Below are 56156 nucleotides of genomic sequence, written 5' to 3' on the forward strand. Positions count from 1 at the left end.
CCGGATCCGACGGTCAGCGGAACCTCGGCCGTGTGGGCCGCGCCGGAGTACACCCCGCCCAGGAACCAGCGGTCCCCGCTGCGGCGCGCGAGCACAGCCTCCTGCCCGGGGGCTCCGGCGAGCAGCCGGGTGTCGTCCCAGGCCGCGGGGACCTGGTCGAGGAAGGCGCGGGCCAGTGGCCGGGCGTCGTACGACTCGGGTGTGCCCGCGAACATCTGCAGGCCCGACTCGTAGGCGACGGTGAGGCCGACCTCGGCCGCGTCGGAGTTGGGGCGCAGGCCGACGCGCTGGAAGGCGCCGGGGGTGAAGTCCATGGAGCCGATGACATTGCGGGTGAAGGGCAGTGTGGTGAGGTGGGCGGCGGTGTTGGTGCGCTTCTCCTCGCCGCCGACGCCCTCCAGGGTCATCACCTGCGGCCAGGTGCGCTGGATGCCCTTGGGAATGGTCGAGCCGTGGAAGTCGATCATCAGGTGGTGGGCGGCGGTGTCCTTCAGAATGGCGTCGTACCACTGGAGCATGGACTGGGCCTCGGAGTTCATGAAATCGATCTTGACGCCCTTGACGCCCCAGCGTTCCAGGGTGGGCAGCCACTGGGCGCGTTCCTCGGGTGTGTCGAGGTCGCGCTGGTGGATCCAGACGACGATGCCGACGCCCTTGGCCCTTGCGTAGTCGACGAGTTGGGGCATCCAGCTGTCGGTCTGCCAGTTGGGGTCGGTGGTGTCCCACGCGTCGCTCTTGAAGTACCAGCCCGCGTCGACGGCCTCGTAGGGCCAGCCGCGCTCGGCCGCGTAGTCGACGTAGGCCTTCTGTGCCGTGAGGCTCTGGCCGGCCTCCCTGCCTCCGGCGAGCCAGGTCCACAGCACGGTGCCGGGCCGGATCCAGGAGGGGTCGCGGACCTGGGAGGCCGGGGCGAGGTCGTCGGTGAAGGTGGAGCGGGTGACGGTGGCGAGGTCTCCGGTGACCATGGCCCGCCAGGGGGTGGCTAGCCGGCCGTCCGTGTGGACCGCCTCGTCGGCGAGCTTGATGCGGTAGGTGCCGGTGCCCTGGTCGTGGGCGAGGCGTGCGCCGGAGTAGGCGCCGGTGAGGTCGGACTCGGCGAGCAGGGTGTAGCCGCCGTCGGTGGCGAACAGCGCCTGGTCGGAGTACTCACCGGTGGGGGCGGTCGCGGCGGTGTACTGGCTGAACTGGCCCTCGTTGTCGGCCCGGTAGGTGCCGAGCCAGGTGCTCGCGTCCGGCGGCAGGTTGAACGCGGAGGTCTCGCCGAGCACGTCGCCGTACCCGCCGGTGGGAAGGACGTAGCGGTAGGCGACGCCGTCGGCGGAGGCGCGGACGACGAGGTCGAGCTGGGCGCCGGCTGCCGTGGCGAACGACAACCGGGTCTCGTTCATGCGGACTTGGCGGTACAGCCGCTTGCCGGACTTCGTCCGGTAGCGCTCCTCGACGAGCCGGTCCCTGCGGTGCAGGAAGTGCAAGTCTTTGGAGAGGTCGGCCTGTTGGGTGACGATTCCGACCGGCGAGGGCTCGATGACGGTACGGCCGCCGCGGGACACGGAGAGGCTCAGTGCGCCGGTGCTGTCGTCGAGGGAGATCCGTGCGAGCGGTTCGTGGGCGGCCGCGGTGCGCTCGGGGCCGGAGACCGACCAGGCGTGTTCGGGGGACGGGGTGTCCTGGCCGGCCCGTGCGGGCGCGGTCGTGCAGAGTGTGGCCGCCAGGCCGGCGCAGAGCGCGGCGACCGCGGTCCTGATCGGAACCGCCATGTGAAGCCTCCCGTGTTGACGTGCCGAACCGGACGGATCATCGATACATCGGGTGTATCCGGGAACCTAGAGACCCCTTGCAAGCCTGTCAACAGTCCTGAAGTCACCTGAATCACGCCCGACTCCTTGACTCCTCCGATGTATTAGGGGTTCTCTGCGTTCCTTTCGACTCCCCTCCGGAAGGACGGCTCGCATGGGCAAGGTCTCGCTCCGGCACTTACTCGCGGCACTCGCGGCGGCGCTGCCCCTGGCGTTCGCGCCCCTGCCCGCGAGTGCCGCTCCGCCCGGCGGTCACTCCCCTCACTGGACCGCGTCTCCAACCGTCTCGGCACGGCCCCGCTCCAACTGGGTGCCGCGACGGTCGCGTTGCAGCGGCCGGGCGCCCCGAAGAGCCCCGACTCCGCGCCGGACACCCTCCGTTCGGTCGCCCTCCACGGCGCCGCGTCCGTCGTGGTCCCCGTCGGCGAGGACGCGGTGAGCGATCCGGTGCCCCTGCGGGTGCCCACCGACGCCAACCTCCTGGTCGGCCTGTACACATCGGCCGACTCGGACCCTGCGACGTACCACCGCTCCGCCCTGCAGACCTCGTTCATCGCGCCGGACGGCGACCGCACGGCCGACGCGGACGGCACGTCGTACACCACGACGACCGGCTCCTGGTACTACCTGACCGGCGTCGACGTGCTGCACGCACCGGCCGCGGGCAGCGTCGTCGCGCTCGGCGACTCGATCACGGACGGCTCCGGCTCGACGGCGAGCGCGGGCGTCAACGACATCAAGGGCAGCCCCAACCAGACCGACCCCGCCGCCTTCGAGGCCGCGTTCCGCGAGATCGTGACCCGGGCGCACGCCCACGGCATCCGCGTGATCGGCGGCACGATCACGCCGTACGGCGGCAACCGCGGCTGGAGTACGGCACGCGAGGCGGTACGGCAGTACGTCAACGACCTGATCCGGTACGGCGGGATCTTCGACACGGTGACGGACTTCGACGCCGTCGTGCGCGACCCCGCCGCCCCCGACCGGATCCTCCCGGCGCACGACTCCGGGGACCATCTGCACTTCAACGACATCAGCCTCCAGGCGATGGCCGACGCGGCCGGCCTCACCTTGCTCATCGGAAACGGCAGCACGCGATGAACAGATGAACCGGAGAGCGGTCTTGCGTGCCGGGGCGGGTCTGCCGGCGGGCGGCGCCGCGCTCGCACCGCCGCGGGCCCGCCACAGCACGGGCGACCACATGTGGGACGCCGACGTGTACCTCCCGTCCGGCACCGACAACGCGTACGACAGCTGGTTCAACGTCGAGGTTCCAGGCTTCCGGCCCGTGCCGGGAACCCGGACGCCTGGGTGAACGTTTTCCGGACAACCCCACCATGGGCGAACCACGAGACACACCAGGGCGGCGGCATGAGCGAGTTGGTCCCCGGGGGCAACATGCCCCTTCCGGCCGGCGCCGTGACCGTCCGGGTGCCCGGTCCCTTCGACGTGTCCGCGCTGATCACGGACGACGGGGGCAGGGTCCGGGGCGACGCCGACTTCGTGTTCTACAACCAGCCGTCGGCCCCGGGTGCTCGTCTCGACGGCGACGCGCTCACCGTCGACCCGCCGAGACTGCGCCCGGGGGCCACCCGGATCACAATCGCCGTCAGCCCCGCCGACCCCGGCACTCCCCTGGGCCGGCTGCCCGCGCCCACGCTCCAGGTCACCGGCGCGGGCGGCCGCTCCCTCGCCCGGTTCGCCCCACCGCGTCCGCAGCAGGAGACGGTGCTGCTGCTCGCGGAGATCTACCGGCGGGGCGGCGGCTGGAAGCTGCGGGCCCTGGGGCAGGGGTACGCGGACGGACTCGCCGGTATAGCGAGGGACTTCGGCGTGGATGTCGTCGACGACGGAGCCGGGACACCAGCGCCAACGGCAACGCATGGGACCCCCACTGCACGCCCCGTCATCCCGGAGCAGCGAACACCCGGGTTCGCGGCGGCCCCCACCCTCCCTGCGGCCCCGCCGCCACCCGCGTTCCGGCCTCTCGCCGCCGACGACGGATTCCTCACCCTGGTCAACTCCGCTCGCGCCAGGGCCGGTTCCGCGCCCGTCTCGCTCGACGCCCGCCTCATGACCGCCGCCCACGCGCACGCCGGCGCCATGGCATCGGCGGGCCGACTCGGCGTCGAGGGCCCGGACGGCGTCTCCGTCCACCAGCGGGTCACGGCCGCCGGATACACGTACATCACCGTCGGCGAGCACCTGGTCTCCGGCCCGCGCACGCCCACCGAGTTCGTGGAGTACTGCGTCCGCAACGAGCAGTCCCGCCGCACCCTGCACGACCCGGCCTTCACGCACGCCGGCATAGGGCATGTCGCCGACAGTCGCTCCGGTGACGTCTACTGGACGGCCCTGTGGGCCACCCCCTTCAGCCCCGCCGCTCTGGCCCGGACCGCCGCCGCGGTAGTCGACCTCACGAACAGGGAGCGCGCCAGGGCGGCCGGCCTGCCTCCGCTGGCCGTCGACCCGTTGCTCACCACCGCCGCGCAGGCGCACAGCGCCGACATGGTGGCCCGCGACTTCTACTCCCACACCTCCCCGGAGGGCAGCCGGCCATGGGACCGGGCGGCCGCCGCCGGATCCACCCGCCGCTCGATCGGCGAGAACATAGCCTGTGGCCAGCGCTCCCCCGCCGAGGTCGTGGAGGGCTGGATGAACAGCCCCGGCCACCGCGCCAACATCCTCAAGCCCGACTTCACCCACATCGGCGTCGGTTTCGCGGGCGGCGGCCGGTCGGGCACGTACTGGACCCAGCTCTTCGGCGCCTGACCACAGGACCCGACCACAGGACCTGACCGCAGCACAATCACCGGACGGCCCCGACGACCGCCCCGGTCCGCGATCTTGGCGGAATGACATCGTCCGGGCCAGGATGCCCGCATGAAGGGATCCCTCTTTTCCAGTGAGCACATGGTCCAGCCGGCCGCGCAGGCGGGCATGACCGTAGAGAACGCCAAGTGCATCAAGTACGCGGTGAACGGCGAGATGCTCGCCCGCCAGGGCGCGATGATCGCCTACCGCGGCAACCTCCAGTTCGAGCGCAAGGGCCAGGGCATGGGCGGCATGCTCAAGCGCGCGGTCACCGGGGAGGGTCTCCCGCTCATGACGGTGCGCGGGCAGGGCGAGGCCTGGTTCGCGCACGAGGCGCAGAACTGTTTCATCGTCGACGTCGACCCGGGCGACGAGTTCACCGTCAACGGCCGCAACGTGCTGTGTTTCGACGCCTCGTTGTCGTACCGGATCGCCACCGTCAAGGGCGCCGGCATCGCGGGCGGCGGCCTGTTCAACAGTGTCTTCACCGGGCAGGGCCGGCTGGGGCTGGTCTGCGAGGGCAACCCGCTGGTCATCCCGGTCTCGCCGCAGTATCCGGTGTACGTCGACACGGACGCGGTGGTGGGCTGGACGGCGGGCCTGCAGACCTCGCTGCACCGCTCGCAGTCCATCGGCTCGATGCTGCGCGGCGGTTCCGGAGAGGCCGTGCAGCTGATGCTGCAGGGTGAGGGCTATGTCGTGGTCCGGCCGAGCGAGGCGACCCCGCAGAAGGCGCAGCAGCACTGAGCCCCAGCAAGTGATCTGCACCTCACGCGCAACCTCTCGACCGCTCATGACGTCTTGACCGGCAACAGGTGACGCCCTGGCCCCCGCAAGGGGTCAGGGCCAAATTTTCGACGCTCTATACACACTATGTATACACAGGACGCATACTCCCCATGTATACACGGGGTGTATACCGACCGAAAGGGATGCATGTACGGCAAGGCATTCGCCCCGGAGTACCAGGGCGCCCTCACCACCCTGTCCGTCAACTCGTCGCTCACCGACGTACTCGCCGCCGGGACAAGGGAGTTGAAGGCGGCCGAACGGGCCGGCCGGCACGGTGAGGCGGCGCGGTCCGGGCTCGCGGTCGCCGAGGCGCACCGCCGGCTGGGGCAGATAGGGGACGCCGACCGGGCGTGGAAGGCGAGCTACCGCGCGGCCCGGGCGGCCGGCGACACGGCGGCGATGGCCTGGGCGCTGTGGAGCGGCGGCACCCTGGCCCGGCAGCGGGGCGCCTTCCCGCTGGCCCGGCGGCTGCTGGGGCTCGCCGCCGAGCTCGGCGAGCTGGGCGGCGACGTCGTCGTGCGCGGCTACTCGCTCGCGGGCCTCGCCGAGACCGGCCGGATCCAGGGCGACTACGAGGCCGTCGCCAGGCTGCACGAACAGCTGCTGGCCGAGGCCCGGCGGCGCGGCGAGGCACGGCACACGGTGTGGGCGCTGGAGGGGATCGCGCAGATCCACCGCAACACCGGCCGCTACGACACGGCGTACGCGCTGTTCGAGGAGGCGGCCGAGATCGCCGCGCGGGCCGAGGACCGGCGCGGTCACGCCTGGGCCCTGCGCGGCCTCGCCGACGTGGTCTCGGTTCGGGACGGCGACACCGCTCGGGCGCTGGCGCTGCTGTCCGAGGCGGAGACGGCCTGCCGGGCGATGAAGCTGTCCAGCGCGCTCGCCTACAACCACAAGATGCGCGGCAACGTCCTGTACCGGGCCGGGCGTTACACCGAGGCCCGCGACCTCTACGAGCAGGCACTGGCGGAGTTCCGGGCGATGCGCGAGCCGCGCGGCGAGGCCCTGTCGCGGCTCGGGCTGGCCAAGGCACTGGCCCGGCTGGGCCGCGACCGAGCCGAGACGGCGGCCGAACTCGACGAGCTGGCCCACGAGTTGGACCGGATCGGACTGCGGCATGCGCGGGAGATGGTGGCGCGGGCCCAGGAGGAGCTCGGCCTCGCGGCGGAGGTCGTACGGTGACGGCGCTCCCCTCGATGCTGCGGGCGTCGGCAGACGCTCCCCAAGTCCTCGTCCGGTGCCGGGAGTTGACACGGCCCGCGCTGGCGGAAGCCGTCGGGCGGCTGCACCCGTGGGTGGGTGAGATGGCCGCGTACTCCTTCGGCTGGTGCGAGGTGGGCGGCGCACCGGCCGTCGGGTCCGGCGGCAAGGGCGTACGGCAGGCGCTGGCCCTGCTCGGAGCGACCGCCGCCGGCGCGCCCGGGGCGGCCGGGGTGCCGGCGGCGGTCGCGGTGGAGCTGGTGCATGCCTTCTCGCTGCTGCACGACGACATCATGGACGGCGACCCGGACCGCCGCGGGCGCCCCACGGTGTGGAAGGCGTACGGCACCGGGCCCGCGGTGCTCGCGGGCGACGCCCTGTTCGCGCTGGCGGTCGAGACCCTCGCCGCGGCTCCCGCCGGGTCTCAGGCCGTGCGGGTGCTGTCGGTGGCGCTGAGCGACCTGGTGCGCGGGCAGGCCGACGACCTGCTGTTCGCCACGCGCCCCTGGACCGGGCCGGAGCGGGTGCGGCCGCGGGAGTACCGGGCGATGGCCGAGCACAAGACGGGCGCGCTGCTGGGCTGTTCGGCCGCGCTCGGCGCCCTGCTCGGCGGCGCGGAACCCGCGGTGGTCGCCGCGCTCGACCTGGCGGGACGGCATCTCGGCGTCGCCTTCCAGATCGTCGACGACGTGCTGGGCATCTGGGGCGATCCCTCGGTCACCGGAAAGCCCGTGCACGGGGATCTGCGGGAGCGGAAGAAGACGTACCCGGTGCTGGCCGCGCTCGACTCGCCCGCGTCCGAGGCCCGGCGGCTGGCCGCGCTGCTGGACTGCGGCGACGCGCCCGAGGAGGCGGCGGCGCTGATCGAGGCGGTGGGCGGCCGGTCGGCGGCGCTCGCGGAGGCCCGGCGGCACGTCGACGCCGTGGAAACGGCTCTCGCCGGGGTGCCGCTGGAGGGGCGGGCCGTGGAGGAGCTGCGGACGCTGCTGGACTACCTGCTGCGGCGCGACGTGTGACGCGATGTCGCACGCGGGCCGTGCAACAGGCCGTGGCGTTGCCGTGCACCACCCGAATCCGGTTTGACCTCGGCCGCGTCCCGGGTCAGGGTGCAGAGGGCGCGGTCCGTCACCCCGCGCCGGAAGGGTGAGTACCTTGATCGGGATCTCCGACGTCGAGGCCGCGGCCGAGCGGATCGCCGGGCACGTCGTGCGCACGCCCACGCTGCCCAGTCCCGGGCTGACCACACTGCTCGGCGCTCCGGTCACCGTCAAGCTCGAACTGCTGCAGCGCACCGGCTCGTTCAAGGCCCGTGGGGCGACGGCCAAGCTGCTGTCGCTGAGCGAGCAGGAGAGGGCGGCCGGGGTGGTGGCGGTCAGCGGCGGCAATCACGGGATCGCCCTCTCGATGATGGCCGCGGCGCTCGATGTGAAGGCCACCGTGGTGATGCCGCGCTCGGCGCCCGCGCGGGCCGTCGAGATCGCCGAGAGCGCCGGGGCCTCGGTTCAGCTGACCGACGACATGGCCGGGGCGTTCGCGCTCATGCCCCAGCTCCAGGAGGAGGGACTGACCCTGGTCCACCCCTTCGACGACCCGGTGCTGATCGCCGGCCAGGGCACGGTCGGCCTGGAGCTCGCCGCCGACGCCGGCGAGCTCACCGACGTTCTGGTCAGCATCGGGGGCGGCGGGCTGATCGCCGGTGTGGCGACGGCGTTGCGGGACCGCAGGCCGGACGTGCGCATCTGGGGCGTGGAGACCGAGGGCGCCGAGGCGATGTCGCGGGCGCTGGCGGCGGGCGGGCCGGTGCCGGTCGAGCTGACCTCCGTCGTGTCCACGCTCAGTGCGCCGGCCGTCTCGCCGCTGACGTACGAGCATGTGTCCACGCAGGTCGACGAGGTGCTGGTGGTGTCGGACCGGGAGGCCGTGCAGGGCACGCTGGACCTCGCCGACCACGCCAAGGTGTGGGCCGAGCCCGCCGCCGGCTGTCTGCTGCCCGCGGCCCGCCGGGTCCTCGAACGGGTCGGCGAGGGGGCGCGCCTCGGGCTGGTCGTGTGCGGGGGCAACGCGACGACCGGCGATGTCATGGGGTGGGCGGAGCGCTTCGGGCTGCGCTGAACTGCTTTCACCGCGCACCTGAATGCCTGGTCCTGAATTCCGGTCAGGTAAAGGGGAGTTCCTGGAATCAGTTCGACGCTGTGTGAACAAATGCGGCTGTCCGCGGATGATTTGCGGATCCTTTGAACACACCCCGTCGCACTCCGCGTACCTCTGTGTACGGAAAGAGCCCGGGGTTCGACGAGGGATGACCATGGTCAAGGCGCATGTGTTCACACAGGAGTTGGTCGCCGGAAGGTACCGGCTCGTGGACGTCGTCCATCGTGAGACGAACCGGGTCTGCTGGTACGGCAAGGACGTCGACGCCCAACGCCCCTATCTGCTCACCCAGATATCGCTGCCGCCCGATCTCGACGGCGAGACCGGGCTGCGGGCGAGTGCCCGGGTCATCCGCATGTCCGAGACCATGGGGCGGCTGTGTCCGGGCGCGGTCGCCACGGTCGTCGACGCCGTGGAGCAGGACGGCACCCTGTGGATCGTCACCGAGTGGATCGACGGCACGCCACTGGGCGAACTCCTCGCCCAGCAGGGCACGTTCAACTACGTCCGGGCGGCTCGCACCGCGCTGGAGATCCTCGACGTGCTGGAGGCGGCGCACGGCCAGGGCATCACGCACGGCGAGCTCAGCCCCGGCCAGGTCTTCGTGCGGGACCGCGGGTCGGTCGTGGTCACCGGGTTCGGGCTGGCGGGCGCCACGCTGGCGCCGAGAGTGACCGCGCCGTCGTACGCCTCCCCCGAACAGGCCCGCGATGAGCGCATCGGGCCGGCGGCGGACCTGTGGGCGCTCGGCGCGATGCTCTACACGATGGTGGAGGGGCGTCCGCCGTTCCGGGACCGGGACCGGCCCGAGGCCACGCTCAAGGGCGTCGACCGGCTGCCGCTGCGCAGCCCGGTGCACGCGGGTCCCCTCACCACGACCGTGCTGGGGCTGCTGCGCAAGAACTCCCGGGAGCGGCTGACCCGCCAGGTGGTGCGCGAGGCTCTCACGCGTGTCGTGACCGAGGATCCCGACACGCTCGCCGCCGCGGTGCCCAGGCCAGGGCTGCGCGGCGCCTACGCGGCGGCCGTGCACGCCGCCCCCGGCTGGAGCAGACGGACGATGGCCGCCGGTACCGCGCTGGCCGTGGTCACGGTCGCGGTGGCCGCGCTCGCCGCCACCGGCCAGCTCCCCGGCCTCGACAACTCCTCGACGGAGTCGGCACCCCGGCCGTCCGCGTCCGCCACCGCCCCGGCCCCGGGCAACAGCACGGACGGCCGCAGGTCCACCCCCCCGGCTTCGGCGTCCGCCACCGCGTCGCCCACCTCCTCGCCCACCTCTTCGGCGACGGCATCGTTGTCACCCTCGGCCCCGGCGTCCGCGTCGGCCTCCGCCCTGCCGCAGGGTTTCCGCCGCTACACCGCCGCCGAGGGATTCTCCGTCGCCCTGCCCAAGGGGTGGAAGCGGGTGGAGACCTCGCGGGTGGGCGACCTGTCGACCCGGGTGACCTTCGGCGCGGACGGCGACCCGCGCACCCTGGCGATCACCTACAGCACCGTCCTGGGCCCCGATCCCGTCGCCGTCTGGCGTGACGACGTCGAGCCCGAGCTGGCGCAGGACGCCGGCTTCAAGCGGATCGGGGACATCAAGGCGACGACGTACCAGGGCTACAAGGCCGCCGACATGGAATGGCTGTCCGAGGCACACGGCACACAGGTGCGCACCTTCGGCCGCGGTTTCCTGCTGGGCGGCGGCCGCGGGTTCTCGCTGCGCTGGACGACCCCGGCCGCCGACTGGAACGACTCCGCGAACCGTCAGGCCCTGGACACCTTCCTGCGCACCTTCCGGGTGACGTCAGACTGACGCGCGGGGTGCCCGCATCGCGCGCAGCGGGGGGCTGTGCAGGGGTGTCGTGCGCCATGTCGCGGTGAACGTCCCGGCCGGGAGCGAGCAGGTCACCGCGAGGCGGTGGGGTGTCTCCAGGAACACGATCTCCACGGCGAGGGTCTCCGCGTCGGCCCATCCCCCGCTCACGGCGACGGGCAGCGGCTCCTCGACGACCGTCCAGCCCGCTTCACCGATCGGCAGCTCCAGCGGGCGGCCGTCCTCGGTGAGCGTGACGGTCCAGCCGCCGGGGTCCTGGCGCACGGCGACGGAGGACAGCTTCGGCTGGTCGGCGCAGACGCCCCCGGCCGGAGCGAACCCCGCGCCGGACCAGTCCTGCGTCCGCCCGGGCGGGGCGGGCCTGCCCGCGGCCGGCGGCAGCGCGAGCCGCGCGAGGCGCTCCCCGAGCGCCGCGTCCTCGGCGTCCCTGCCGGTCAGCGGCTCGGGGCCGAAAGCGGGCAGCAGGTGCTCCCACACCAGATCGAGCGTGTGCTGCATCTGCTCGGTCGCCGCCGTGATCGCGACGACCGCGTCCTGCTCGGGCAGCACCAGGCAGAACTGCCCGTAGGCGCCGTCGCCCCGATAACCGTGCCGGGCCATCCAGAACTGGAAGCCATAACCCCGCTGCCAGTCCGTCATCGGTCCCCACGCGGCGCTGTCGCCGTTGTCGATGTGCACACGCGTGGCCTCGGCCACCCAGCCCTCGGGCAGCAGCCGCTCCCCCTCCCACACCCCGTCCCGCAGGTACAGCTCGCCGAGCCGGGCGATCGCGTCGGTGGTGGCGTGCAGCCCGCTGAAGCCCAGTTCACGGCCCGAACGGCCACGGATCCAGGCCACCTCGCCGACGCCGAGCCGGTCGAGGAGCCGCGCCCGCAGGTACTCGGTCAGCGATCCGCCCGTGACGCGCTGGATGATCGCCGCGAGGGTGTACGTGGTGGGCTGGTTGTACGCGAACACGGTCCCGGGATCCCGGTCGGGCGGCAGCAGCAGGAAGCCGCGGACCAGATCCGCGCCGTCCAGGGCATGTGCCCGTGCGTAGGTCTCCTCGACATGCCCGCTGGACATCGACGCCACGTGCCGCACCAGCATCGCGCGGCTGCGCGGGTCGGTGATGTCCGCCTCGAACTCCGGGAAGTACGAGATCACCGGATCGTCGAGCCCGACCAGCCCCTCGCCGACGGCGAGGCCGAGGGCCGTCGAGGTGAAGCTCTTGCTGAGCGAGTACAGCAGGTGAAGCCGGTCCGGGGCGTACGGCGCCCACCAGCCGGAGGCGACGAGGTGACCGTGCCGCATGATCATCAGGCTGTGCGGCTCGATGTCGGGCGCGGCTTCGAGGGCGTCGAGGAAGGCGTGGACGCCGGTGGCGTCGACCCCCTGGGCCGCGGGCGTACTGGAAGGCAGCGGGCGGGCGCTCATGAGGGCATCCTCTCCCATGATCCACGGCGGATCGAGAGGCCGTTTTCCGTCGCCGACGCAGGGGACTCGGCGGTTATGGTGCAAATCGGATACACGATGATGACCGAGCAGGCCGGCCCCCGTGAGCTGGTCGACCATCTGGTGCGGGCCGAGGAGGCCGGTTACGACTTCTCGGTGACCTCGGACCACTACTTCCCGTGGCTGCGCTCGCAGGGCCACTCGCCGTACGCGTGGAGCGTGCTGGGCGCGGCCGCGCAGGCGACCTCGCGCATTCCGCTGATGACGTACGTGACGTGTCCGACCAGGCGCTACCACCCGGCGGTGGTGGCGCAGAAGGCGGCGACGATGCAGTTGCTGTCCGAGGGCCGGTTCCGGCTGGGGCTCGGCTCCGGCGAGAATCTCAACGAGCATGTGGTGGGCGGCGGTTGGCCGTCGGCCGATGTGCGTCACGAGATGCTCGAGGAGGCCGTGGAGATCATCCGGGCGCTGTTCGAGGGCGGCCATGTGAACCACCGGGGCACGCACTTCGACGTGGAGTCGGCCCGGCTGTGGGACCTGCCGGACGAGCCGCCGCCCATCGGGATCGCCGTCTCCGGCGAACAGTCCTGTGCCCTCGCGGGCCGGCTCGCCGACCTGGTCATCGCCACGGAGCCCAAGGAGGGCCTGCTGTCGGCCTTCGAGCGGCACGGCGGCGAGGGCAAGCCACGGGTGGGCCAACTGCCCGTCTGCTACGACCCCGACCGGGACACCGCCGTCAAACGCGCCCACGCCCAGTTCCGCTGGTTCGGCAGCGGCTGGAAGGTCAACTCGGAGCTGCCGCACCCCGATTCCTTCGAGTCGGCGACCCAGTTCGTCACCCCCGACGACGTCGCCGCGTCGATTCCCTGCGGCGACGACCCGGAGGCCTTCGTCGAGGCCGTACGGCCGTACGCCGAGGCCGGTTTCGGCGAGATCGCGCTGGTGCAGATCGGCGGCGAGTCGCAGCCGGCGTATCTGGACTGGGCGGAGAAGACACTGCTGCCCGCGCTGCACGACGCGTTCGGCTGACCCTCAGCGCGCCGACACCAGGGTCCTGGCAAACCATGGCCAAGGGGTGCATATAGGCTGCCGGTCTGCACGTTCCGCAGTCCGACCAGCTTTGCACAGGAGAGTCATCGGTGACACTGGCGATCGACCCGTCCGAGACATCCGAGTCGTCCGGCACCCCGCAGGCGTCCCCCGCGCCGCTGTCCGACCTCGTGGCGCGGGACGCCCGCGAGTTCGGGGTCTACGCGCGGACCGGCGGCTGGGCCTTCGGCCTGATGGTGGCGCGCAGCGTCCGGCCCGGCGGTCAGGGCGCCGAGGAGACGCCGAAGGTGTCCGCGAAGGAGTTCGCGGAGCTGGCCGGCTGCTCTCCCGAGCGCGTGATGCGCTACTACAAGGCCTGGGACCGGGCGGCCGACGACGGGATGGTGCCGCACTTCGAGGCGCTGGCGCCGGGCCAGGAGGTGGAGCTGCCGGACGCCGACGTGTGGCTGAGCTACTACGTCTCCCGCAACAGCGCCACGTCCGAGCGGGGCACGGCCATCGCCGAGGCGGCCGAGGCCGAGGGCATCCGCCCCACCAAGGCCCTGGAGGTCGCCGAGAACCCGACCGCGCTGCGGGCCGCGATCCTCGCCGACCCTTCCACCGCGCGGGCGGCCCGCCAGGCGCTGCTGGACCGGGTGCGCGAAGACCCGGAGCTGCAGGCCGAGTTGGCGCGTGACGTGGTGCGCACCGACGATCTGAAGAAGGCCGTGGCCACCGAGAGCCGGGCCGCCGACCGGATCGGATACGTCCGCCAGATCGCCGAGTCGGGCCAGGTGAAGACGCCCGCCGGGCAGACCATCGACGCACCGGTCGACCTGCGCCAGGAGGCCGAGCGGCACCTCTCGCTCATCGACGAGCTCGAAGAGGACGAGGACACCGGCGAGTGGGCCACCGAGGCCTACGACACCCTCAAGTCCCTGGTCGCCGAGACCGTCGAGGCCGATCCCGAACTGCGCGTCCAGGAGCGGCGGACGAAGTTCTACAGCAGCCTGCAGAAGGCGACGAAGGCGTTCGAGGAGCTGACCTTCGACGATGTGCAGGAGTTCGTCGAGGACGACATGGTGCAGCGGCTGGAGGAGCTCCAGGAGGCCATCGCGAGCTGTCTGACCGCGCTGCGCGGCGCGAAGGACTGAGCGTCGCCGTACCCGGGCGAGGCTGAGTAGCCGTACTCATGCCGCCGTCCATCCGCTCCACCAGCATGGGGGCTCCTACGAAAGGGAGCCCCCATGACCGCTGTTGCGCACCCCGCCGTCCCGCGACGGCAGCTGCCCGCCGTACTCGCCGTTCTCGTGGTCCTGGGCATGGCCGTGTCGGTCTGGGGCTCGAAGGACCGCACGACGTGGTTCCTGGAGACGGTGTGGGTGCTGGTCGGCCTGCCGCTGCTGGTGTTCACCCACCGCCGGTTCCCCCTCACCAGCCTGCTGTACTGCCTGCTCGCCTTTCACGCGCTCGTCCTGATGGTCGGCGGCCACTACACCTACGCGCAGGTGCCGCTCGGTGACTGGGTGCGGGATGCCTTCGGCCTGGACCGCAACCCGTACGACCGCTTCGGGCACCTCATGCAGGGATTCGTACCGGCGGTGCTGGTGCGGGAGTTGCTCAGCCGCACCTCGCCGTTGCGCGGCAGCCGGTGGCTGGCGCCGCTCACGGTGTGCGCGTGCCTGGCCTTCAGTGCCGTGTTCGAGATGCTGGAGTGGCTGGCCGCGGTCGCCGGCGGACACTCCGCGGACGCGTTCCTGGCCACGCAGGGCGATGTGTGGGACACGCAGTGGGACATGTTCTGCGCGCTGATCGGCGCCACCGTCTCGGTGCTGGTGCTCTCGCGCGCGCACGACCGGCAGCTGGACCGGCTCGGGGTCACGAGGTCGTGTGGCGGCGCCGGGTCCACAGCGGGATGACGTACCAGCACACCGCGTACCAGGCGACCACGCAGGCGACGATCCACGGCACCGCCCCGTTGTGGGTGGCGACCCTGAGGACCAGCAGCAGCGAGGAGGTCATGGTGGCGAGCAGGAGCAGCAGGCCGACGAAGGTCATCCGGGAGGCCCACTCGACGGCCTGCGGCTTGACCTTCCGCCCGGAGACCAGGCGGTGCAGGGAGACGGGACCGATGAGCGCGCCGGTTGCGGCGGCGCCCAGGACCACCGTGACGATGTAGATGGTCTTGTCGGTGTGCTCCAGCGAGGCGTACTTCTGCTGGAACACCACGGTCAGCAGGAAACCGAACAGGATCTGCACCCCGGTCTGGGCGACGCGGACCTCCTGGATGAGCTCGACCCACATGCGGTCGGCACGCTCCTCCTGGGTCTCGTCGCGGCCCGTCCGCGTCTGCGTCTCCACCATGCGCTACGGGTATCCGCCGGCTGATCGTCCAAACGAACCGGGGGACCGGCCAAGCGCCCGTTCCCCCGTCCGGCGGTCCTACCAGCGGCTCTCCACCTGGTCCTTGATCCGGCGGTCGTAGAGGTCGCGGATCGCGGTGAGGGTCTCCCCGGACAGCTCGGGCAGCCTGGCGGCGGCCGCGTTGGCGCGGGCCTGCTCCGGGGAGCGGGCGCCGGGGATCACGCTGGTTACACCGGGCTGGTCGACGATCCAGCGCAGGGCGAGCTGGGCCGGGGTGTATCCCTCGGGGGCGAGGGCGGCGAACTCGGCGGCCGCTTCGACGCCGGTGGTGTAGTCGACGCCGGAGAAGGTCTCGCCGACGTCGAAGGACTCGCCGTGCCGGTTGTAGGTGCGGTGGTCGTTCTCCGGGAAGACGGTGTCCTTGGTGTACTTGCCCGACAGCAGGCCGGAGGCGAGCGGCACGCGGGCGATGATGCCGACGCCGGCCTCCCGGGCGGCGGGGAGGACCTCGCGCAGGGGCTTCATGCGGAACGGGTTGAGGATGATCTGCACGCTCGCCACGCCCGGGCGGGCGATCGCGGTCAGCGCCTCCGCGCAGGTCTCCACGCTGACGCCGTAGGCCGCGATGCGCTCCTCCTCGACCAGGGTGTCGAGGGCGTCGAAGACCTCGTCGGTGGAGTAGACAGGGGTCGGCGGGCAGTGCAGCTGGACCAGGTCGATGCGGTCGACGCCGAGGTTGCGGCGCGAACGGTCGTTCCAGGCGCGGAAGTTGTCGAGGACGTAGTTCTCCGGGAGCTGCTCGACGCGGCGGCCCATCTTGGTCGCCACCAGCACGTGCAGGTCCGGCCGGCCGGCCAGGAAGGCGGCGATGGTCTGCTCGCTGCGGCCGTCGCCGTACACGTCGGCGGTGTCGAAGAAGGTCACCCCCGACTCGGCCGCCGCCTCCAGGACCGCCAGGGCCTCCTTGTCGTCGACGTCTCCCCAGTCGGCGCCCAGTTGCCACGTCCCGAGACCGACGACGGAAGCATGCTGACCCGACCTGCCGAAAGTGCGCTCGTCCATGGCGTCAGTCTGTCATCCGTCGCGGCCCTGCGCGGAATCGGCCGCTCCGGCCCGCGGCCTGTGAATCGTTCACTCACATGGGTGATAGGACCCGACAGGCGGCCGACTCGTGTCAACTCGCGCCTAGCGTGACCCCGTGACTGATCGTTCACTGAGCAACCACTCGTCAGAGGCGGCGGACGACCCGTCCTGGACCCGCCGCGGCTTCCTCCTCTCGGCCGCCGCGCTGGCCGCCGCACCCGTCCTGATCGCCGCCGATCCGGCGGTCGCGGCACAGGAGCTGCCGGACTTCCCCGAGGGCGTCGCCCTCTACCGCTCGGCGTACCGCAACTGGGTCGGCGAGATCACCGCCGACGGCCTGTGGGCCTGTGCGCCGGCCGGCCCGGACCAGGTGGTCGACGTCGTCAACTGGGCCTGGCGGGGCGGCTGGACGGTCCGCGCGCGGGGTGCCTCGCACGGCTGGTCACCGCTGACGATCACGGAGGGCACGTCGTCGGACTCGCCCGTCCTCCTGGTCGACACCGCGACTCATCTGACCGGCCTGTCCCTCGACTCGCCGACCGCCGTGCGGGCCGGCACCGGCGTCACGCTGGAGGCCCTGCTGACCTACCTCGAAGGACACGGCCTGGGCGTCACGGCCGCGCCCGCTCCGGGCGACCTCACGCTGGGTGGCGCCCTGGCCATCGACGCGCACGGCACGGCCGTACCGGCGCGGGGCGAGGAGCGGCCGGCGGGTCAGACGTACGGCTCGCTCAGCAATCGCGTGCTGTCCTTGACGGCGGTCGTGTGGGACGAGGACGCCGGGGCGTACGCGCTGCGGACCTACGAGCGCGACGAGGCGGACTGTGCCGCCCTGCTCACCCATCTCGGCCGCGCGCTGGTGACCGAGGTGGTGCTGCGCGTGGGCGCCGACTCCAATCTGCGGTGTGTGTCTCACACGGACATCCCGGCCGCCGAACTCTTCGCCGCCCCCGGCTCGGACGGCCGTACCCTGGCGAGCTTCCTCGACCGGGCGGGGCGGGTGGAGGCGATCTGGTTCGCGTTCACCGAGTTCCCGTGGTTCAAGGTGTGGAGCGTGTCGCCGACCCGGCCGCTCACCTCACGGCACGTGACCTCGCCGTACAACTACCCGTTCTCGGACAGCGTGCCGACCGTGGTGGCGGACCTGGTCGGGCGGATGACCTCGGACGCGGCCTGGTATCTGGCTCCGGTGCTGGGCAACGCGCAGTACGACGTGGCCACGCTCGGGCTGGTGGCGACGCTGTCCGCGGACATCTGGGGGCCGTCGAAGAACACGCTGCTCTACATCAGGCCGACGACGTTGCGGATCAACGCGAACGGCTACGCCGTGCTCACCACGCGGGACCAAGTGCAGCGCGTCGTTGCCGAGTTCACCGCCTACTACCGTGAGCGGCTCACGGCGTACTCGGCGCTCGGCCGGTTCCCGGTGAACGGTTCGGTCGAGATCCGGGTGACCGGTCTCGACGACCCGGCAGACGCCGAACTGGACGGCGCCCGCGCCCCGTTGCTGTCGGCGCTGCGCCGCAGCGAAGCGCACCCCGAGTGGGACACCGCGGTGTGGCTGGACGTCCTGACGCTGCCCGGCACTCCGTACGCGGAGGCCTTTCTGCGGGAGCTCGAGCAGTTCCTGTTGCGCACCTACGACGGCGAGCACGCGCTCACCCGCGTCGAGTGGTCCAAGGGCTGGGCGTACACGGACGACTCCGTCTGGAGCGACGAGGTGGTGCTGGGTACGGCGATCCCGGCGTCCTTCGGCGAGGCGGTGTGGGGGCAGGCCGCCGGAACGCTGGACCGGCTCGACCCGCATCGCGTCTTCGGGAACGGATTCCTGGACCGGCTGTTCCGATAAGCGCTTGCCGCGCCGCGGAGGCGCTGAGAGGGTCGCGGTCATGCCGATCTTCTCCGCGCCCGACGGGACCGAACTCGCCTACCACGTGTACGGGGAGGACGGCCCGCCCGTGATCTGCCTGCCGGGCGGACCGATGCAGGCCTCCGCCTACCTCGGTGAGCTCGGCGGCCTGGCCGCGCGCCGCCGTCTCGCCCTGCTGGACCTGCGCGGCACCGGCGACTCCGCGCTCCCCCGGGACCCGGCCGGCTACCGCTGCGACCGGCTGGTCGACGACGTGGAGGCCCTGCGGGAGCATCTCGGCCTGGAGTCGGTGGACCTGCTCGGGCACTCCGCAGGCACGAACCCGGCCGTGCTGTACGCCGCCCGGTACCCGGAGCGGGTGAGCAGGCTCGCGTTGATCACGCCGAGCGCGACGGCCGTCGGGATCACGGTGCCGCCGGAAGTCCGGCGCGCGACCGCGCGACTGCGCCGGGACGAACCGTGGTTCCCGACCGCCTTCGCGGCTCTGCAGGCCATCACCACCGGACAGGCCACCGCCGACAGCTGGGACGCCATCGCGCCTTTCCTGTACGGCCGTTGGGACGAAGTGGCGCGTGCCCATCACGCCGCCGGCGCCGCCCAGCGCAACCAGGAGGCCGCCGCCGCCTTCGCCGCCCCCGGCGCCTTCGACCCGGCCTCCACCCGGGCGGCGCTGGCCAGGTTCGCGGCGCCGGTGCTGGCGCTGGCCGGGGAGGTCGACCTGAACTCCCCCGCGCCCGCGGTCGAGGAGTTCGCCGGGCTGTTCCCCAAGGGCGAGTGCGTGGTGCAGCCGGGGGCGGGGCACTTCCCGTGGCTCGACGACCCCGGGCGATTCGTGGCTACGGTCGCGGGGTTCCTGGCGTGAGGTGCTGCTGCACGAGGGGGGCGTAGCGCTCCACGACGTCGTCGAGGTCGGCGCTTCGGACGTGGCTGCCGCGGGCGATGCCGTAGACGACGCCGAGGCCGAGGAGCGCGGCGACGGCGAGTTCGGCGCGCAGGCCGGCGTCGGGGCCGTCGAGACGGGCGGTGAGGCGTTCGGTGACCTGGGTGCGGAAGTTGGCGCGCAGGATGTCGCCCTGTTCGCCGTGCAGGGGTGCGAAGACAATGCGCAGCAGCGGGTCGGCTCCTTGCCGGGACTGGCTGACCAGTACGTGCCGGACCATGTGCCGGCCGAGTTCGGGCGTCGGGGCGGCGAGCAGGGCGTCGGCGTCGGCCTCGAAGGACATGACACGGGCGAAGAGGGCGTCCTTGTTGCCGAAGTACTTCAGGATCAACGGGGCGCTGACGCCCGCGCGTTCGGCGACCGCCTTGAGCGTGATGTCGGCGTGGGCGTGCCGGGCCAGCAGGTGGCGGGCGGCGCGCAGGATGGCCGCCTTGGTCGCCTCGGCGTCGCGGCGGGCGGGTGCGGGCGCGGTGGGGGAAGTGCTCACGGCACTCATGCTCCCTCCAGTGCCTCGTCGTGTGCGTCCTGGGCACGGCCGCGGGCGCGGCGCGTCCTGCGGGCACCGGCGTCGCCCGGGATGGTCAGCGCCGTGGCGCTCGCGGCCAGGGCGACGACGCCCGCCATGGCGAACGCGAGCAGATAGCCGTGCAGGGTGGGGACGGCGATCGCGCCGACCGGGCTGGTGTGGTGCACCAGGACGGCGGCCACGGCGGCGCTGGAGGTGGCCTGGCCGATCGTGCGCATCAGGACGTTCACGCCGTTCGCCGACGCGGTCTGTCCGGCCGGGACCGCATGCAGGATGAGGGTGGGCAGCGCGGAGTACGCCAGGGTGGTCCCGGTGCCCACGACCGCCGCACCCACGATGATCATCCACAGGTCGCGGCTGTCGGCGATGCGCACCGCGTAGCCCAGAGCGATGACCAGGGCCCCGATGGCGAGCGTGATCCGCGGCCCGCGGGACGCCGAGATGCGGGCCGAGAGGGGCGAGAAGACCAGCATGATGAAGCCGCCGGGCAGCAGCACCAGGCCGGTGGCCACGATGGAGAGCCCGAGCCCGTATCCGGTGGCCTCGGGCGCCTGCACCAGCTGCGCGGTCACCAGCGAGTTGGCGTAGAACGCGAAGCCGGTGAAGAGCGCGGCCACATGGGACAGCCCGACCTTCGGCCGGCTCACCAACCGCAGGTCCACGAGCGGCTGTTCGGTCCGCAGCTGCTGCCACCACCACAGGGCGAGCACGCCGACGGCGGTGGCGAAGAGCGCCAGGATCCGCGGACTCCCCCACCCCCACTGCCCGCCCTGGGACACTCCCAGGAGCAGGGACACCAGCCCGGCGGCGAGCCCCACCGCGCCCAGCACGTCGAAGCGCCCGGGTTCCCGGACGGGCGACTCGCGCACCGCCCACCAGACCGCACTCGTGCCCAGCGCGCCGAGGGCACTGGTCACCCAGAACATGATGTGCCAGTTCGAGTACTGCACGATCAGCGCGGCGAGCGGCAGGCCCAGCGCGGCGCCGATGCCGACGGTGGAACTCATCAGCGCGACCGCGCCTCCCCGTCGTTCCGGCGGCAGTTCGTCGCGCAGGATGCTGATCGAGAGCGGTACGACGGCGGAGGCGGCGCCGGACAGGGCGCGGGCCGCGATGAGGACGCCGATGTTCGAGGAGAGCGCGCAGGTGACCGAGCCGAGGGTCATCAGGCCGAGGGCCGCCATCAGCACCCGCCGCTTGCCGTACATGTCGCCGGCGCGGCCGAGGACCGGGGTGAGGACGGCTCCGGACAGCAGGGTCGCCGTGACCATCCAGGAGACCGTGCCCGCCGAGGAGTGGGTCAGCCGGGGCAGGTCGGGCAGCAGCGGCACGACCACGGTCTGCATGACGGCCATGAGGATGCCGCCGAACGCCAGCACCGGGATCGTCAGCCGATCCCGCAGGGCCCTCGCCTCGGAGGGCTCGGCTATCGGCACGGGCTGGTCCATCGGCGCTCCCGGACGACAGAAAACAAGGGTGAATGGGAATTCACCATAGCCGGTGAATTGCCATTCACCCAAGCGGGAAAACGGACGCCCGCTACTTCCTGGAGGCCAGTGCCCGCGCGTGCACGGTGCGCGCGATCCTCGGTCCCAGCCAGCGCTTGAAGCGGCGCAGCGCCTCCAGCTGCCCGGCCGCCCTGTCGATGCGGTAGTAGAGCTGGGGCGGGACGTACGGCAGCAGGGGCGAGTGACGCTGGCCGAGCAGGGCGAACATCTGCTCCGGCGGCAGATGCATGTAGCGGGGCAGGTTCTCGTACCACTGGGCGCTGTAGCGGGCCGCACTCTGGATGGACAGGAGGGCGGCCTTGCGCTCCCGCTCGTAGCGGCCCAGGGCCTGCGGCAGATCGGGCTGCTCGCGCAGGGCGGCGGCCAGGGCGATCGCGTCCTCCAGGGCGAGGGTGGTGCCGGCGCCGACGGAGTAGTGGGTGGTGTGGGCGGCGTCGCCGAGCAGGACCAGGTTGTCGCGGAACCAGGTCTGGTTGGTGAGGGTGCGGAAGTTCAGCCACTGGGCGGCGCCGTCGGCGCAGGAGCGGCCGATCAGGGGGTGGCCGTCCAGGATGTCGGCGAAGAGTTTCTCCAGGAGGGCGAGCCCGTCGGCCTCGTTCGCGGTGTCGAGGCCGAGGCCGGTCCAGGTCTCGGGGGCGCATTCGACGACGCAGGTGCTGCGCTCGGGGCTGAAGGCGTAGCCGTAGCACCAGATCCAGCCGTGGTCGGTCTCCACGAAGGCGAAGGTGAAGGCGTCGAAGACCTTGGTGGTGCCGAGCCAGATGTAGTGGTTGCGGCCGGGCCTGAGCTCGGTGCCGAAGTGGTCGGCGTGCGCGCCGCGCAGGGCGCTGTGCACGCCGTCGGCGGCCACGACGAGGTCGGCGGCGGGCAGGTTCCCCTCGGTGATCTCGTGCTCGAACTCCAGCCGTACGCCCAGCGAGCGGGCCCGTGCGGCGAGGATCTCCAGGAGCCGGTGGCGGCCGATGCCGAAGCCCTCGTCGCTGTCGCGCCGGGTGGCGAGGTCCCGGACGCGGGCGACGCCCTCGTTCCAGGTGACGGAGTGCTGCTCCAGGGCGCGGGCCGACTCCGGGTCGTGCTCGTGGAGCTTGTCGAGCAGCCCGCGCCAGTAGGTCACGCCCCAGCCGTAGGTCGATCCCTCCGGATTGCGTTCGTGGACGGTGATGTCGTGGGACGGGTCCTGCCGCTTCAGCAGGATCGAGAGATACAGGCCGGCGGGCCCGCCGCCGACGCAGGCGACCTTCACGCACACCCCTAGAAGTTGCCGGAGTTACCCAGAGCGGTCATTTGGCAACGCAGAGTAGCAGGGCGTCCCGCCGACAGCGCTGACACCCGCACCGGCTGACGGCCGGAACGCGGCGGTTTGTCCGGCAGGGGTCGGGTACCCGCGCCGGACGCAACCGAGAATCGAGCGAAGGAGGGGTTCACCCGTGTCGCAGGTCGAGGAATCCATCGAGGTCGGCGTCCCGGTGCACACCGCCTACAACCAGTGGACGCAGTTCGAGACGTTCCCGGAGTTCATGAGCGGCGTGGAACGCATCGAACAGCGCACCGACACGCTCACTCACTGGGTGACCAGTGTGAACGGGGTTCACAGGGAGTTCAACGCGGAGATCACGGAGCAGATCCCGGACGAGCGGGTCGCCTGGACGACCGTGGCCGGTGAGGCCCGGCAGGCCGGGGCGGTGACCTTCCACCGCCTCGACGACCGTCACACCAAGGTCATGCTGCAGCTGGACTTCCACCCGGACACCATCACCGAGAAGGTCGGCGACAAGCTCGGGTTCGTGAAGCGGCAGACCAAGGGCGACCTGGAGCGCTTCAAGAAGTTCATCGAGCAGCGCGGTCAGGAGACCGGCGAGTGGCGCGGCGTGGTCACCTGACCGCCGCGGCCTAACCGGCCCCCGCCGTACGGCACTCCGGGTGGCCCCAGCCCTGGTCGTTCTTGGCGATGGGCTCGCCGGCGGCGTAGGGGCGCCCGCACAGGCAGCGGCCGGGGAACTTCGCCTTGATCGTGCGGGACGAGGAGCCGCCGCGCTGCCCCGCCGCCCCCGCCTTGCGGCGCGGGGCGGCGGACTTCTTCGGGGTGTCCGGGGAGGGCGGCGGCTCCGGCGAGCCGAGGTCGCTGCCCGCGGGCTCCTGGACCGTGGCGGCCTGGCTGGCGGCCCGGTCCGCGAAGTCGTTGAGCGGGTCGCCGTCGACCTGGTGGGCGGGGACGTAACGGAAGTCGACGGTACGGCCGTCGAGCAGCTCGTCGATGCGCACCACCAGGTCCTGGTTGGCGACCGGCTTGCCGGCGGACGTCTTCCAGCCGTTGCGCTTCCAGCCGGGCAGCCAGGTGGTGACCGCCTTCATGGCGTACTGCGAGTCCATCCGGACCTCGAGCGGTACGCCCGGGTCGGTCGAGGCCAACAGCCGTTCCAGTGCGGTGAGTTCGGCGACGTTGTTGGTGGCCTTGCCGAGCGGTCCGGCCTCCCAGCGGGCCGGGGTCTCGGAGTCGTCGGAGACCACCCACGCCCAGCCCGCCGGACCGGGATTTCCCTTCGAGGCCCCGTCGCAGGCGGCCACCACACGTTCACGCATGGCCTCGATCATGCCACGGACGGACGGGGCCTCCGATCGCCTCCCACCGAGACGTCCTGTCCCACCGAGACGCCCTAGACGTCCTTCGTCTTCGGCAGCTCGCCCTCGGTCTTGGAGATGTCGATCACCGAGAAGTTCGCGCCCTGCGGGTCGCTGAGCGCCGCGAACCGGCCGTAGGGGCTGCCCATCGGGCCGAAGCGCAGGGTGCCGCCCAGCTTGGTGGCCTTGGCGACGGCCTCGTCGCAGTCGGGGACGACGAAGTAGACGTTGACGTACGAGGGCACCTCGGGCGGGAACTCCTCGCCCATCCTCATGCGGCCGAGGACCGTGGTGTCGCCGAGGTTGAACAGGCGGAAGTCGACGTTGTCGTCGACGATCTGCTGCGCCGAGTACGGGAAGACGGCGCTGAAGAAGGCGTCCGTCTTCTCGGGTTCGCGGGTGAAGACCTCGGCCCAGCCGTAGGCGCCGGGCACAGCGGTCGCCTCGAAGCCCTCGTGGACGCCGGCCTGCCAGACGCCGAACACGGCGCCGCTCGGCTCGCTCGCGATGCACATCGTGCCGAACTCGCCGACCTGCATCGGCTCCATCAACACCTGGCCGCCGTTCTCCCGGACCTTGGCGGCCGTGTCGGCGGCGTCCGGCGAGGCGAAGTAGAGGCACCACTGCGACTGGCCCTCCTGGCCCGGCATCGGCGGTACGACGGCGGCGACCGCCTTGCCGTCCGCGTAGGCCTGGGTGTAGTTCCCGTACTCCGACGACGCCTCGCCGAAGGTCCAGCCGAGGACGTCGCCGTAGAAGCTCTTCGCTCCCTCGACGTCACCGAACATCGCGTCGGCCCAACAGGGGGTTCCCAAAGGTTGTACGGCCATGACTGCGGCCCTCTCCCGAATCGGTGGTTGGTCCGTTTCCTCACGCTAGCCATCCGTCCGGCGGACCGCGCGCCGAACCGGCCGGTCCGTTCCAGACTGGACGGCGAGTGTTTCCGAGGCCTTCCCGGAGGCTTCGCCAAGGCTTTCGAGGTCACGGACGGGGTGTGGGATGACGGACAGGACGATGCGGGCGTGGTCCGTGGTGATGCCCGGGGCGGTGGAGGACGGCGGCCTCCGGCTCGTGCGCAAGCCGGTCCCGGAGCCCGCGGACGACGAGCTGCTGGTGCGGGTGCGGGCGTGCGGGGTGTGCCGGACCGATCTGCATGTCGTCGAGGGCGATCTGCCCGTTCACCGGCCCGGGGTGACACCCGGGCACGAGGTGGTGGGCGTGGTCGCCGGGCTCGGGGCGGGGGTCGGCGGGTTCACGGTGGGCGACCGGGTGGGGGTGGCGTGGCTGCGGCGTACGGACGGCACCTGCGCGTACTGCGTGCGCGGGGCGGAGAACCTGTGCCCGGCCTCCCGGTACACGGGCTGGGACGCCGACGGCGGTTACGCGCAGTACACGACCGTGCCGGCCGCCTACGCGTACCGGTTGCCGGGCGCCCTCGACGACGTGTCGATCGCCCCGCTGCTGTGCGCCGGGATCATCGGCTTCCGCGCGCTGCGGCGGGCCGCGCTGCCGCCGGGCGGACGGCTCGGGCTGTACGGCTTCGGGGGCAGCGCCCACCTGTGCGCGCAGGTGGCGCTCGCCGAGGGCGCCACCGTGCACGTCCTCACGCGCGGGGCGGCGGCGCGGCGGCTGGCGCTGGACCTCGGCGCGGCCTCGGCGCAGGACGCGTACGCGCTGCCGCCCGAGCCCCTGGACAGCGCGATCCTCTTCGCGCCGGTCGGCGACCTCGTCCCCGTCGCGCTGCGCGCCCTCGACCGCGGCGGCGTCCTGTCCATCGCCGGCATCCACCTCAGCGACGTCCCGCCGCTGCACTACGAGACCGAGCTCTTCTACGAGAAGGAAGTGCGCAGCGTCACCTCCAACACCCGTGCTGACGGGCGGGAGTTCCTTGCCCTCGCCGCCGAGCACGGTGTGCACGCCACCACGCACACCTACCCCCTCTCGCGGGCCGACGAGGCGCTGCGGGACCTCAGGGCCGGGCGGTTCGACGGGGCGGCCGTACTGGTGAACGACCTCGACTGAGCGGTACCGGTGGTGCGCGACCGGCGCGCGATCACCGGGCCCGGCCCGGCGCGCCCCGGTCGACGGGTTTGGTGATCCGGGACGCGAAACCGCCCCCTTCGCGCCGTACCGGGCCCCTCCCCCGGCTGTTTGCCTTGTACATGCGGTGCGCACCTGTCACATCGCCATGTGCATCCCAGGGAGGGAATGTGTCCGCCCCCGAAAGCGTCACCGGCCCCACCACCGACGATCCCGCCGCCGAGGCCCAGCTCACCAGTCTCAGCACCCGGGCGGCGCGCCAACTCACCACCACGACCAAGTCCGAACCGCAGATGCAGGCCATCAGTTCGCGATGGCTGCTCAAGGCCCTGCCGTGGGTGGACGTCAAGGGCGGCGCCTACCGGGTCAACCGGCGTCTCCAGCTGCGGATCGGGCGCGGCCGGGTCCAGTTCGACCAGAACGGCGCCGACGACGTCAAGGTCATCCCCGAGACCCTCACCGAGCTGCCGGTGTTGCGCGGCTACCCCGACATCGATGTCCTCCGGGAGATCTCCACCCGCTTCCGGGTGCGCGAAGTGCGCGCCGGGCAGGTCCTGTACGAGGCCGGGCAGCCGGTCACGGAGACCTATCTGGTGGTGCACGGCAGGTTCACCCGGTACACGGCCGGCAAGTACGGCGAGGAGGAGATCCTCGGCGTGGTCGCGGACGGCGACCAGATGGGCGACGAGGCGATCGGCCAGTCCGACCCGCTGTGGCTGAGCTCGGTGCGGGCGGAGACGCCCGGCGTGCTGCTGGTGCTGCCCTGGGACGTCGTACGGGAGTTCACCGACCGGGTGCCGTCGCTGGCCGCGCATCTGGAGGCGTACGCCGAGCGGCAGAAGCTGCCGATGAACCGCAAGGGCGAGGCAGACGTGCCCGTGCAGGCCGGCCATGTGGGCGAGCCGACCATCGACGGCGGCTTCGTGAACTACGAACTCGCCCCGCGCGAGTACGAGTTGTCGCTCACCCAGACCGTGCTGCGGGTGCACACCAGGGTCGCCGACCTCTACAACGACCCGATGAACCAGACCGAGCAGCAACTGCGCCTGACCATTGAGGAGATCCGCGAGCGCCAGGAGTGGGAGCTGGTCAACAACCGGGAGTTCGGGCTGCTGCACAACGTCGACTACGGGCAGCGCGTCAGCACCTTCACCGGGCCGCCGACGCCGGACGACATGGACGAGCTGCTGGCCATGCGCCGCAAGACCAAGGTGTTCCTCGCCCATCCGAAGGCGATCGCCGCGTTCTTCCGGCAGTGCAACCGGCGCGGTCTGGTGCCGGGCACCGCGAGCGTGAACGGCCATGAGATTCCGGCCTGGCGGGGGGTGCCGATCTTCCCGTGCAACAAGATCCCGATCAGCCCGCAGCACACCAGCAGCATCATCGCGCTGCGCACCGGCGAGTCCGACCAGGGCGTGATCGGCCTGTACCAGACGGGCATCCCGGAGGAGTACCAGCCGGGCCTGAACGTGCGGTTCATGGGCATCGACGCGGCCGCGATCATCAGTTACCTCGTCACCGCCTACTACTCGATGGCCATCCTCGTGCCCGACGCGGCCGGGATCCTGGAGAACGTCCAGATCGGCCGGACGGCCGACTGACCCGGTGGAGAACGCGATGAGCACGCCCACGTCCGCCCCGTCCCTGCCGGGCCCGCCCAACCTGGCAGCCACCGTGCGCACCCGGCGCGGCGGGGCGATCCCCGGGCTCAAGTACCGGCCCGTCGCGCCCGCCGACCCGGAGAAGGCCGCCGAGGTCGACCGCCGGCTGGAGGCCTGGGCGCGCGGCCTCGACCTGTTCCCCGCCGCCTGGAAGGGGGACTTCTCGGGGTTCCAGTTCGGGCGGGCCGTGGTCCTCCAGCATCCCGGTGCGGCCGATTTGGAGCGGCTGACGGTGGCCGGGCAACTGCTGCTCGCCGAGAACCTCGTCGACAGCTGTTACTGCGAGGAGGACGAGGGCCGCGGCGGAGCGCGCCGCGGACTCGGCGGCCCGCTGATCCTCGCCCAGTCGGCGATCGACCCGTTCCACGGCACCCCCGCGCTGGAGGCGCAGTGGCGCGAGGGGGTGCAGGCGGACGGCCCGCTGCGCTCGTACCACTGGGCCATGAAGGACTACGCGGCCTTCGCCACCCCCAGTCAGACGGACCGTTTCGTCCACGACATCGCCCGCCTCCACCTCGGGTATCTCGCCGAGGCCGCCTGGATGGAGACGCGGTACGTGCCCCGGGTGTGGGAGTACCTGGTGATGCGGCAGTTCAACAACTTCCGGCCCTGTCTGTCGATCGTCGACGCCGTCGACGGCTACGAGCTGCCGGAGGCCGTGTACGCCCGTCCCGAGATCCAGCGGATCACCGCGCTGGCCTGCAACGCGACGACCATCGTCAACGACCTGTACTCGTTCACCAAGGAACTGGCGAGCGACCCGGACCACTTGAATCTGCCGCAGGTCGTCGCCGCCAACGAGCGGTGCGGGCTCAAGGCCGCCTATCTGAAGGCGGTCCGGATCCACAACGAGATCATGACCGCCTTCGAGGAGGAGTCCGCCGTCCTGGCCGCCGCCTCGCCCCTCGTGGAGCGCTACGCCCAAAGCCTGTCGGACTGGGTGGCCGGCAACCACGAGTGGCACTCCACCAACACCCACCGCTACCACCTCCCCAACTACTGGTAGGCGCAGCCCCGATGAACCATCAGCAGGACGACAAGGAGTCACCGTTGACCATCGCCCCCGCCGACGCCAGGAACCTGCCGACCCAGTCCATGTACCAGAACCGCGTCGCGGACTACTGGAACGCCGAGGAGAACCCGGTCAACCTCGAACTCGGGAAGCTCGACGACCTCTACCACCACCACTACGGCATCGGCGCCGCCGACCGCTCCGTCCTCGACGAGCCCGATCCCGTCCTGCGCCGGGAGCGCATCACCGCGGAGCTGCACCGCCTCGAACACGCCCAGGCCGAGCTCCTCGCCGCCCGGCTCGGCCCGCTCTCCCCCGCCGACCGCGTCTTCGACGCCGGCTGCGGACGCGGCGGCGGCAGCGTGGTGGCGAACCTGCGCTACGGCTGCCACGCCGACGGCGTGACCATCTCCGCCAAGCAGGCCGCCTTCGCCAACGAGCAGGCCCGCAAGCGGGGCATCGACGGCAAGGTCCGCTACCACCACCGCAACATGCTCGACACCGGCTTCGAGACCGGCGCCTACGCGGCGTCCTGGAACAACGAGTCGACGATGTACGTCGAGCTGGAGCTGCTGTTCGCCGAGCACGCCCGGCTGCTGCGCCGCGGCGGACGGTACGTCGTCGTCACCGGCTGCTACAACGACACGTACGGGCGGGCCTCGCGCGAGGTGTCACTCATCAACGCCCACTACATCTGCGACATCCACCCGCGCTCGGAGTACTTCCGGGCGATGGCCCGCAACCGGCTCGTGCCCGTCCACGTCCAGGACCTCACCGCGGACACCATCCCCTACTGGGAGCTGCGCCGGGAGGCCGAGCACCTGGTCACGGGCATCGAGGACACGTTCCTCAGCGCGTACAAGAACGGCAGCTTCCAGTACCTGATGATCGTGGCCGACCGGGTGTGAGACCGGGTCAGGATCCGGCGAGCCGGGCGACCGCCTCGTCCACGGAGGCCGCCGGATCCAGCACGTCCAGGCTGCCGTGGGCGCGCAGCACCCGCACGGTGCGCGCGCTGCACACGACGGCGAACCCGCCGCCGTCCTCCAGCGCCCGGCGGCGCATGCGCAGCAGCAGACTGAGCCCGGTGGAATCGATGAAGGTGACGGCGCACAGGTCGACCACGTACGCCGGGGCGCGCAGAGCCGCGACGGAGTCCAGCCAGAACCTCAGGTGAGGGACGGTCGCCAGGTCGATGTCGCCGCGCAGTTCGGCGACCAGGAGGCCGTCGGCGGCGCTCAGGAGTCCGTGGTCGTCGGGCGGTGGCGGCCACGAGACCGTGGTGACGGGCTCCAGGGTGTTCTCGTGCAAAGGACCGTCCCGTTCCGTGCGTGCGCCCCTCGCGCCGGGGCGCGCGCTCCGGCGCGGGTGCGTACGGCGGTGGTGGCATCCCCGCACCGTGCGCGCCCGCGCCGGAACTCCCCCCGGGCGGCTCCCCCTTGAACCGTGGGCATTTACTGTTCTACCTTCGCCACATGGTCGGGACATCAACGTCCGCTCATGAGCTTCACAACGAGCGAACGGCAGATGGGCCGGGTGATGCGGAATGCGACCGCACCTCGCGCTGATCGAGGACGAACCCGACTTCGCACTGATGTGCCGTTCCTATCTGGAGCGCGCGGGATTCACCGTCACCTGGGCCATGGACGCGCGCGCCGGCAAGTCCGCCCTCCACGAGGGCGGCATCGATCTCGCGATCCTCGACCTGGGGCTGCCGGACGGCTCCGGCCTGGAACTCCTGCGGGCGCTGCGCTCCACGAGCCGGCTGCCGGTCATCGTGGTCACCGGGCGGGGAGCGGAGGCCGACCGGGTGGCGGGGCTGGAGATCGGCGCGGACGACTATCTCGTCAAGCCGTTCTCGCAGCGGGAACTGGTGGCCCGTATCCACGCGGTGCTGCGCCGCTCGCAGCCGCCGGACGTGCCGACGGTGCTGCGGGCCGGTTCGCTGCTCATCGACACCGGGGCCCGCCAGGCCTCCGTCGACGGTGTCCTGCTGACGCTGCGGCCCAAGGAGTACGCGCTGCTGGAGATGCTGGCCGCCGCGCCCGGCCGGGTCTTCTCCTCGGAGCAGGTGCTGGAGCGCATCTGGGGCGCGTCCTGGCAGCAGCCCGCGACGGTCGTCGAGCACGTGTACCGGCTGCGCGGCAAGCTCGCGCAGCTGCCCCCGCCGGTCCCGCGCATCGTCACCGTGCGCGGCTACGGCTACCGCCTCGATCCCTGAGCCACCCGCCGCGGCCCCGGAGGTCCGACCATGCCCGAGGACCCGGACTTCCGGTCCCTGTTCGACGCGACCCTGTCCCCGCTGCTCGTCCTCACCCCCGACTTCACCATCGTCGAGGTCAACCGCGCCTACCTGACGGCCACCCGCACCGAGCGGAGCATCGTCGGCCGGCCCATTTTCGACGTGTTTCCAGACAACCCCGAGGACCCGTCCGCCGACGGCGTCGCCAACCTGCGCCGGTCGCTGGAGACGGTGGTGGCGAGCCGCCGCACGGACACGATGGCGTTGCAGCGCTACGACATCCCCACGGGCGAGGAGGGAACGTTCGCCGAGCGGTACTGGAGCCCGGTCAACACACCGGTCCTGGACGCCGACGGGCAGCTCACGTACATCATCCACCGGGTCGAGGACGTCACCGAGTTCGTGCATCTGCGCAAGGTCGGGCGGGAGCAGCAGCGGGCCGTCGCGGACGCGCAGATGCGGGCCGAGGGCATGGAGATCGACCTGTTCGTGCGGGCGCGGGAGATCCGTGAGGTGAACGAGCAGCTGAGCCGGGCCAACGCCGAACTGGACGCGGCGGGGCGGCGGCTACGGGAGGAGCAGCGGGCCAAGGACCGCTTCATCGCCACGCTCTCGCACGAGCTGCGCAACCCGCTCGCCGCCGCCACCGCTGCCACCGAGCTGCTCGCCCTCGACATGCCGCGGGGCCACCCCGCGCTCGCCGTCCTGGAGCGGCAGCTGGGCACGCTCACGCGGATGAGCAACGACCTGCTGGACGGCACCCGCGCGGTGACCGGGCGGCTCGAACTGGTGCGGGATCCCGTCGACCTGCGGTCGGTCGTGGACGGGGCGTGCGCCGACATCCGCGGGCTGTTCGGGCACGAGGGCCGCACCCTGGGCGTCGTACTGCCGGACCGGCCGGTGATCGTGGACGGGGACCGGCTGCGGCTCGCGCAGGTGCTGACGAACCTGCTGTCGAACGCGCTGAAGTACACCCGGCCCGGCGGCCACACCGAGGTGGGGCTGAGCGCCGAGGACGGCCGGGCCCGGCTGACCGTGCGGGACGACGGCATCGGCTTCGAACCGGCCCAGGCCGAGGAGCTGTTCGGGGTGTTCATGCGGGCCGCGCCGGCGGGTCCCGACACGCCGGAGGGGCTCGGGCTGGGGCTCGCGGTGGCGCGGACGGTGGTGGAGCTGCACGAGGGCCGCATCTCCGCGCACAGCGACGGGCCCGGCAAGGGCGCCTCCTTCACGGTGCTGCTGCCCACGACCGACGCCACGGGCCCGCGGCAGCCGCGCCCCTCCGCCGTCCGCCCGGCAGCGAGCCGGCTGGCCATCCTGATCGTCGAGGACAACGCCGACCTCGCCGAGACCTACCGCACCCTGCTGGAGCGCCAGGGCCACCGGGTCACGGCCGTGCACACGGGCCACGACGCCCTGGCCGCCACCGAGCGCGAGCCCTTCGACGTGGTCCTTTGCGACCTGGGTCTGCCCGACATCGACGGCTACGCGGTGGCCCGTGCTGTACGCGCGCGGCCCGACGGCGACCGGCCGCGCCTGATCGCGGTCTCCGGGTTCAGCCAGGGCACCGACCGCGCCCTGTCCCGGGCGGCGGGCTTCGACGCCCACCTCGCCAAACCGCTGCCGTTGACGGACCTGCTGGAGCTTCTGGAGCGGCTGGGCGAGGGGTGAACTCGGTTGCGCGTCTTCCCCCTTGTGCCCGGCTGTGCTTGCCTGGGGAGCCGTTTTCGGTTGCCGGGGCGGGAGTTGCTGCATGCGGACACCGTGGATCGTGGGCGTGCTGCTGACCGGAGTCTTGCTGCTGGGCGCGTGCGGCGACCCGTCGTCCGGGCCGGAGTCCGCGCCGCCCTCACCGGCCGTGCCCGGGGTGTCCGCGACGACGACCCACCAGCGGGCGCCCGCCTCCGCGAGCGTGCCGGCCGTGGGGCCCCGCGTGCTGTACCTGGGCGACTCGCTCGCGATGGAGGCCCAGGACGTGCTGGGCGCGCAGCTGCGCCGGGACCTGAACGCGACGTACCGGAGCGCCCCGTACTCCGGCACCACCCTGTGCGACTACCTGGAGGGCACGGGAGCGAAGTCGCTCGTGCCGGACTCCGACAAGGCGGCCGCGCTCGTGCGCTCGCTGCACCCGGACTACGTGGTGCTCCAGTTCTGGGGCAACGCCTGGGGCTACACCTGGTGCATGGACGGCATCACCTACGACGCCTCGCAGCAGCGGTACTTCACCCGCTACAAGGCCGACCTGGCCAGGCTCACCGAGCAGATCGCCGACGCGGGCGGCGGCAGGCGGCCGCGGATCGTGTGGGTGCTTCAGGGACCCGATCCGATCACACCCGACCGGGTGCGCCGGGTGAACGGCATGTACGAGCGGCAGGCCGCGGCCGCGGGCGACCTGGTCGCCGACGCGGGCGCCACCGTCAGCCCGGCAGGCGCCCGCTACACCTGGACCCAGTACCTGCCGTGCACCACGTACGAGCACGAGCATCCCGACTACTGCACCCAGCCGTCCCGCGACCGCACCGCGCTCCACCTCGACCAGGACTACCTGCACTTCTGCCTGGCCCCCACGACGTCCACGCCGAAGCCGTGCCCGGTGCGCTCCCCCGGCATCCTGCGCATCGCACGCGCCATCACCGGGGTGATCGCGCAACGCGTGCGTGCCCAATGAGCCGGGCGGACGGCGGACCTCACCCGCCAGACGAACGGGGGCCGGGCATCCGGGGAACGGGCCGGTCGAGGCGGCCGAGGCGGCTGCGTGCCGGGGCCTCGGGTGCGGGCGTCCCCTCGCGCAGGGCGGCGCCTTCCGACGCGCTCGCCCCGCGGTACCAGGCGCCGTACCGCTCGGCGAGCGGGATCGCCGAGACGCCGTGGAGGACGACGCTGAGGGCGACGGTGACGGCGACCACCCGCCCGATCTGCTCGGTGCCCGGCACGCGCTCCTCCACCACCAGCAGGGCCAGCACGATCGAGGCGAGGCCGCGCGGCCCGAACCACCCCAGGTAGGCGACCGTCGGCACCCGCAGACCACTGCCCAGCAGCGCAAGAGCCACCGGCACGAGCCGGACCACGGTGAGGCTCAGCACGCCGTACCCGATCACGGATCCGCTCAGGTCCTGCAGGGTGGGTCCCAGGAGGACCGCGCCGAAGATCATCAGGCTGATCGAGGCCAGCAGACCGCCGAGGTTCTCGGCGAAGTCGGCCGTGCGCTGCGGGTCTTCCGGCCCGGCCGGCGCCGGGAGGCGTCGCAGGGCGTGTCCGAAGGCGAAGCCGGCGACCCAGGCGGCGATGAAGCCGCTGCCGCGGGTGACGACACCGGCCTCGTACGAGCCCGCCGCCACCGCCAGGACGTAGACCTGACCCCATTCCCGGGCCACCCACCCCCTGCCGCGCGCGGCGCGCAGGAGCCGGCCGCAGACGTCGCCGATCAGCAGGCCCAGGGCGGTGCTGAGCAGCAGGGCCCGCCAGAACACCCCGGCAACCCCCTCGTGCGCGTAGGAGGTACCGGGGATCGCCGCCAGGAACAGGACGAAGAACGGCAGCACCATGCCGTCGTTCAGCCCGCTCTCCACGTTCAGCCCCTGCCGTACGAGGGCGGGCACCTGCGGGTCGGAGATCGCGGTCTTGCCCAGGGCGGCGTCGGTGGGGGCGAGGACGGCGCCCACGAGGGCCAGTTCCCAGAGCGTCAGGCCGGGCAGGAGCGGCCAGGCCAGCAGCCAGCCGGCCGCCAGGCTCAGCGGCAGTCCGATCCCCAGCAGCCGGCCGGGCAGGAAGCCACCGGTGGTCAGATCGCGCAGGCGCACCGCCATGGCGTCCGTGAACAGCACCAGGACCAGGGCCGCTTCGAGCAGCGCCGTGATCAAAGCCGTGTCGTGGCCGATGTCGACGAGGCCGAGAACCGCGGGGCCGATGAGGACTCCGGCGCCCACGAACACGATCGCCGAGGTGAGCGGGGTCCGGGCCAGCCGATGCGAGCCGAGGGCGTACGCGGCGGTGACGCCCGCCACCGCAAGTCCCGCCCACGCGTGCGCACTCATCACGGGCTCCTCACTGCCGACCGTGCTAGTCGCGCATGAACGCCCCGGTGACCTCCTTCTCGAGGTCGGCGAAGGCCCGCCCGCTGACGTCCACCAGGACGTGCCGGACGGTGCCGCCGAGGAACCGGAACGGCGCCTCGTAGTCGTCCGAGACGGCCTGGCCGCTGTCGCGTCCCACGCACAGTCCCTCGCCGTCGAGGGAGAACATGCCGGGCTGGGTGCGGATGGCGAGGCGGCCGGCCTCATGGTCGTCGACGCGGAGGACGAGCGTGCCGCTCGTGATGCCCTCCTCGGTGCGGTCCTCGGCCGTGAAGGCGGCCGACAGGATGTGCTCCCCGACGCCGATGCGGTCCGGCGAGACGACCTTCTGCTCCAGCAGGCCGAGCCAGTTGTAGACGTAGTGCAGTCGGCCGTCCAGCAGGTACAGGCTGTGCCCGCCGAAGCGCCCGCCCTGCGCGAACAGCACACCGCGCGCCTCCGGCGTGTCGATGTGCACGTCGGCGGCCACGGTGTAGGAGCGGCCGCGGATGTTCACCGCCACCGACTCCGGCACGTCCGCGCAGTCGGGGTAGTACACGTACCGGTCCCGGGGCGCGGAGAGCTGGGGCCGGGGTGTGGAGAAGATCTCCGCCGCCGTACGGTCGTCCAGCGGCAGCCCGTTGTACCGCTCGGCCTCCCGCGCCCACAGCAGCTTCAACTCGGCCAGTTTCCCGGGATGTTCGGCGGCCAGGTCGCGGGCCTCGGAGCGGTCCTCGCGCAGCCGGTACAGCTCCCACACGTCGTCGTCGAAGCTGCTCCAGCCGGACGGCGCGGGCGGGTGGAGCGCGGAGGCGTGCCAGCCGTCGTGCCAGATGCCGCGGGTGCCGAGCATGACGTAGAACTGGGTGTCGCGCGGGTCGGGCGCTGCGGCGTCCTCCAGCACCGGGCGGAAGCTGGCGCCGTGCAGGGGCGTCTGCTCGTGGCCCTTGACGGTGCCGGGCGGTTCGACGCCGAGCAGGTCGTAGAGCGTGGGCACGATGTCGATGGCGTGCAGGTACTGGTGGCGTATCCCGCCGGCCGCCTCGCCCAGACCGGCAGGCCAGGACAGGAACATGGGGTCGGCGACACCGCCCTCGTAGGAGGCCCACCGCTTCCAGTACTTGAAGGGCGTGTCGAAGGCCCAGGCCCAGCCCGTCGGATAGTGGTTGTACGTCTTCGGGCTGCCCAGGTCGCCCAGGCGGCGGATGTTGTCCTCGATGCGGTCGGGCACCCCGTTGAAGAAGTTGTTCTCGTTGAGGGAGCCGTTGGGACCCCCCTCACCGCTCGCGCCGTTGTCGGACACCACCACGACGATGGTGTTGTCCAGCTGGCCCGACTCCGCCAAGTAGTCCAGCACCCGCCCGAGTTGGGCGTCGGTGTAGGAGACGAAACCGGCGAAGACCTCCGCCATGCGGGCGAACAGGCGCTTCTCGCCGTCGCTCAGGGTCTCCCAGGGGCGCACGAACTCGCCGGCCGGCCAGGGAGTCCCCGTGGGGCCGAGGGCGTGCGGTTCACCGTGCGGGTTGACCGGGGTGAGCTCGGTGTCCTCGGGCATGAGGCCCAGCTCGATCTGCCGCCGCAGGGTCAGTTCGCGGTAGACCTCGTAGCCGTCGTCGAAGACCCCGCGGTAGCTGTCGGCCCAGTCGCGCGGGACGTGGTGGGGGGCGTGTCCCGCGCCGGGGCACAGGTACATGAACCACGGCTTCTCTGGGGCGATGACCTTGGCGTCCCGGATGAACCGGACGGCCCGGTCGGCGAGGTCCTTGGACAGGTGATAGCCCTGGTCCGGGGTCTGCTCCACCTCGTAGGGGTGGTTGTCGTACACCAGGTCGGGGTAGTACTGGTCGGTCTCGCCGCCGAGGAAGCCGTAGAACCGCTCGAAGCCCCGGGACAGCGGCCAGTGCCGTTTGGAGGAGGCCATGTTCGCCTCCTCGGACGGGCACAGGTGCCACTTGCCGACGCAGTACGTGTTCCAGCCGCGCTCGACGAGCACCTCGGCGATGTTGGCGTTCTCCTGCGGGATACGTCCGTTGCAGCCCGGGAAGCCGCTGGTGACCTCGGTGACGCAGGCCATGCCGTTGCTGGTGGCGTTGCGGCCGGTCATCAGGCAGGACCGGGTCGGCGAGCACAGGGCCGTGGTGTGGAAGTTGGTGAAGCGCACACCGGCGTCGGCGATGCGCCGCATCGCGGGAGCCTCGACCCGGCCGCCGAAGAAGTCGAAGGTGCCGAAGCCGATGTCGTCCCACACGAGACAGAGGACGTTCGGCGCGCCCTCGGGGGCCTGCGGCTCGCGGTACGGCTCCCAGTCGGGCACCGAGTCCCGGATGTCCTGCTCGATCCTCCCCCGGAACACGGCGGCCATGACGCTCCTCCTGGGCTCGGGGATGCTGCGTCCAGCCTGGTCCGGGCCGGTGTGTGCCGTCGTCACCCCGGGCGGGTGACGACGGCGCACACCGGCCCGGGTTCGCCCGTTCGGCCTCCCACGACGTGCTCGTGCTGCGCCGAGCGGCGGGAATGGAGGCATCCAATCACCCGAACGCGCCGGGAGGTCCCATGAGCGCGCCGCCGACACCCGGCTCCTCCGGACCTGCGGACGAAGGCGACCGGGCCGACGAGAAGCCCGTGCGGAAACGCGGCTCCGCCCCCGGCCGGCTCGCCCGGAGCATCGCTTCGGGCGTCCTCGCCGTACTGACCTGTGTCCTGGTGCCGGTCGCCCTGCTGGCGACCTGGGTGCACGACATCGCCCTCGACACCGACCGGTACGTCTCGACCGTGTCACCGCTCGTGACCGAGCCCGCCGTGCAGGACGCGGCCGTACGCAGGATCACCGACGCCGTGGACGTGCGGGTCGACGGCACCCAGGCCGCCGGGGACATCTCCGACTGGCTGGCGTCCCAGGGCCTGCCGCCCCGGGCGGCCGCCGCTGTGCGGATGCTCGGCCCGCAGCTCGACTCGGCCGTGGACCAGGCGGTGACCCGGGTCGTCACCCGGGTCGTGCACAGCGAGGCCTTCGCCGACGTGTGGACGTCCGCCAACCGGGCCGCACACAGCGCCGTCGTCCACGCCCTCACCGGGCAGGGCCGCGGGGCGGTCGGCGTCGACGAGGGGACGGTCACCCTCGACGTGGGCACCGCCGTCGACCGGGTCAAGAACGAGCTGGTCGACGCGGGGCTCACCCCCGCCGGGAAGATCCCCGAGGTGGACAGGCAGCTGGTGCTCTTCCACTCGGACCAGCTCGCGAAGATCCGGAAGGGCGCGCATCTGCTGGACGTGGTCGGGAACTGGTTTCCCGTCCTCGTCGTGGTGATCGGGACGGCGGCGGTCCTGCTGGCCCGCCGCCGACGCCGGGCCCTGGCCCGCACCGCGCTGGGCGCCGCCTTCGCCTGTCTGGTCGTGGCCATCGGCCTCGTCGTCGCCCGGCGCTACTACCTCGACCACCTCCCGCCGCAGATCCAGTCGCGGGCCGCCGCGGCCGCCGTCTTCGACACCCTGCTGCGTTTCCTGCGCGTCAGCCTGCGCACGGCCGTCGTACTGGGTGTCGTGATCGCGCTGGGCGCCTACCTGGTCGGTCCGGGCCGACTGCCCGTCGCCCTCCGGCGGGCCGGCGAGCGCACCGCCGACTCCGCGGCGTCCTGGGCCCACACCCACCAGGTCGGGGCCGGGCGGGTCGGCGTGTGGGCGCAGGCCTATCGCCGGTGGATCACGCTCGGCGCGCTGCTCGTCGTCGCCCTGGTCTTCGCCCTGTGGAACCACCCGACCGTGCTGACGATCCTGCTGCTGGTGCTGATCCTGCTGGCGGTCCTCGCGCTGATCGCCCTGCTGGCAGCCGCCGGACGCGTCGCGGGCGACGCCGAGAGAGCGGACGGACACGGCCGTGGCGCCGGCTGACCGGGCCCGGCGCACACGGCACACCCGCATCACCCAGCCCGGGTGATCCAGCCCGCGAGGGCGCGCCCGAGCCTGGGTTCATGACCGCGGTGCCCCTGCCGACCCCGTCCTTCCCCGGGCCCGACGCGGGTTCCGAGCCGGGCCCCTTCCACCTGCTGGCCAAACCCGCCGGAGCGATCTGCAACCTGGACTGCACGTACTGCTTCTTCCTCTCGAAGGAACTGCTGTACGAGGGCAGCCGGTTCCGCATGGCGGACGAGCTGCTGGACCGCTACATCCGCCAGCTCATCGAGGCGCACGGGCCGGCCCCGGAGGTCACCGTGGCCTGGCAGGGCGGCGAGCCCACCCTGATGGGCCTGGACTTCTTCCGCCGTTCGCTGGCGTACGAACGCCGCTACGCCCGCCCCGGCCAGCGGATCGTCAACACCATCCAGACCAACGGCACCCTGCTCGACGCCCAGTGGGCGCGCTTCTTCCGCGACAACGACTTCCTGGTCGGGCTGTCGGTCGACGGTCCGCGTGCGATGCACGACGCCCACCGGGTCGACAAGGGCGGCAGGCCCACCTTCGACCGGGTCATGCGCGGGCTGCGACTGCTGCGAGAGCACGGCGTGCAGTGGAACGCCCTGACCACGGTGCACGACGCCAACGCGGCCCACGGCCGCGAGGTGTACGCCTTCCTGCGCGACGAATGCGGCGCCAGGCACCTGCAGTTCATCCCGATCGTGGAACGCACCACGCAGCAGCACCTGGCCGCCGCCGACGCGGGCTGGGGCACCCGCGCGAAGGACCGGCCGCTGTACCGGCAGGAGGGCGACCGGGTCACCGCGCGGTCGGTCACCGGCGAGCAGTACGGGCGCTTCCTCATCGACGTGTTCGAGGACTGGGTACGGCGGGACGTCGGCACCGTCTACGTCCAGATGTTCGATGTGGCGCTCGCCAACTGGTACGGCGTCCCGCCGTCGCTGTGCGTGCACTCCGAGACGTGCGGGCGGGCCCTCGCACTGGAGCACAACGGCGATGTCTACTCCTGCGACCACTTCGTGGAACCGGCCCATCTGCTGGGCAACATCGGGCAGTGGCACCTGCTGGAGCTGGTGGACTCGCCGCGCCAGCGGGAGTTCGGCCGCGCCAAGCGCGACGCGCTGCCGCGGTTCTGCCGTGAGTGCGACGTCCGCTTCGCCTGCCACGGCGGCTGTCCCAAGGACCGCTTCGACCGGACGCCGGACGGGGAGCCGGGCCTGAACCACCTGTGCGCGGGGTTCAAGGCGTTCTTCCACCACGTGGACCGCCCCATGGCCACGATGGCCGCGCTCCTGCGGCGAGGCCTGCCTCCGGCCCTGATCATGCGGCGCTACGCCGACGACGACGCCGTACGGCCCCACAACGCTCCGTGCCCCTGCGGCGGCGGACGCAAGTGGGCGCGCTGCCACGGCCGCCCCGCACCGCGTGCCACGGACACCGGGGCCCGGGCTGCCACCCGCACCGGGTGATTACGGCCACGGCCGCCCGGCGCACCGTGAACAGCGTCAGAACCGCTCCCCCCGCCACCGTGTCCGTGGCGGGCCGCAGACCGGAGGACGTCGTGAACGACTACCCCCTGCTCAACGGGTTCCTCACCATGATGTGGTTCTTCCTGTGGATCATGTGGTTCATGCTCCTGTTCCGCGTCATCGGCGACATCTTCCGCGACGACGGCCTCGGCGGCTGGGGCAAGGCGGGCTGGACCCTGTTCGTGTGTGTGTTGCCCTTCCTGGGCGTCCTCGTCTACCTGATCGCCCGCGGACGCGGCATGGGTGAGCGCGCGATGCGCCGGGCCGAGGCGCAGGAACAGGCCTTCCGCAGCTATGTGCAGCGCGCCGCCGCCGACACGCCGGCCGCCGGTCCGACCCGCGCCGACGAGCTGGCCAAGCTGGCCAGCCTGCACGACCACGGCGACCTCAGTGACGCGGAGTACGAGAGCGCCAAGTCCAAGGTCCTCACCTCCGTCTGAAGAGAAGCGTGCCCATGCAGTACGAGATCCGGGTGGACGGGCAGATGTCGCCGACGCTCATCCAGGCCTTCCCCGAGCTGCAGACCTTCGTCGTGCCGAACCAGACCGTCCTGGTGGGCCCTGTGGCCGACGAGGCGGAGCTGTACGGCCTGCTGGCACGCTGTCAGTCGCTGGGGCTGCATGTGGTGGAGATGCGGCGGCTGCCCGAGTGACGGCCCGGTCGCGGCGTCCGCCACGCCTCACAGAACGTGCAGTTCCCGGGCCCGGCGCACGGCCTCCCCGCGTCGGCCGGCTCCGAGTTTGCGGTAGATGCTCTTGAGGTGGGTCTTGACGGTGTTGACCGACAGGTGGATGTCCTCGGCGATCTCCTCGGTCGACATCAGCTGCGCCAGACGCTCCAGGATCTCGTGTTCGCGCCGGCTGAGCGGTTCGATCAGCTCGGCGGGCGACCGGTCGCGCGGCAGCTCTCCGCGCACGGTCGCGGGCAGCCAGTCGTGCACCGCCACCAGCTCCGGCCGGCGGTGCAGGAGCCGTCGCAGCCAGGGCCCGGTCTCCAGGAAGGGCCGGCGCAGCCCCTCGGGCCGGGCGACGAAGAGGGCCCGTGCGATCAGCCGTGCCGCCGCGTCGCCGTTGCCCAGCAGTTCGGCGGCCTGAGCCCGCACCAGCAGCGCCCGCACGGTGACGGCGGGGCCCTCGCCCGGTCCGGTGGGGAGTTCGTCGAGGAGTTCCAGCGCCGCGTCCTGCTGCCCCGCGTCGAGCATGGCCCGGGCCTCGGTCACCCGGTTCTCGGGGGCCGGGTCCTTGTCCTGGTGGAAGACCTCCAGCGCGGCCAGCGGCCGGCCCGCGGCCAGGTGGGAGGCGCCGACGGTGAGGACGGCACGGTCGTGCACCCAGGGGGAGGGCCGGATGGCCGGGGTGTCCTGGTCCAGCCCTTCGAGGGCCCGGAGTGCGGCCTGGGGGTCCCCTCCGGCCAGCCTCAGACGCGATCGGAGCAGGGTCAGACCGGTCGTCACGATGGGGTCGTGCAGGGCCGCGGACGCGGCGGCGGCCCGGTCCAGATGGCCGCGGGCCTCGCCGAGCTCGTCACGGTCGATGGCGACCGCGGCCAGGACGAGCTGGGCGACCCCGGTGCGCGCGGTCGGCGGCAGGCCCGAGCGCTCCGCCTGGGCGACGGCCTCCCGGGCATGTCTCTCGGCGCGGGCCGGCCAGCCGCGCAGGAAGTCGATCAGGGCGAGCCGCCCGAGGCTCTCGTGGCGGGGGGACGCGGTCACGGGGCTGGCGGTCACCCCGGCGGCGGCCGACAGCGTCGCCCGTGCGGCGTCGAAGCGGCCCTCCCACAGCTGCGCCGACCCGAGGTCCGTGAGCATGAGTGCCGGGAGCTCCGGATGCCGGTCCACGAGTTCCTGCGGAAGCGCCGGCCGGGCCGCCTCCGCGTCCTGTGCGGCCGCCTCCGCCTCGTCGGCCGAACCCGTCATCCGGGCGGCGAGCACCCGCAGCGTGGCGCAGCTGAGCCGCAGCGCCGCCGAGACCTGGTCCTCCTCGCCCAGCCGCGACTCGACTCTGCGCAGGTGGCGCAGGCCGCGGTCGATGTCGTGCCGGGCCAGTTCGCGGGCCGCGCGCACCAGGTCCACCGCGGGTCCGGAGGCCTCCGGGGGCATCCGGGAAAACAGCCGGTCGAGTCGGTCGACCTCCAGCCCGGTGCGCAGCCGCCCGATCGCCAGTTCCTCGACGAACAGGGTCGCGGCGAACTCCCAGTCGCCCGCGTCCGCGGCGTGCGGCAGCGCCTCGGCCGGAAGGCCCGCCCCGCTCAGCCACTGGGCCGCAGTGCGGTGCAGCACGGGTTCCAGACCCGGTCTGCGCACGCGGAGGTGGACGCGGAGTATCTCGGCGAACAGCGGGTGCAGCCGGTAGGTGGAGTGTCCCAGGGACTCCACGAAGGCGTTGGCGTGCTGCAGCTCGTCGAGGATGGGCGCGGCGTCGTCGCGGCCGGTGAGCACGTCGGCGAGCTCCGGGCGGATCTGCTCCAGGATGCTGGCGCGCAGCAGCAGGTCCTGCGTCTCGGGCGGCTGGGCGTCGAGCACCTCGGCGAGCAGGAAGTCGGCGAGCGTGCTCTGCCCCGCCTCGAACTCCTTGAGGAACGCCTCGGGGTCCTCGGCCTGCTGCGCCGCCAGGATGCTCAGCCGCAGTCCGGCCGCCCAGCCCCCGGTGCGCGTCGTCAGGGCCCGTACGCCTTCGTCCGACAGGGACATCCCGTGCCGGTCGAGCAGCTCGGCCGTCTCCCGCGGCAGGAAGGCCAGGTCGGCGCCGCGGATGTCGACGGCCTCGCCCGCGGCACGATAGCGGTGCAGCGGCAGGAGCGGTTCGGTGCGGCTGATGACGACCAGGCGCAGTCCGCCGCCGGAGTGGCGCAGCACGAAGTTCAGCTCGTCGGCGATCTCGGCGGAGGCGGCCACGCGCTCGAACTCGTCCAGCACCAGGACCACGGGCCGCTGCTGCCGGCTCAGCAGGGCGGCGAGCCGGGCGAGCATCGAGTGGTCGACCTCGCCGGAGCGCGCGGGGGTGCCGACTCCGTCGTCGGAGCCGGCGAGTTGCCGGCGCCGCAGCGCCTCCAGTACGTAGGTCCAGAAGACGCCGGGGCTGTTGTCCTCGGCCTCCACCGTGAGCCAGGCGATCCGCCGCGGTACCCGTGGCCCGGTGGTCCAGTCGGCGACCAGCAGCGTCTTGCCGGCCCCGGCCGAACCGTTGACCAGGGTCACCGGCCTTCGCACACCCTGCGTGAGCCGTGCGATCAGCCGCGGTCTGCGCACGAACGTCCTCGGCACCGCGGGCAGGCCGAAACGCGCCGCCAGCAGCGGGCCGCCGTCGGGTGTACGACTCTCACCGGTTGGTTCGCCCACTCTATGAGCTTTGCTCGGAGTGCCGCGGGTCGCAACGGCGACAGCTGCGGGGCGCCGTGGGCCCGTCCCCCCGGGCGGGCCCACGGGGCACGGCTACTCGCCCGCGTAGGCCTTCTCCAGGGCCGCGATGTCGAGCTTGTGCATCTTCAGCATGGCCTGCATCGCCCGGGAGGACTTCGCGGTGTCGGGGTCGCTGATCATCTCGTCGAGGCGCTCGGGGATGATCTGCCAGGAGACCCCGAAGCGGTCCTTGAGCCAGCCGCACGGGCCGGGCTCGCCGCCGCCCTCGGTGAGCTTGGTCCAGTAGTAGTCGATCTCCTCCTGGTTGTCGCAGAAGACCTGGAAGGAGATCGCCTCGGTGAACTTGAACTGCGGCCCGCCGTTGAGCGCGACGAACTTGTGGCCGTTGGCCGTGAACTCGACGGTCAGGACCGTGCCGGCCGGCTGCATGGCGCCCTCGGTGTAGTGGGACACCCGGCCGACGCTGGAGTTCTTGAAGACCGAGACGTAGTAGTGCGCGGCCTCCTCGGCCTGGCCGTCGAACCAGAGACACGTGGTGAATCCGTCGGTGGTCATGGGCACCTCCTGGGTGTGGGAACGCGGTCATGTGTGTCGACCGATCCTTCTCCCGGAACTCATCGGTGGGGCGGCCGATTAATCCATGTGGCCGCCCCGCGCCCCGGACCTAGGCTCGCCTCCATGACGTCACCCGCCGCTGACAGCGTCCGCCCCTTCCGCCTCGACATCCCGCAGCAGGACATCGACGACCTGCACGACCGCCTCGACCGCACCCGCTGGCCCGACGAACTGCCCGGCACCGGGTGGGCGTACGGCGTACCGGCGGACTATCTGCGCGAGCTCGTCCACTACTGGCGCCACTCCTTCGACTGGCGGGCCGCCGAGGCGCAGCTGAACGAATGGCCGCAGTTCACCACCACGATCGACGGCTCGAACGTGCACTTCGCGCACGTCCGCTCCCCCGAGCCGGACGCCACGCCGCTGATCGTCACGCACGGCTGGCCGGGCTCCGTCGTCGAGTTCCTGGACGTGGTCGGCCCGCTGACCGACCCGGCCGCGCACGGCGTCGACCCGGCCGACGCGTTCCACGTCGTCGTACCGAGCATCCCCGGCTTCGGACTCTCCGGGCCACCCGCCGACACCGGCTGGGAGGCGGGCCGGGTCGCCGACGCCTGGGCCGAGCTGATGGGGCGGCTCGGCTACGAGCGCTTCGGCGCCCAGGGCGGCGACTGGGGCGCGGCCATCTCCCGCGAGCTGGGGCGCGCCCATCCCGACCGGGTGATCGGCGTCCACCTGAACCTGCTGCCGGGCGCCCAGCAGGCCACCAAGCCGACGCAGGAGGAGCTGGACGGGCTCGACACCGAGGAGCAGGAGCGGGCCCTGCTGTCCTGGCGCCGGTGGAGCGAGTGGTCGCGGGAGGGCACGGGGTACGCGGTCCTCCAGGCGACCCGGCCGCAGACCGTGGCGTACGCCCTGTCGGACTCGCCGGTCGGCCAACTGGCCTGGATCGTCGAGAAGTTCCAGGAGTGGACGGACTCCTCCGTGCTGCCCGAGGAGGCCGTGGACCGGGACCGGATGCTCACCGACGTAATGCTGTACTGGCTGACCGGGACGGCCGGTTCGGCCGCCCGCATCTACTACGAGCGCGCGCACACCACGGGCCGCGCCGCCCTGCCCACCGAGCCCTCGACCGCGCCCACGGCGCTCGCCCTGTTCCCGGCCGAACCCCAGCTACCGCTGCGGCACAAGGCGGAGCGGACGGAGAACCTCGTCCGCTGGACCGAGTTCGACCGCGGTGGTCACTTCCCGGCCATGGAGGAGCCGGACCTGCTGGTCGGCGACGTACGGGCGTTCTTCCGGCAGCTGCGCGAGAAGGGCTGAGGGGCCGCTCTGCCGGCGGCGAATCTGCCGCGGGCAGAGAAACCGCTGCTCCGGGCCGGTGCGGGCCGAGAGTGGAGTCGACGGCATCACACCCGACGGGAGAACCGATGACTCCACTCAGCACGCTCACGCCCCGCGCCGAGGAGGGCGACACCCCGCCCAGCCGGTTCGACGACCAACTCGCCGCGCAGTTGCTCGGGCAGCGGATCGTCGTCCTCGGCACCCAGGTCGACGAGGTCTCCGCGAACCGGGTCTGCGCCCAACTGCTGATCCTGTCCGCGGAGGACCCGCGCACCGACATCAGCCTGTACATCAACAGCCCGGGCGGCTCGGTGTACGCCGGGCTCGCCATCTACGACACGATGCGCCTCATCCCGAACGACGTCTCGACGCTGGCCATGGGATTCGCGGCGAGCATGGGCCAGTTCCTGCTGTGCGGCGGCACGCCCGGCAAGCGGTACGCCCTGCCGAACGCGCGGATCATGATGCACCAGGGGTCGGCGGGTATCGGCGGCACCACCGCCGACATCGAGATCCAGGCGGAGAACCTGGAGCACAGCAAGCGGACCATGGAGCGGCTGCTCGCCGAGAACACGGGCCAGACGCCGGAGACGATCGCCCGGGACGGCGACCGCGACCTCTGGTTCACGGCCGAACAGGCCAGGGACTACGGCATGGTGGACCAGGTCCTGGAGTCCCTCGCGGACGTCCGCCCGGCTGCCTCCAAGCGACGGATGGGGCTGTGACATGGGGAACTACACGATTCCGTACGTGGTCGAGCGGACCGCGCACGGCGAGCGCTCCTCCGACGTCTTCAGCCGCCTGCTCTCGGAGCGGATCATCTTCCTCGGCACCGAGATCGACGACGGCGTCGCCAACGTCGTCATCGCCCAACTCCTCCATCTGGAGTCGGCAGCGCCCGAGAACGAGATCGCGATCTACATCAACTCCCCCGGCGGATCGTTCACCTCGCTGATGGCCATCTACGACACGATGACCTACGTACAGGCGCCGATCTCGACGATCTGCGTCGGCCAGGCCGCGTCCACCGCGGCCGTGCTGCTGGCCGGCGGTGATCCGGGGCGGCGGATCGTGCTGGAGCACGCGCGCGTGCTGCTCGGGCAGCCGGCGAGCGGCGGCAGCCGGGGCGCGATCTCCGACCTGACCCTGCAGGCGAAGGAGATGGTCCGGATCCGCGCGCAGGTCGAGGAGGTGCTGTCCCGGCACACGCACCACGACATCGCGACCCTGCGCGCGGACATGGACCGCGACAAGGTGTTCACGGCCCAGGAGGCGGTGGCGTACGGGCTGGCCGACGAGGTGCTGAGCCGACGTCTCCAGACGGTCTGAGACACCGCCTCCGCGACACCGTCAGGCGACCAGGCACAGTCCGTTGTACGGCGAAGTGGACGTGCTCCGGCTCCTGTTGGCCCGTCGGCTGTCGATCCGGACGATCTCGCCGTGCGCCCGCGAGAGCAGGTCGCCGAGGCCGAGGCCGAGGGCGTGGGCGGCGGCCGCGAGGACCTCGGAGGAGGCCTCCTTGCGGCCCCGCTCGACCTCGGAGAGGTACGGCATGGAGATCCGGGCGGCGTCGGCCACGTCCTTGAGGGTGCGCTCCTGGGCGAGGCGCTCGCGCCGCAGGACATCACCGACGAGGTCCCGCCACAGCGGCTCCTTCGGCGCCCTCGGTGACGGCGCGGGCGTCGCCGGGGCGGCCGGTGGCGCGGCGGCGGGGCGCTCGGCCTGCGGACGGCGCAGAGGAATGACGCGGGCTTCGTTCGGCGCTTGGCTGCTCACGTCTTCAGACTAAATTCCCTCGCCGCGAAGGGAAGAGATCGGCATTCTGCCCTGGGTGGAATCCGAAAGACGGAAGGCGCGGTGAAAGCGTTGCGGGAGACGTTCAACGAGGCGGCCGAACTGTACGACCGGGCCCGACCGCGCTACCCCCACGCGCTGGTCCAGGACCTGGCCCGCACGACCGCCCTGTCCCCCGAGTCCCACGTCCTGGAGATCGGCCCTGGCACCGGCCAACTCACCGTCCCCCTGGCGGAGTTCGGCTGCCATGTCACGGCGGTGGAACTGGGCGACGCGATGGCGACGGTGGCCCGGAGGCGCCTGCGCGCATATCCCCGAGTGAGCGTACAGACCGCGGACTTCGAGACTTGGGCCCTACCCGCCCAGCCCTTCGACCTGGTGGTGAGCGCGACCGCGTTCCACTGGATCGACCCGGCGGTACGGGTGGTGAAAGCGGCCCGCGCCCTGCGCCCCGGCGGCCGTCTCGCCCTCGTCGGCACCGAGCATGTCGCCGGTGGTACCGAGGAGTTCTTCGCCCTGGCCCAGGGCTGCTACGAGCGCTGGGATCCGGCCACCCCGCCCGGACTGCGTCTGCAACCTGCCGCCGACATCCCTTCGGGCACCGCCGAGTTGGCGGACTCCCCGCTCTTCGAGCACGTCGTGGCGAGCCGTCACACGCAGGACATCGCCTACACCACCGACCAGTACATCGACGTCCTGCTCACCTACTCCGGTCACCGCGCGCTGGACGAAACGGCCAGGCAGGGTTTGCTGGGCTGTCTGCGACGGCTGATCGACACGCGTTACGACGGGCAGGTCACGAAGCGTTACCTCCATGAACTCATCGTGGCCACCCGTGGCGCCATGTGAGAACCGTGCATGGTCCGGCGGACTCGGGGTACCCGCACCACGAGGACCGAGGCAGACAGACGTCTGACCGTGACCTACGTGGGAGAGGTAATGGATACCGCCGTGAATCGGTCGGAGGCACAGGTCGTCCCCATGACCCCCGGTACCGGCACGGGTGACGGATCACTCCCGGGCATCGAACAACCGAGTGCCGTGGCTCCGCGTGACGCCCGCGAGCTGTCCCGGCAGTTCTTCCAGCGGCTCGCCGAGCTGGAGGAGGGCACCCACGAGTACCAGTACGCGCGCAACACGCTCATCGAGATGAACATCTCACTGGTGCGCTTCGCCGCCGGCCGCTTCCGCGGACGCGGCGACGACATGGAGGACATCGTCCAGACCGGGATGATCGGTCTGATCAAGGCGATAGACCGGTTCGAGCTGGCCCGCGAGGTCGAGTTCACCTCGTTCGCGCTGCCGTACATCGTCGGCGAGATCAAGCGGTTCTTCCGGGACACCACCTGGGCCGTGCACGTACCGCGACGCCTGCAGGAACTGCGCGTCGAGCTGGCCAAGGCGCGCGAGGAGCTCGCGAGCCGGCTGGACCGGGACCCGACGGTCGCCGAACTCGCCACGCTCATGAACATCTCCCAGGACGAGGTCGTCGAGGCCCAGCTCGCCGCCAACGGCTACAACTCCTCGTCGCTGGACGCCGCCCTGACCGGCGACGGCCCCGAGGGCGGCGAGGCCGTGCTCGCCGACTTCATCGGCGTCGAGGAGGACGGCCTGCGGCTGGTCGAGGACTTCCAGTCACTGGCTCCCCTGATGGCCGAGCTGGGCGAGCGCGACCGGCAGATCCTGCACATGCGGTTCGTGGAGGAGGCCACCCAGGCGGAGATCGGCGAACGGCTCGGCTGCTCGCAGATGCACGTGTCCCGCCTGATCAAGCGGATCATCACACGGCTGCGCCAGGGCATGCTGGGCGAACTCGGCTGCGCCTGACCACCCGGACGAACAGGTGACCGCCGCGGGTGATCGCGGCGGTCACTCGCCGGTGAGGCCCACGACGGCGCAGACCCGTTTGCCGACCGGCACCCGCTCCACCGTGACCCTCCTGGCAAGGGCGTGCACGATCTCCAGGCCGTGCCGGCCGATGCGCTCGGGATCGCGTGGAAAGCGGCGCGGCAGCGCCCCGCTGCTGTCGTAGACGCACACCGTCACGGCGACGTCGGTGCCTTCGAGTTCCAGGATGTACGGGCCGTTGCTGTGCCGGTCCGCGTTGGTGACCAGCTCGCTCACCACCAGCAGGACCTCGTCCTCGGCCCGGTCGTCGATCTTGGCGCACCACTCGGTTCTGAGTCTGCCGACGAAATGCGCGGCGAAGGCCCGCGCCTCGGCGATGCAGCCGGGTTCACCGGTGTAGTGCGCGGCCCGCCTCAGCGGCTCCACGGGCACGTCGAAACCAGTCGGTATCACTGCCTCGCCCACGTGCTCGTTCATGCGTGTCTCTCTCGGAAGCCGGACCGGCCGGATGCCGCTGCACCAGTGCTCGTACCCCGAGCCGGGCCCCGCAGTCCCCGTGGCGGCCCGATGTGTCCGCCTTCGCTCACAGCGAGGGTGAGGTCGCGGACGACACCGGAGCACTGTACGTGGTGGACTCCGACGCGGTGTCGGTGGTGTCGGAGGGCCCCGGCGGCGGAGCGGAGGATTGCGGCGACGTACCCGGCTCGGACGTCGGCGGCGCGGACGAGGGCGACTGGCTGCTCGGCGAGGACGAGGACGGGGCGGTCGACGTCGGCGGGCACGGGGTCGTGGACGGCGTGGGCGGGCCGGCGCTCGCGCTGGGCGAGGACGCGCACGGGGACGGCGAGGTGGACGGCGGGGTCGACGGTGTCGACGGCGTGGGGGTGGTGACGCTCACGGACGGCGAGGGCTGCACGGGCGGCCGGGTGGGCCGGTCCTGGTGGCCGGTGTCGCCGCGGTGCCGGGCGATCCACGCGTCGTCGTCGGAGTCGTAGATCACGAAGATGTTGATGATCTGCGGTGCGGGGGTGACCACGACGACGTTCGAGGGCCGGTACGACGCCCAGGAGTCGCCGGTCGGCCGGGGCGTGGTCTGCTGGGCGACGGGCGGGGTCAGCGGGTTGCCGCAGGCGCAGCGCGCGCGGGGCACTCCGTGGCCGTCGACGAGGACCGCGGTGCCGGACTGGAGGACGGCCTGGTAGCTGGTGGCGGCGCCGTTGCGGTAGCCGTGGTTGGTGACGCGGGTGTCCATGCGCAGCTGGACGGGCGTCAGGGAGCGCAGGTAGGCCGGGACCCCGGCCGGCTGAATGCCCTCGACGGAGGCGAAGGCCTGGTTCTTGGCCGGGTCCGCCTGGAGGTACTTGATCTGCTTCTCGACGTCGCAGCTGGAGACGTTGCGGCTGCCGCCGTAGAGGCCGGCCGCGCCGCCGTCCACGCCCCGTACCGCGTTCGCCGGGGCCGACTCGGTGGCCGGGCTCGCGGAGACGGGGGCTGCGGAGCTGTCCTCGGCCGTGGACGCGGTGAACGGGTCGGGGCCGGTCTTGCTCGCGGACTGCAGGAAGACCTCGCCCGAGCCGGAGGCGCCGGAGCCGGAGCCGTCGGACCTGGTGAACACGACGGCCAGCACCACGGCGGCGACGACCGCGGTGGTGAGCACGGCGACCCGCGGCGCGGACTTCCACCAGGGGCGGTGGGGTTCCGGCGAGGGCGTGCCGCCGCTGCTGCCCGGTGGCTGCGAGGGCGGGCCGGAGGGCGGCTGGGAGGGGCCCGACAGCGGGCCGGAGGGGGGTCCTGTGGGGCGGCCGGAGGACGGCGGTTCGACACTCACGAGCTCTTCTCCCCTACGCGGGTTTCCAGCGACTTGCCCCGAGTTGCGTCGCTTTGCCGAATAGCTCCCCCATTGTGTGCTCCGGTCCCGGGCCGCCCGCAAGCCGACGCGGACGGACCTCTCGGCGGGCGGAGGCCGCGGGCGCTGCTTAGCGTGGCAAGGGTGAGCCCGCGAACCCCCTCCGACCTGCCCGTTGCCCGCCACGGCTGGGTGCAGGCACTGGCCGCGGTGCTGGCCGCGGTGCTCGCCATGGGAGTCGTGGCGGCGCTGGGGCTGTGGGCGGCCGGGGCGGGCGATCTGCCGGACGGCGCGTTTCCGCGGGTCGTCACGGCGACGGTCGTCACGGCCGTCGGCGGCACCATCGAGCTGTCGGGGAACGCGGGCGGGCTGGCCAAGTCCGACGCCGGGCTGACCGTGATCCCGCTGTCCGTCACGCTGGTCGGCGCGCTGGTCCTGGCGGCGGGTTTTCTGCGGCCGCTGCGGCACCGGGCGGTCGCCGGGGCACCGGAGCTGGCCGGCTGGGCCGCCCGGATCGCCGCCCTGTGGGTGCTCGCTCTGCTCGGCCTGGCCTTCGGGGCGCGCCAGGACTTCACGCTCTCCCTCGGGGACGGCACGGTCAGCGACCTCGGCGACCTGTTCGGCGTCTCCCCGAAGGTCGGCTTCCGGACGGACGTACCGCCGACCCTGCTCTTCGGCCTCCTCTGGCTGGCCGGAGTACTGCTGCTGGCCCTGCTGGTCTCGCGCGGGGCGCCGCTGCCCGGCCGGCTGCTGCGCTTCCAGGAATCGGTGCGGCCGGCCGCGTACGCGATGGTCGTCCTGCTCCTCGCCTACGTGGCGCTGGGCGTGGCCGTCGGCCTGGTCACCGCGATCGCCCGCGGCCACCGGGTCGAGACACTGGCGGTGATCCTGCTGGGCCTGCCGAACCTGGTCTGGCTCGCGCTCACGCTCGGCCTCGGCGCCACCTGGACGGGCCGGGTGCAGGGCCCCTTCGGCCTGCCCATGCCGCACGTCCTGGACGAGGTCCTGCGCACCAAGGACGTCTCGACCCTCAACCTCGGCACCCTCTCCGACTACGACGGCCGGGTGTGGTGGCTGGTGGCCGTCGACGCGGTCCTCCTGCTGGTCGCCGCCTTCGTGATGGCAGCCCGCTCCCCCGCCCGCGTCCGCGCCTGGCAGCACGCCCTGCACATGGCGGTCGCCCTGGCGCTGACGGTCTTGATGATCTGCCTCGTGTGCCGCATCTCCGCCCACTACGGCCTCTCAGTCCTCGGCATCGGCGACCTCGGCGGCGACCTGTCCGGCGACCTGTTCCTCAAGCCGAAGCTCTGGTCGGCCCTGGGCCTGGCGGTCGTGTGGGGGTTGGTGACGGGCTTCCTGGGCGCCCTGCTGGCCCGGCCGGTACGGCGGCGGGGGCCGACGGCCGAAAAGGAGTGGGAGCGATGACGTGGCCCATGGGAGTGTGCGCCGAGTCGAGGAAGGGACACGACATGGCGCTGGCTCTCGAAGACCGCCTGGCCGTCACCGAGTTGATCGCACTCCACGGCCACCTGGTCGACGACGGGCAACTGGACCGCGCGCACGAGGTGTTCACCGAGGACGTCGTCTACGACCTGTCGGACTTCGGCCAGGGCGAGCTCGTCGGACTCGCGGCCTGGCGCGAGGCGGCGCTGGCGCTGGGCGCGGCGAACCCCGTGGCGCATCACGTGACCAACGTGGTGGTCGAGGAGGTGGACGGTGACCGGGTGCGGGTGCGTTCCAAGGGGCTCGGGATCAAGGCGGACGGCTCGTGCGGGTCGGTGACGTACGAGGACGTCGTGGTGCGGGTCGCCGCGGGCTGGCGCATCCGCCGGCGCAAGGTGGTGGCGCGGCGGGTGCCGCTCAACGGAGTGGGTCGGGGGGCCTGAAGACCGGCTCCGCCCACCGGGGCGGGGACTGCGGGGGCTCCTCCGCCACCTGCCTTGCCACCTCGGTCGGCGGATGGTCCAGGGGCGTCTCGCCCGTCGTGGCCGTGCGCAGGGCCGTGACGAAGGCCCGGCAGGAGTCGTGGCGGTCGTCCGGGGACTTCGCCATGGCCCTCGCGAACACCGCGTCCGTGTCGGGGGCGAGGTCGGGGCGGAATTCCGTCAGCGGGGGCGGCTCGTCGTACTGGTGAGCCCACAGCAGGGCCATGTCGTCGTCGCGGCGGAAGGGCGGCCGGCCGGCCAGGGACTCGTAGACGACGCAGGCGAAGCCGTAGACGTCGCAGCGCCCGTCGACCGGGCGGCCGGAGATCTGCTCGGGGGCCACGTAGTCGAGGGTGCCGACGAACTGGCCGACGCTGGTGAAGCCGGTCAGCGAGAGGGACTTCTTCGTGAGCCCGAAGTCGGTGAGATAGGCGTGCTCGGGGTGGTCGCTGTCGGTGCCGCGGGCGACCAGGATGTTGCCGGGCTTCACGTCCCGGTGGACCAGCCCGTGCTCGTGGGCCGCGTCCAGCGCCGAGGCTACCTGGGCGGCGATGCGCAGGGCGGCCGAGGGCGCGAGCGGGCCCCGCCGGTCGAGGAGGTGACGCAGGTCGCTGCCCTCGACGTACCGCATGGCGATGTAGAGCACGCCGTCGGTCTCACCGGCCTCGTACACCGGCACGATGTGCGGGTGGTCGATCGCGGCGGCCGCCCGGGACTCGTGGGTGAAGCGGAGCCGGAAGGTGTCGTTGCGGGCGAGTTCGGGGGCGAGCAGCTTGAGCGCGACGGTGCGTTCGAGGCGCAGGTCGCGGGCGCGGTAGACGACGGCCATTCCGCCGCGGCCGATCTCCCGCTCGATGCGGTACCCGGCGACCTGTCGGCCGATCAGCTCTGAGGGGCGGCCGGAGAACAGGCTCGTGTCACGGGCCATCGGGCGTCACGACCTGCGTGGGGGCGTGCCCGGGGTCCGCGGCCGCCGCGTGGGGCCCGTCGTCGGCTGCGTAGGTGCCCACGCGTTTCCCGTCGCCGTACACCCACCGCCCCCGCTCGGTGTCGTACAGCCACACGGACTCGCCGTCGACGACGATGCCGATGCGCAGTCCGCGGGTGCGGACGCGGAAGGACTCGCCGTCCAGGCCGCCGCCCGCGAGTTCCTCGACCGCCGTCCGGTAGTGCGCGAGGGTCTGTTCGGCACGGGCAAGCAGGGGACGTGGATCGGCGGTGCGGGCCTGGGGGCCGCCGGTGGCGGGCGGGTCCTGCGGTACGGCGATCAGGAAGCGGCCGTCGACCCAGGCCGACCAGCCGTTGGCGCACAGGACGTGCGCCCAGTCGCCGCGCCGCTCGACGAGCTGGACGGGCAGCAGCGGGTCGAGTGCCACGGTGGGCCGGGCCGGGTCGGGGCTCTCCCAGGCGGGCATGCCGTGCTGGGGGACGACGTGGGTGGGCCGGAAGCCGGGAGTGGTCATCGGGGCGCCTACTTCCGCAGCACGGCGGGTTCGTGCCGGCGCAGCAGCCGGGAGACGGCGTACCCGAAGACCAGCGAGAGCACGACCAGCATGACGATGTTCAGCAGCCACACCCCGGCCGAGTGCCTGAACAGCGGGTCGCCGGTCAGCTCGCCCGGCACGATCCGGGCCAGCCCGACGGTCCCGGCCATCGCGCCGAGCGCCCACCGCGAGGGCACCAGCCAGGACAGCTGCTCCAGGCCGGGCACCCCGTGCAGCTTCAACAGGGCGCCGCAGAAGACGACTTGGACGATGGCGAGCAGCACGAGCAGCGGCATCGTCACCTCCTCCTTGCGTACCAGCGCGGAGACCAGCAGGCCGAGCATCATCGCGGTGAAGGCCAACAGGGCGACGGCGACGGTGATCTCGACCAGGGGTGGCATCAACACGCCCTTGCCGCCGGGGGCGTTGAGGTCGACGCCCAGCAGCGCCACCAGGGTGAGGACCACCGCCTGAAGCACGGTGACCGTCCCGAGCACGACGACCTTCGACATCAGGTACGCCGATCTGGACAGGCCGACGGCCCGCTCGCGCTGGTAGATGCTGCGTTCCTTGACGAGCTCGCGCACGGCGTTGGCGGCGCCGGTGAGGACTCCGCCGACGCACAGGATGAGCAGCGCGTTCATCGCCGTCTCCTGCGTGAGCCTGCTGCCCGCGAGGGCGCGGGCCATGGCGCCCATCACGAAGGGCAGGGCGATCATGATGACGAGGAAGGTGCGGTCCGCGGCGAGGGCGGCCGTGTAGCGGCGGACGAGTGTGCCGAGCTGGGCTCCGCGGCTGCGGGGCCGGGCGGGCGGGGTGATCACGACCGGGCCGGAGCGGGGGACGCGGGGCTGGGCGGTGGCCTCGGTGACGTAGCGCCGGTGGAAGGGCGAGAGGCGGAAGTCGCCCGCCCAGTCGCGGTCCTGGTCGCGTTCGAAGGCCTCGAAGGCCTCCGGCCACTGCTCGAAGCCGAAGTAGGCGAGGGCGTCCTCGGGCGGGCCGTAGTAGGCGACCTTCCCGCCGGGCGCGAGGACGAGCAGCCGGTCGCACACGTCGAGGCTGAGCACGCTGTGGGTGACGACGATGACGGTGCGGCCGTCGTCGGCGAGGCCGCGCAGCATGTGCATCACCGAGCGGTCCATGCCGGGGTCCAGGCCGGAGGTCGGCTCGTCGAGGAAGAGCAGGGAGGGTTTCGTCAGCAGCTCCAGGGCGACGCTGACCCGCTTGCGCTGGCCGCCGGAGAGGCTGTGCACGGGCTGGTCGGCGCGCTGCTCCAGGCCGAGTTCGCGGATGACTTCGTCGACGCGGGCCCGCCGTTCGGCCTTCGCGGTGTCCTGCGGGAAGCGCAGTTCGGCGGCGTAGGACAGGGCGCTGCGGACGGTGAGCTGGGCGTGCAGGATGTCGTCCTGCGGGACCAGGCCGATGCGCTGACGCAGCTCGGCGTAGTCGCGGTAGAGGTCGCGGCCGTCGTAGAGGACGGTGCCGTGGTCGGCGGGCCGCTGCCCGGTCAGCGCGCCCAGGAGCGTGGACTTGCCGGCGCCGCTCGGGCCGACCACCGCGAGCAAGCACTTCTCCCCCACCGGGAACGACACGTGGTCGAGCA

General features: G+C 72.2%; 52 protein-coding genes (2 of these 52 only partly in view). 32 read left to right on the forward strand and 20 right to left on the reverse strand.

The features are described 5' to 3' along the window. Positions 1-1757: the 5' portion of a glycoside hydrolase family 97 protein gene (locus tag MQP27_RS22350; RefSeq protein WP_242767074.1), read on the reverse strand. Its footprint begins 163 nt before the window's first position; only the first 1757 of its 1920 coding nucleotides appear in the window; its start codon is at positions 1755-1757; its stop codon lies off the left edge, out of view. Positions 1758-2123: 366 nt separating this feature from the next. Between MQP27_RS22350 and MQP27_RS22355 the strand changes: the two genes are divergently transcribed. The 8 genes from MQP27_RS22355 to MQP27_RS22390 all read left to right on the forward strand — a co-directional run bounded on the left by MQP27_RS22355 (position 2124) and on the right by MQP27_RS22390 (position 10557). Further along, positions 2124-2897 carry a GDSL-type esterase/lipase family protein gene (locus tag MQP27_RS22355; RefSeq protein WP_308289968.1) on the forward strand — a complete coding sequence of 258 codons (774 nt, stop codon included), beginning with the start codon at positions 2124-2126 and terminating at the stop codon, positions 2895-2897. A 22-nt stretch (positions 2898-2919) separates the two neighbouring features. Next, the gene (locus MQP27_RS22360; RefSeq protein WP_242767075.1) at positions 2920-3111 is read left to right on the forward strand and encodes a hypothetical protein; all 192 of its coding nucleotides are present in this window, start codon (positions 2920-2922) and stop codon (positions 3109-3111) included. A gap of 56 nt (positions 3112-3167) precedes the next feature. Then, the gene (locus MQP27_RS22365) at positions 3168-4568 is read left to right on the forward strand and encodes a CAP domain-containing protein (RefSeq protein ID WP_242767076.1); all 1401 of its coding nucleotides are present in this window, start codon (positions 3168-3170) and stop codon (positions 4566-4568) included. Between the two features lie 111 nt (positions 4569-4679). Continuing rightward, positions 4680-5357: an AIM24 family protein gene (locus MQP27_RS22370; RefSeq protein WP_242767077.1), complete on the forward strand. Its 678-nt coding sequence runs from the start codon at positions 4680-4682 to the stop codon at positions 5355-5357. A 189-nt stretch (positions 5358-5546) separates the two neighbouring features. Continuing rightward, positions 5547-6587 carry a tetratricopeptide repeat protein gene (locus MQP27_RS22375; protein WP_242767078.1) on the forward strand — a complete coding sequence of 347 codons (1041 nt, stop codon included), beginning with the start codon at positions 5547-5549 and terminating at the stop codon, positions 6585-6587. After that, positions 6584-7621, forward strand: coding sequence for a polyprenyl synthetase family protein (locus tag MQP27_RS22380; RefSeq protein ID WP_242767079.1), 1038 nt, complete (start codon positions 6584-6586; stop codon positions 7619-7621). Before MQP27_RS22375 ends, MQP27_RS22380 begins: the two co-directional genes overlap by 4 nt. Before the next feature lie 136 nt (positions 7622-7757). Then, the gene (locus tag MQP27_RS22385) at positions 7758-8717 is read left to right on the forward strand and encodes a threonine/serine dehydratase family protein (RefSeq protein WP_242767080.1); all 960 of its coding nucleotides are present in this window, start codon (positions 7758-7760) and stop codon (positions 8715-8717) included. 187 nt (positions 8718-8904) lie between these two features. After that, the gene (locus tag MQP27_RS22390) at positions 8905-10557 is read left to right on the forward strand and encodes a serine/threonine-protein kinase (protein ID WP_242767081.1); all 1653 of its coding nucleotides are present in this window, start codon (positions 8905-8907) and stop codon (positions 10555-10557) included. Here MQP27_RS22390 and MQP27_RS22395 read toward each other — a convergent pair. Further along, positions 10549-11994 carry a serine hydrolase domain-containing protein gene (locus MQP27_RS22395; RefSeq protein WP_242767082.1) on the reverse strand — a complete coding sequence of 482 codons (1446 nt, stop codon included), beginning with the start codon at positions 11992-11994 and terminating at the stop codon, positions 10549-10551. The two genes, MQP27_RS22390 and MQP27_RS22395, sit on opposite strands and share 9 nt — an antisense overlap. Positions 11995-12069: 75 nt before the next feature. On the opposite strand from MQP27_RS22395, the gene MQP27_RS22400 reads away from it, so the two are divergent. From MQP27_RS22400 to MQP27_RS22410, 3 genes are all read left to right on the forward strand, one after another. After that, positions 12070-13041: an LLM class F420-dependent oxidoreductase gene (locus MQP27_RS22400; protein ID WP_242767083.1), complete on the forward strand. Its 972-nt coding sequence runs from the start codon at positions 12070-12072 to the stop codon at positions 13039-13041. A gap of 110 nt (positions 13042-13151) precedes the next feature. Continuing rightward, entirely contained in the window at positions 13152-14195 is a 1044-nt protein-coding gene (locus MQP27_RS22405) for a hypothetical protein (RefSeq protein WP_242767084.1), read from the forward strand. A 93-nt stretch (positions 14196-14288) separates the two neighbouring features. Next, positions 14289-14960, forward strand: coding sequence for a DUF2238 domain-containing protein (locus MQP27_RS22410; RefSeq protein ID WP_242767085.1), 672 nt, complete (start codon positions 14289-14291; stop codon positions 14958-14960). Here MQP27_RS22410 and MQP27_RS22415 read toward each other — a convergent pair. After that, positions 14920-15405: a DUF6328 family protein gene (locus tag MQP27_RS22415; protein ID WP_242767086.1), complete on the reverse strand. Its 486-nt coding sequence runs from the start codon at positions 15403-15405 to the stop codon at positions 14920-14922. The genes MQP27_RS22410 and MQP27_RS22415 overlap by 41 nt on opposite strands. Before the next feature lie 78 nt (positions 15406-15483). Beyond that, positions 15484-16467, reverse strand: a complete 984-nt coding sequence (locus tag MQP27_RS22420; protein WP_242767087.1) for an aldo/keto reductase — start codon at positions 16465-16467, stop codon at positions 15484-15486. A gap of 136 nt (positions 16468-16603) precedes the next feature. Between MQP27_RS22420 and MQP27_RS22425 the strand changes: the two genes are divergently transcribed. Beyond that, positions 16604-18337, forward strand: coding sequence for a cholesterol oxidase substrate-binding domain-containing protein (locus tag MQP27_RS22425; protein WP_242767088.1), 1734 nt, complete (start codon positions 16604-16606; stop codon positions 18335-18337). Positions 18338-18377: 40 nt separating this feature from the next. Further along, the gene (locus MQP27_RS22430) at positions 18378-19220 is read left to right on the forward strand and encodes an alpha/beta fold hydrolase (RefSeq protein WP_242767089.1); all 843 of its coding nucleotides are present in this window, start codon (positions 18378-18380) and stop codon (positions 19218-19220) included. Here MQP27_RS22430 and MQP27_RS22435 read toward each other — a convergent pair. The 3 genes from MQP27_RS22435 to MQP27_RS22445 all read right to left on the reverse strand — a co-directional run bounded on the left by MQP27_RS22435 (position 19195) and on the right by MQP27_RS22445 (position 22581). Further along, positions 19195-19794, reverse strand: a complete 600-nt coding sequence (locus tag MQP27_RS22435; protein WP_242767090.1) for a TetR/AcrR family transcriptional regulator — start codon at positions 19792-19794, stop codon at positions 19195-19197. The genes MQP27_RS22430 and MQP27_RS22435 overlap by 26 nt on opposite strands. Then, positions 19791-21272, reverse strand: a complete 1482-nt coding sequence (locus tag MQP27_RS22440; RefSeq protein ID WP_242767091.1) for an MFS transporter — start codon at positions 21270-21272, stop codon at positions 19791-19793. Before MQP27_RS22440 ends, MQP27_RS22435 begins: the two co-directional genes overlap by 4 nt. Positions 21273-21363: 91 nt before the next feature. Next, complete coding sequence (locus tag MQP27_RS22445; protein ID WP_242767092.1) at positions 21364-22581, reverse strand: FAD-dependent monooxygenase; 1218 nt, start codon at positions 22579-22581, stop codon at positions 21364-21366. Between the two features lie 178 nt (positions 22582-22759). Between MQP27_RS22445 and MQP27_RS22450 the strand changes: the two genes are divergently transcribed. Beyond that, the gene (locus MQP27_RS22450; RefSeq protein WP_242767093.1) at positions 22760-23212 is read left to right on the forward strand and encodes an SRPBCC family protein; all 453 of its coding nucleotides are present in this window, start codon (positions 22760-22762) and stop codon (positions 23210-23212) included. 10 nt (positions 23213-23222) lie between these two features. Here the strand turns inward: MQP27_RS22450 and MQP27_RS22455 are convergent, their stop codons facing one another. Then, a complete protein-coding gene (locus tag MQP27_RS22455; RefSeq protein WP_242767094.1) occupies positions 23223-23924 on the reverse strand; it encodes a ribonuclease H family protein in 702 nt (233 codons plus the stop codon). A 62-nt stretch (positions 23925-23986) separates the two neighbouring features. Then, entirely contained in the window at positions 23987-24781 is a 795-nt protein-coding gene (locus tag MQP27_RS22460; protein ID WP_242767095.1) for a VOC family protein, read from the reverse strand. A gap of 184 nt (positions 24782-24965) precedes the next feature. Here MQP27_RS22460 and MQP27_RS22465 point away from each other — a divergent pair, with 184 nt between their 5' ends. The 4 genes from MQP27_RS22465 to MQP27_RS22480 all read left to right on the forward strand — a co-directional run bounded on the left by MQP27_RS22465 (position 24966) and on the right by MQP27_RS22480 (position 29572). Then, positions 24966-25973 carry a zinc-binding alcohol dehydrogenase family protein gene (locus MQP27_RS22465; RefSeq protein WP_242767158.1) on the forward strand — a complete coding sequence of 336 codons (1008 nt, stop codon included), beginning with the start codon at positions 24966-24968 and terminating at the stop codon, positions 25971-25973. A 188-nt stretch (positions 25974-26161) separates the two neighbouring features. After that, positions 26162-27592, forward strand: coding sequence for a family 2B encapsulin nanocompartment shell protein (locus tag MQP27_RS22470; RefSeq protein ID WP_242767096.1), 1431 nt, complete (start codon positions 26162-26164; stop codon positions 27590-27592). Between the two features lie 16 nt (positions 27593-27608). Then, positions 27609-28658 (forward strand): family 2 encapsulin nanocompartment cargo protein terpene cyclase, encoded by a 1050-nt coding sequence (locus MQP27_RS22475; protein ID WP_242767097.1) that lies wholly within the window; start codon positions 27609-27611, stop codon positions 28656-28658. An 11-nt stretch (positions 28659-28669) separates the two neighbouring features. Beyond that, positions 28670-29572 carry a geranyl diphosphate 2-C-methyltransferase gene (locus tag MQP27_RS22480; RefSeq protein ID WP_372511276.1) on the forward strand — a complete coding sequence of 301 codons (903 nt, stop codon included), beginning with the start codon at positions 28670-28672 and terminating at the stop codon, positions 29570-29572. A gap of 7 nt (positions 29573-29579) precedes the next feature. On the opposite strand, the gene MQP27_RS22485 is transcribed toward MQP27_RS22480, so the two are convergent. Next, positions 29580-29975, reverse strand: coding sequence for an anti-sigma factor antagonist (locus MQP27_RS22485; protein ID WP_242767098.1), 396 nt, complete (start codon positions 29973-29975; stop codon positions 29580-29582). 235 nt (positions 29976-30210) lie between these two features. Here MQP27_RS22485 and MQP27_RS22490 point away from each other — a divergent pair, with 235 nt between their 5' ends. The 3 genes from MQP27_RS22490 to MQP27_RS22500 all read left to right on the forward strand — a co-directional run bounded on the left by MQP27_RS22490 (position 30211) and on the right by MQP27_RS22500 (position 33574). Continuing rightward, entirely contained in the window at positions 30211-30885 is a 675-nt protein-coding gene (locus MQP27_RS22490) for a response regulator transcription factor (protein ID WP_242767099.1), read from the forward strand. A 30-nt stretch (positions 30886-30915) separates the two neighbouring features. Continuing rightward, complete coding sequence (locus MQP27_RS22495; protein WP_242767100.1) at positions 30916-32577, forward strand: ATP-binding response regulator; 1662 nt, start codon at positions 30916-30918, stop codon at positions 32575-32577. A gap of 82 nt (positions 32578-32659) precedes the next feature. Further along, positions 32660-33574 (forward strand): SGNH/GDSL hydrolase family protein, encoded by a 915-nt coding sequence (locus MQP27_RS22500; protein WP_242767101.1) that lies wholly within the window; start codon positions 32660-32662, stop codon positions 33572-33574. 19 nt (positions 33575-33593) lie between these two features. On the opposite strand, the gene MQP27_RS22505 is transcribed toward MQP27_RS22500, so the two are convergent. Together MQP27_RS22505 and MQP27_RS22510 are read right to left on the reverse strand one after the other, a co-directional pair. Next, entirely contained in the window at positions 33594-34940 is a 1347-nt protein-coding gene (locus tag MQP27_RS22505) for a cation:proton antiporter (protein WP_242767102.1), read from the reverse strand. A gap of 25 nt (positions 34941-34965) precedes the next feature. Then, positions 34966-37320, reverse strand: a complete 2355-nt coding sequence (locus tag MQP27_RS22510) for an arylsulfatase (RefSeq protein WP_242767103.1) — start codon at positions 37318-37320, stop codon at positions 34966-34968. Between the two features lie 191 nt (positions 37321-37511). Here MQP27_RS22510 and MQP27_RS22515 point away from each other — a divergent pair, with 191 nt between their 5' ends. The 4 genes from MQP27_RS22515 to MQP27_RS22530 all read left to right on the forward strand — a co-directional run bounded on the left by MQP27_RS22515 (position 37512) and on the right by MQP27_RS22530 (position 41051). Then, the gene (locus MQP27_RS22515; protein ID WP_242767104.1) at positions 37512-38846 is read left to right on the forward strand and encodes a hypothetical protein; all 1335 of its coding nucleotides are present in this window, start codon (positions 37512-37514) and stop codon (positions 38844-38846) included. A gap of 80 nt (positions 38847-38926) precedes the next feature. Then, entirely contained in the window at positions 38927-40339 is a 1413-nt protein-coding gene (locus MQP27_RS22520; protein WP_242767105.1) for an anaerobic sulfatase maturase, read from the forward strand. A gap of 128 nt (positions 40340-40467) precedes the next feature. After that, entirely contained in the window at positions 40468-40839 is a 372-nt protein-coding gene (locus MQP27_RS22525) for an SHOCT domain-containing protein (protein WP_242767160.1), read from the forward strand. 14 nt (positions 40840-40853) lie between these two features. Continuing rightward, positions 40854-41051, forward strand: coding sequence for a DUF8691 family protein (locus tag MQP27_RS22530; protein WP_242767106.1), 198 nt, complete (start codon positions 40854-40856; stop codon positions 41049-41051). A gap of 27 nt (positions 41052-41078) precedes the next feature. Here the strand turns inward: MQP27_RS22530 and MQP27_RS22535 are convergent, their stop codons facing one another. Together MQP27_RS22535 and MQP27_RS22540 are read right to left on the reverse strand one after the other, a co-directional pair. Next, positions 41079-43736 carry a winged helix-turn-helix domain-containing protein gene (locus MQP27_RS22535; RefSeq protein WP_242767107.1) on the reverse strand — a complete coding sequence of 886 codons (2658 nt, stop codon included), beginning with the start codon at positions 43734-43736 and terminating at the stop codon, positions 41079-41081. A gap of 93 nt (positions 43737-43829) precedes the next feature. Next, entirely contained in the window at positions 43830-44312 is a 483-nt protein-coding gene (locus MQP27_RS22540; RefSeq protein WP_242767108.1) for a VOC family protein, read from the reverse strand. Positions 44313-44435: 123 nt separating this feature from the next. On the opposite strand from MQP27_RS22540, the gene MQP27_RS22545 reads away from it, so the two are divergent. From MQP27_RS22545 to MQP27_RS22555, 3 genes are all read left to right on the forward strand, one after another. Then, positions 44436-45635 carry an epoxide hydrolase family protein gene (locus MQP27_RS22545; protein WP_242767109.1) on the forward strand — a complete coding sequence of 400 codons (1200 nt, stop codon included), beginning with the start codon at positions 44436-44438 and terminating at the stop codon, positions 45633-45635. 107 nt (positions 45636-45742) lie between these two features. Further along, positions 45743-46381 (forward strand): ClpP family protease, encoded by a 639-nt coding sequence (locus MQP27_RS22550; RefSeq protein ID WP_242767110.1) that lies wholly within the window; start codon positions 45743-45745, stop codon positions 46379-46381. A gap of 1 nt (position 46382) precedes the next feature. Further along, positions 46383-46985 (forward strand): ClpP family protease, encoded by a 603-nt coding sequence (locus MQP27_RS22555; protein ID WP_242767111.1) that lies wholly within the window; start codon positions 46383-46385, stop codon positions 46983-46985. 21 nt (positions 46986-47006) lie between these two features. Here MQP27_RS22555 and MQP27_RS22560 read toward each other — a convergent pair whose 3' ends face one another. Next, positions 47007-47432 (reverse strand): helix-turn-helix domain-containing protein, encoded by a 426-nt coding sequence (locus MQP27_RS22560; protein WP_308289969.1) that lies wholly within the window; start codon positions 47430-47432, stop codon positions 47007-47009. Positions 47433-47513: 81 nt separating this feature from the next. Between MQP27_RS22560 and MQP27_RS22565 the strand changes: the two genes are divergently transcribed. Beyond that, positions 47514-48299 (forward strand): class I SAM-dependent methyltransferase, encoded by a 786-nt coding sequence (locus tag MQP27_RS22565; protein WP_242767112.1) that lies wholly within the window; start codon positions 47514-47516, stop codon positions 48297-48299. A 90-nt stretch (positions 48300-48389) separates the two neighbouring features. Further along, the gene (locus tag MQP27_RS22570) at positions 48390-49277 is read left to right on the forward strand and encodes an RNA polymerase sigma factor SigF (protein WP_242767113.1); all 888 of its coding nucleotides are present in this window, start codon (positions 48390-48392) and stop codon (positions 49275-49277) included. 42 nt (positions 49278-49319) lie between these two features. On the opposite strand, the gene MQP27_RS22575 is transcribed toward MQP27_RS22570, so the two are convergent. Both MQP27_RS22575 and MQP27_RS22580 read right to left on the reverse strand, forming a co-directional pair. Then, on the reverse strand, positions 49320-49775 hold the full coding sequence (locus MQP27_RS22575; protein WP_242767114.1) for an ATP-binding protein: 456 nt from the start codon (positions 49773-49775) through the stop codon (positions 49320-49322). 106 nt (positions 49776-49881) lie between these two features. Continuing rightward, complete coding sequence (locus MQP27_RS22580) at positions 49882-51126, reverse strand: DUF6777 domain-containing protein (protein WP_242767115.1); 1245 nt, start codon at positions 51124-51126, stop codon at positions 49882-49884. Positions 51127-51288: 162 nt separating this feature from the next. Here MQP27_RS22580 and MQP27_RS22585 point away from each other — a divergent pair, with 162 nt between their 5' ends. Then, the gene (locus tag MQP27_RS22585; protein ID WP_242767116.1) at positions 51289-52569 is read left to right on the forward strand and encodes a streptophobe family protein; all 1281 of its coding nucleotides are present in this window, start codon (positions 51289-51291) and stop codon (positions 52567-52569) included. A gap of 44 nt (positions 52570-52613) precedes the next feature. Continuing rightward, positions 52614-53030, forward strand: a complete 417-nt coding sequence (locus tag MQP27_RS22590) for a nuclear transport factor 2 family protein (protein ID WP_242767162.1) — start codon at positions 52614-52616, stop codon at positions 53028-53030. On the opposite strand, the gene MQP27_RS22595 is transcribed toward MQP27_RS22590, so the two are convergent. The 3 genes in view from MQP27_RS22595 to MQP27_RS22605 are tightly spaced (at most 8 nt apart) and all read right to left on the reverse strand, a layout consistent with a single transcriptional unit that may run on beyond the window. Then, a complete protein-coding gene (locus MQP27_RS22595; RefSeq protein WP_242767117.1) occupies positions 53005-53997 on the reverse strand; it encodes a serine/threonine-protein kinase in 993 nt (330 codons plus the stop codon). The genes MQP27_RS22590 and MQP27_RS22595 overlap by 26 nt on opposite strands. After that, a complete protein-coding gene (locus MQP27_RS22600; protein ID WP_242767118.1) occupies positions 53987-54532 on the reverse strand; it encodes an SH3 domain-containing protein in 546 nt (181 codons plus the stop codon). Before MQP27_RS22600 ends, MQP27_RS22595 begins: the two co-directional genes overlap by 11 nt. Positions 54533-54540: 8 nt before the next feature. Next, positions 54541-56156, reverse strand: the 3' portion of a protein-coding gene (locus tag MQP27_RS22605) for an FHA domain-containing protein (protein WP_242767119.1). The gene runs 724 nt beyond the window's last position; the window shows 1616 of its 2340 coding nt (coding positions 725-2340); its start codon lies beyond the right edge, outside the window; its stop codon occupies positions 54541-54543.

The sequence above is a fragment of the Streptomyces cylindrosporus genome (genome assembly GCF_022698165.1).
In the GTDB taxonomy this organism is placed as follows: Bacteria; Actinomycetota; Actinomycetes; order Streptomycetales; family Streptomycetaceae; genus Streptomyces; species Streptomyces cylindrosporus.

What these genes read in the sequence shown, in the direction of transcription:
- MQP27_RS22570 (WP_242767113.1), top strand. Translation starts at nt 48,390, where the DNA reads ATGGATACCGCCGTGAATCGGTCGGAGGCACAGGTCGTCCCCATGACC.
- MQP27_RS22400 (WP_242767083.1), top strand. Translation starts at nt 12,070, where the DNA reads ATGGTGCAAATCGGATACACGATGATGACCGAGCAGGCCGGCCCCCGT.
- MQP27_RS22480 (WP_372511276.1), top strand. Translation starts at nt 28,670, where the DNA reads ATGAACCATCAGCAGGACGACAAGGAGTCACCGTTGACCATCGCCCCC.
- MQP27_RS22435 (WP_242767090.1), bottom strand. Translation starts at nt 19,794, where the DNA reads ATGAGTGCCGTGAGCACTTCCCCCACCGCGCCCGCACCCGCCCGCCGC.
- MQP27_RS22500 (WP_242767101.1), top strand. Translation starts at nt 32,660, where the DNA reads ATGCGGACACCGTGGATCGTGGGCGTGCTGCTGACCGGAGTCTTGCTG.
- MQP27_RS22375 (WP_242767078.1), top strand. Translation starts at nt 5,547, where the DNA reads ATGTACGGCAAGGCATTCGCCCCGGAGTACCAGGGCGCCCTCACCACC.
- MQP27_RS22575 (WP_242767114.1), bottom strand. Translation starts at nt 49,775, where the DNA reads ATGAACGAGCACGTGGGCGAGGCAGTGATACCGACTGGTTTCGACGTG.
- MQP27_RS22495 (WP_242767100.1), top strand. Translation starts at nt 30,916, where the DNA reads ATGCCCGAGGACCCGGACTTCCGGTCCCTGTTCGACGCGACCCTGTCC.
- MQP27_RS22475 (WP_242767097.1), top strand. Translation starts at nt 27,609, where the DNA reads ATGAGCACGCCCACGTCCGCCCCGTCCCTGCCGGGCCCGCCCAACCTG.
- MQP27_RS22430 (WP_242767089.1), top strand. Translation starts at nt 18,378, where the DNA reads ATGCCGATCTTCTCCGCGCCCGACGGGACCGAACTCGCCTACCACGTG.
- MQP27_RS22540 (WP_242767108.1), bottom strand. Translation starts at nt 44,312, where the DNA reads ATGACCACCGACGGATTCACCACGTGTCTCTGGTTCGACGGCCAGGCC.
- MQP27_RS22440 (WP_242767091.1), bottom strand. Translation starts at nt 21,272, where the DNA reads ATGGACCAGCCCGTGCCGATAGCCGAGCCCTCCGAGGCGAGGGCCCTG.
- MQP27_RS22505 (WP_242767102.1), bottom strand. Translation starts at nt 34,940, where the DNA reads ATGAGTGCGCACGCGTGGGCGGGACTTGCGGTGGCGGGCGTCACCGCC.
- MQP27_RS22390 (WP_242767081.1), top strand. Translation starts at nt 8,905, where the DNA reads ATGACCATGGTCAAGGCGCATGTGTTCACACAGGAGTTGGTCGCCGGA.
- MQP27_RS22600 (WP_242767118.1), bottom strand. Translation starts at nt 54,532, where the DNA reads ATGACCACTCCCGGCTTCCGGCCCACCCACGTCGTCCCCCAGCACGGC.
- MQP27_RS22370 (WP_242767077.1), top strand. Translation starts at nt 4,680, where the DNA reads ATGAAGGGATCCCTCTTTTCCAGTGAGCACATGGTCCAGCCGGCCGCG.
- MQP27_RS22550 (WP_242767110.1), top strand. Translation starts at nt 45,743, where the DNA reads ATGACTCCACTCAGCACGCTCACGCCCCGCGCCGAGGAGGGCGACACC.
- MQP27_RS22545 (WP_242767109.1), top strand. Translation starts at nt 44,436, where the DNA reads ATGACGTCACCCGCCGCTGACAGCGTCCGCCCCTTCCGCCTCGACATC.
- MQP27_RS22420 (WP_242767087.1), bottom strand. Translation starts at nt 16,467, where the DNA reads ATGGACGAGCGCACTTTCGGCAGGTCGGGTCAGCATGCTTCCGTCGTC.
- MQP27_RS22530 (WP_242767106.1), top strand. Translation starts at nt 40,854, where the DNA reads ATGCAGTACGAGATCCGGGTGGACGGGCAGATGTCGCCGACGCTCATC.
- MQP27_RS22465 (WP_242767158.1), top strand. Translation starts at nt 24,966, where the DNA reads ATGCGGGCGTGGTCCGTGGTGATGCCCGGGGCGGTGGAGGACGGCGGC.
- MQP27_RS22510 (WP_242767103.1), bottom strand. Translation starts at nt 37,320, where the DNA reads ATGGCCGCCGTGTTCCGGGGGAGGATCGAGCAGGACATCCGGGACTCG.
- MQP27_RS22410 (WP_242767085.1), top strand. Translation starts at nt 14,289, where the DNA reads ATGACCGCTGTTGCGCACCCCGCCGTCCCGCGACGGCAGCTGCCCGCC.
- MQP27_RS22555 (WP_242767111.1), top strand. Translation starts at nt 46,383, where the DNA reads ATGGGGAACTACACGATTCCGTACGTGGTCGAGCGGACCGCGCACGGC.
- MQP27_RS22395 (WP_242767082.1), bottom strand. Translation starts at nt 11,994, where the DNA reads ATGAGCGCCCGCCCGCTGCCTTCCAGTACGCCCGCGGCCCAGGGGGTC.
- MQP27_RS22460 (WP_242767095.1), bottom strand. Translation starts at nt 24,781, where the DNA reads ATGGCCGTACAACCTTTGGGAACCCCCTGTTGGGCCGACGCGATGTTC.
- MQP27_RS22515 (WP_242767104.1), top strand. Translation starts at nt 37,512, where the DNA reads ATGAGCGCGCCGCCGACACCCGGCTCCTCCGGACCTGCGGACGAAGGC.
- MQP27_RS22490 (WP_242767099.1), top strand. Translation starts at nt 30,211, where the DNA reads ATGCGACCGCACCTCGCGCTGATCGAGGACGAACCCGACTTCGCACTG.
- MQP27_RS22455 (WP_242767094.1), bottom strand. Translation starts at nt 23,924, where the DNA reads ATGATCGAGGCCATGCGTGAACGTGTGGTGGCCGCCTGCGACGGGGCC.
- MQP27_RS22525 (WP_242767160.1), top strand. Translation starts at nt 40,468, where the DNA reads ATGATGTGGTTCTTCCTGTGGATCATGTGGTTCATGCTCCTGTTCCGC.
- MQP27_RS22595 (WP_242767117.1), bottom strand. Translation starts at nt 53,997, where the DNA reads ATGGCCCGTGACACGAGCCTGTTCTCCGGCCGCCCCTCAGAGCTGATC.
- MQP27_RS22520 (WP_242767105.1), top strand. Translation starts at nt 38,927, where the DNA reads ATGACCGCGGTGCCCCTGCCGACCCCGTCCTTCCCCGGGCCCGACGCG.
- MQP27_RS22365 (WP_242767076.1), top strand. Translation starts at nt 3,168, where the DNA reads ATGAGCGAGTTGGTCCCCGGGGGCAACATGCCCCTTCCGGCCGGCGCC.
- MQP27_RS22415 (WP_242767086.1), bottom strand. Translation starts at nt 15,405, where the DNA reads ATGGTGGAGACGCAGACGCGGACGGGCCGCGACGAGACCCAGGAGGAG.
- MQP27_RS22590 (WP_242767162.1), top strand. Translation starts at nt 52,614, where the DNA reads ATGGCGCTGGCTCTCGAAGACCGCCTGGCCGTCACCGAGTTGATCGCA.